At 28.4% G+C, this 57,671-nt stretch carries 50 protein-coding genes, 3 tRNA genes and 8 pseudogenes (2 of these 61 running past the window's edge); 28 read left to right on the forward strand and 33 right to left on the reverse strand.

Annotated elements, in window-relative coordinates; all coding sequences use genetic code 11:
- Both DJ007_RS07870 and DJ007_RS07875 read left to right on the forward strand, forming a co-directional pair.
- Positions 1-225, forward strand: the end of a protein-coding gene (locus tag DJ007_RS07870) for a radical SAM protein (RefSeq protein WP_129409117.1). It extends 867 nt beyond the left edge of the window; 225 of the gene's 1,092 nt are visible here — the last part of the coding sequence; its start codon lies off the left edge, out of view; its stop codon occupies positions 223-225.
- A gap of 4 nt (positions 226-229) precedes the next feature.
- Entirely contained in the window at positions 230-487 is a 258-nt protein-coding gene (locus DJ007_RS07875; protein WP_129409118.1) for a CPF_0552 family protein, read from the forward strand.
- 32 nt (positions 488-519) lie between these two features.
- On the opposite strand, the pseudogene DJ007_RS07880 reads toward DJ007_RS07875, so the two are convergent.
- From DJ007_RS07880 to DJ007_RS07890, 3 genes and pseudogenes are all read right to left on the reverse strand, one after another.
- A pseudogene (locus DJ007_RS07880) lies at positions 520-2,000 on the reverse strand (carboxypeptidase M32).
- A gap of 12 nt (positions 2,001-2,012) precedes the next feature.
- Positions 2,013-2,477: a LacI family DNA-binding transcriptional regulator gene (locus DJ007_RS07885; protein WP_129409119.1), complete on the reverse strand. Its 465-nt coding sequence runs from the start codon at positions 2,475-2,477 to the stop codon at positions 2,013-2,015.
- A 14-nt stretch (positions 2,478-2,491) separates the two neighbouring features.
- Positions 2,492-3,004 (reverse strand): LacI family DNA-binding transcriptional regulator, encoded by a 513-nt coding sequence (locus DJ007_RS07890; protein ID WP_129409120.1) that lies wholly within the window; start codon positions 3,002-3,004, stop codon positions 2,492-2,494.
- 97 nt (positions 3,005-3,101) lie between these two features.
- Between DJ007_RS07890 and glmM the strand changes: the two genes are divergently transcribed.
- The 3 genes and pseudogenes from glmM to DJ007_RS07915 all read left to right on the forward strand — a co-directional run bounded on the left by glmM (position 3,102) and on the right by DJ007_RS07915 (position 6,635).
- Positions 3,102-4,427, forward strand: coding sequence for a phosphoglucosamine mutase (gene glmM, locus DJ007_RS07895; RefSeq protein WP_240739392.1), 1,326 nt, complete (start codon positions 3,102-3,104; stop codon positions 4,425-4,427).
- A gap of 313 nt (positions 4,428-4,740) precedes the next feature.
- Positions 4,741-6,347, forward strand: a pseudogene (locus DJ007_RS17580) (IS1634 family transposase).
- 117 nt (positions 6,348-6,464) lie between these two features.
- Positions 6,465-6,635 (forward strand): hypothetical protein, encoded by a 171-nt coding sequence (locus DJ007_RS07915; RefSeq protein WP_129409123.1) that lies wholly within the window; start codon positions 6,465-6,467, stop codon positions 6,633-6,635.
- Between the two features lie 19 nt (positions 6,636-6,654).
- On the opposite strand, the gene DJ007_RS07920 is transcribed toward DJ007_RS07915, so the two are convergent.
- From DJ007_RS07920 to DJ007_RS07930, 3 genes are all read right to left on the reverse strand, one after another.
- Positions 6,655-7,014: a response regulator gene (locus tag DJ007_RS07920; protein WP_129409124.1), complete on the reverse strand. Its 360-nt coding sequence runs from the start codon at positions 7,012-7,014 to the stop codon at positions 6,655-6,657.
- Positions 7,014-8,729: an ATP-binding protein gene (locus DJ007_RS07925; RefSeq protein WP_129409125.1), complete on the reverse strand. Its 1,716-nt coding sequence runs from the start codon at positions 8,727-8,729 to the stop codon at positions 7,014-7,016. The genes DJ007_RS07920 and DJ007_RS07925 overlap by 1 nt, the downstream gene beginning before the upstream one ends.
- Positions 8,730-8,814: 85 nt before the next feature.
- Positions 8,815-9,519, reverse strand: coding sequence for a hypothetical protein (locus DJ007_RS07930; protein WP_129409126.1), 705 nt, complete (start codon positions 9,517-9,519; stop codon positions 8,815-8,817).
- Positions 9,520-9,680: 161 nt separating this feature from the next.
- Between DJ007_RS07930 and DJ007_RS07935 the strand changes: the two genes are divergently transcribed.
- The 7 genes from DJ007_RS07935 (at position 9,681) to DJ007_RS07965 (ending at position 21,292) form a co-directional block, all read left to right on the forward strand.
- On the forward strand, positions 9,681-10,964 hold the full coding sequence (locus DJ007_RS07935; protein WP_129409127.1) for a hypothetical protein: 1,284 nt from the start codon (positions 9,681-9,683) through the stop codon (positions 10,962-10,964).
- Positions 10,965-11,038: 74 nt separating this feature from the next.
- Entirely contained in the window at positions 11,039-12,712 is a 1,674-nt protein-coding gene (locus DJ007_RS07940) for a PKD-like domain-containing protein (RefSeq protein WP_129409128.1), read from the forward strand.
- 305 nt (positions 12,713-13,017) lie between these two features.
- Positions 13,018-14,241 (forward strand): Ig-like domain-containing protein, encoded by a 1,224-nt coding sequence (locus DJ007_RS07945; protein WP_206076229.1) that lies wholly within the window; start codon positions 13,018-13,020, stop codon positions 14,239-14,241.
- A 20-nt stretch (positions 14,242-14,261) separates the two neighbouring features.
- Positions 14,262-16,379, forward strand: a complete 2,118-nt coding sequence (locus DJ007_RS07950; protein WP_129409130.1) for a hypothetical protein — start codon at positions 14,262-14,264, stop codon at positions 16,377-16,379.
- Between the two features lie 13 nt (positions 16,380-16,392).
- Positions 16,393-16,755 (forward strand): hypothetical protein, encoded by a 363-nt coding sequence (locus tag DJ007_RS07955; protein WP_129409131.1) that lies wholly within the window; start codon positions 16,393-16,395, stop codon positions 16,753-16,755.
- Between the two features lie 77 nt (positions 16,756-16,832).
- Positions 16,833-18,956 (forward strand): hypothetical protein, encoded by a 2,124-nt coding sequence (locus tag DJ007_RS07960; RefSeq protein ID WP_129409132.1) that lies wholly within the window; start codon positions 16,833-16,835, stop codon positions 18,954-18,956.
- A gap of 152 nt (positions 18,957-19,108) precedes the next feature.
- The gene (locus tag DJ007_RS07965) at positions 19,109-21,292 is read left to right on the forward strand and encodes a hypothetical protein (protein WP_129409133.1); all 2,184 of its coding nucleotides are present in this window, start codon (positions 19,109-19,111) and stop codon (positions 21,290-21,292) included.
- Positions 21,293-21,383: 91 nt separating this feature from the next.
- Here DJ007_RS07965 and DJ007_RS14735 read toward each other — a convergent pair whose 3' ends face one another.
- A complete protein-coding gene (locus DJ007_RS14735; RefSeq protein ID WP_206076230.1) occupies positions 21,384-21,632 on the reverse strand; it encodes a hypothetical protein in 249 nt (82 codons plus the stop codon).
- Between DJ007_RS14735 and DJ007_RS07970 the strand changes: the two genes are divergently transcribed.
- The 3 genes from DJ007_RS07970 to DJ007_RS07980 are packed head-to-tail and all read left to right on the forward strand — an operon-like array spanning position 21,616 to position 23,886.
- Positions 21,616-22,617, forward strand: coding sequence for a hypothetical protein (locus DJ007_RS07970; protein WP_206076231.1), 1,002 nt, complete (start codon positions 21,616-21,618; stop codon positions 22,615-22,617). The genes DJ007_RS14735 and DJ007_RS07970 overlap by 17 nt on opposite strands.
- A gap of 1 nt (position 22,618) precedes the next feature.
- Positions 22,619-23,683: a hypothetical protein gene (locus DJ007_RS07975; RefSeq protein ID WP_129409135.1), complete on the forward strand. Its 1,065-nt coding sequence runs from the start codon at positions 22,619-22,621 to the stop codon at positions 23,681-23,683.
- Complete coding sequence (locus DJ007_RS07980; protein ID WP_129409136.1) at positions 23,674-23,886, forward strand: hypothetical protein; 213 nt, start codon at positions 23,674-23,676, stop codon at positions 23,884-23,886. Before DJ007_RS07975 ends, DJ007_RS07980 begins: the two co-directional genes overlap by 10 nt.
- Before the next feature lie 184 nt (positions 23,887-24,070).
- Here the strand turns inward: DJ007_RS07980 and DJ007_RS20795 are convergent.
- Both DJ007_RS20795 and DJ007_RS21035 read right to left on the reverse strand, forming a co-directional pair.
- A pseudogene (locus DJ007_RS20795) lies at positions 24,071-25,599 on the reverse strand (IS1634 family transposase).
- A pseudogene (locus DJ007_RS21035) lies at positions 25,573-25,704 on the reverse strand (IS1634 family transposase N-terminal domain-related protein); the annotation flags it as partial. The pseudogenes DJ007_RS21035 and DJ007_RS20795, both read right to left, overlap by 27 nt.
- Positions 25,705-25,940: 236 nt before the next feature.
- Between DJ007_RS21035 and DJ007_RS07995 the strand changes: the two are divergent.
- A complete protein-coding gene (locus DJ007_RS07995; protein ID WP_129409138.1) occupies positions 25,941-26,237 on the forward strand; it encodes a hypothetical protein in 297 nt (98 codons plus the stop codon).
- Positions 26,238-26,314: 77 nt separating this feature from the next.
- Here the strand turns inward: DJ007_RS07995 and DJ007_RS08000 are convergent, their stop codons facing one another.
- Both DJ007_RS08000 and DJ007_RS08005 read right to left on the reverse strand, forming a co-directional pair.
- Positions 26,315-26,881, reverse strand: a complete 567-nt coding sequence (locus tag DJ007_RS08000; protein ID WP_129409139.1) for an NUDIX hydrolase — start codon at positions 26,879-26,881, stop codon at positions 26,315-26,317.
- An 88-nt stretch (positions 26,882-26,969) separates the two neighbouring features.
- On the reverse strand, positions 26,970-28,247 hold the full coding sequence (locus DJ007_RS08005; RefSeq protein ID WP_129409140.1) for a Glu/Leu/Phe/Val family dehydrogenase: 1,278 nt from the start codon (positions 28,245-28,247) through the stop codon (positions 26,970-26,972).
- 331 nt (positions 28,248-28,578) lie between these two features.
- Here DJ007_RS08005 and ackA point away from each other — a divergent pair, with 331 nt between their 5' ends.
- The 4 genes from ackA to DJ007_RS08025 all read left to right on the forward strand — a co-directional run bounded on the left by ackA (position 28,579) and on the right by DJ007_RS08025 (position 33,495).
- Entirely contained in the window at positions 28,579-29,799 is a 1,221-nt protein-coding gene (gene ackA, locus DJ007_RS08010; protein WP_129409141.1) for an acetate kinase, read from the forward strand.
- 255 nt (positions 29,800-30,054) lie between these two features.
- Positions 30,055-30,735: an ABC transporter ATP-binding protein gene (locus DJ007_RS08015; protein ID WP_129409142.1), complete on the forward strand. Its 681-nt coding sequence runs from the start codon at positions 30,055-30,057 to the stop codon at positions 30,733-30,735.
- Positions 30,719-32,173: an ABC transporter permease gene (locus tag DJ007_RS08020; protein WP_129409143.1), complete on the forward strand. Its 1,455-nt coding sequence runs from the start codon at positions 30,719-30,721 to the stop codon at positions 32,171-32,173. Before DJ007_RS08015 ends, DJ007_RS08020 begins: the two co-directional genes overlap by 17 nt.
- Before the next feature lie 203 nt (positions 32,174-32,376).
- A complete protein-coding gene (locus tag DJ007_RS08025; RefSeq protein ID WP_206076232.1) occupies positions 32,377-33,495 on the forward strand; it encodes an ABC transporter permease in 1,119 nt (372 codons plus the stop codon).
- A 24-nt stretch (positions 33,496-33,519) separates the two neighbouring features.
- Here DJ007_RS08025 and DJ007_RS08030 read toward each other — a convergent pair whose 3' ends face one another.
- The 15 genes from DJ007_RS08030 to DJ007_RS08085 form a co-directional block, all read right to left on the reverse strand.
- Complete coding sequence (locus tag DJ007_RS08030; RefSeq protein WP_129409145.1) at positions 33,520-34,467, reverse strand: sensor histidine kinase; 948 nt, start codon at positions 34,465-34,467, stop codon at positions 33,520-33,522.
- 1 nt (position 34,468) lies between these two features.
- Complete coding sequence (locus tag DJ007_RS08035) at positions 34,469-35,146, reverse strand: response regulator transcription factor (protein ID WP_129409146.1); 678 nt, start codon at positions 35,144-35,146, stop codon at positions 34,469-34,471.
- A 72-nt stretch (positions 35,147-35,218) separates the two neighbouring features.
- Positions 35,219-35,434, reverse strand: a complete 216-nt coding sequence (locus DJ007_RS17585) for a PhoU domain-containing protein (RefSeq protein WP_368359671.1) — start codon at positions 35,432-35,434, stop codon at positions 35,219-35,221.
- Positions 35,383-35,817, reverse strand: a complete 435-nt coding sequence (locus DJ007_RS08040; protein WP_240739393.1) for a phosphate signaling complex PhoU family protein — start codon at positions 35,815-35,817, stop codon at positions 35,383-35,385. The genes DJ007_RS17585 and DJ007_RS08040 overlap by 52 nt, the downstream gene beginning before the upstream one ends.
- A gap of 13 nt (positions 35,818-35,830) precedes the next feature.
- Entirely contained in the window at positions 35,831-36,610 is a 780-nt protein-coding gene (gene pstB / locus DJ007_RS08045) for a phosphate ABC transporter ATP-binding protein PstB (protein WP_129409147.1), read from the reverse strand.
- Complete coding sequence (gene pstA / locus DJ007_RS08050; RefSeq protein WP_129409148.1) at positions 36,600-37,424, reverse strand: phosphate ABC transporter permease PstA; 825 nt, start codon at positions 37,422-37,424, stop codon at positions 36,600-36,602. The genes pstB and pstA overlap by 11 nt, the downstream gene beginning before the upstream one ends.
- Positions 37,421-37,606 carry a hypothetical protein gene (locus DJ007_RS17590; protein WP_240739394.1) on the reverse strand — a complete coding sequence of 62 codons (186 nt, stop codon included), beginning with the start codon at positions 37,604-37,606 and terminating at the stop codon, positions 37,421-37,423. The genes pstA and DJ007_RS17590 overlap by 4 nt, the downstream gene beginning before the upstream one ends.
- Entirely contained in the window at positions 37,576-38,280 is a 705-nt protein-coding gene (locus DJ007_RS08055; RefSeq protein WP_240739395.1) for a PstC family ABC transporter permease, read from the reverse strand. Before DJ007_RS08055 ends, DJ007_RS17590 begins: the two co-directional genes overlap by 31 nt.
- A gap of 15 nt (positions 38,281-38,295) precedes the next feature.
- Entirely contained in the window at positions 38,296-39,120 is an 825-nt protein-coding gene (locus DJ007_RS08060; RefSeq protein ID WP_129409149.1) for a phosphate ABC transporter substrate-binding protein PstS family protein, read from the reverse strand.
- A 169-nt stretch (positions 39,121-39,289) separates the two neighbouring features.
- Positions 39,290-39,955 carry a hypothetical protein gene (locus tag DJ007_RS08065; protein WP_129409150.1) on the reverse strand — a complete coding sequence of 222 codons (666 nt, stop codon included), beginning with the start codon at positions 39,953-39,955 and terminating at the stop codon, positions 39,290-39,292.
- Between the two features lie 20 nt (positions 39,956-39,975).
- The gene (locus DJ007_RS14740) at positions 39,976-40,128 is read right to left on the reverse strand and encodes a hypothetical protein (protein WP_165974079.1); all 153 of its coding nucleotides are present in this window, start codon (positions 40,126-40,128) and stop codon (positions 39,976-39,978) included.
- Positions 40,129-40,202: 74 nt separating this feature from the next.
- Entirely contained in the window at positions 40,203-40,832 is a 630-nt protein-coding gene (locus tag DJ007_RS08070; protein WP_129409151.1) for a hypothetical protein, read from the reverse strand.
- A 51-nt stretch (positions 40,833-40,883) separates the two neighbouring features.
- Positions 40,884-41,678, reverse strand: coding sequence for an ABC transporter permease (locus DJ007_RS08075; RefSeq protein ID WP_129409152.1), 795 nt, complete (start codon positions 41,676-41,678; stop codon positions 40,884-40,886).
- 10 nt (positions 41,679-41,688) lie between these two features.
- Positions 41,689-42,489: a DUF2705 family protein gene (locus DJ007_RS08080; protein ID WP_129409153.1), complete on the reverse strand. Its 801-nt coding sequence runs from the start codon at positions 42,487-42,489 to the stop codon at positions 41,689-41,691.
- Between the two features lie 10 nt (positions 42,490-42,499).
- Entirely contained in the window at positions 42,500-43,276 is a 777-nt protein-coding gene (locus DJ007_RS08085) for an ABC transporter ATP-binding protein (RefSeq protein WP_129409154.1), read from the reverse strand.
- Between the two features lie 262 nt (positions 43,277-43,538).
- Here DJ007_RS08085 and DJ007_RS08090 point away from each other — a divergent pair, with 262 nt between their 5' ends.
- Positions 43,539-44,306 carry a hypothetical protein gene (locus DJ007_RS08090; protein WP_129409155.1) on the forward strand — a complete coding sequence of 256 codons (768 nt, stop codon included), beginning with the start codon at positions 43,539-43,541 and terminating at the stop codon, positions 44,304-44,306.
- A 228-nt stretch (positions 44,307-44,534) separates the two neighbouring features.
- Here the strand turns inward: DJ007_RS08090 and DJ007_RS08095 are convergent, their stop codons facing one another.
- Positions 44,535-47,036, reverse strand: a complete 2,502-nt coding sequence (locus DJ007_RS08095) for an alpha-amylase family glycosyl hydrolase (RefSeq protein WP_129409156.1) — start codon at positions 47,034-47,036, stop codon at positions 44,535-44,537.
- Positions 47,037-47,314: 278 nt separating this feature from the next.
- Here DJ007_RS08095 and DJ007_RS08100 point away from each other — a divergent pair.
- The 3 genes from DJ007_RS08100 to DJ007_RS08110 all read left to right on the forward strand — a co-directional run bounded on the left by DJ007_RS08100 (position 47,315) and on the right by DJ007_RS08110 (position 47,584).
- Positions 47,315-47,390: transfer RNA gene (locus DJ007_RS08100), tRNA-Lys, on the forward strand.
- Positions 47,391-47,411: 21 nt separating this feature from the next.
- A tRNA-Leu gene (locus tag DJ007_RS08105) sits at positions 47,412-47,497 on the forward strand.
- Between the two features lie 13 nt (positions 47,498-47,510).
- A tRNA-Gly gene (locus DJ007_RS08110) sits at positions 47,511-47,584 on the forward strand.
- A gap of 36 nt (positions 47,585-47,620) precedes the next feature.
- On the opposite strand, the gene DJ007_RS08115 is transcribed toward DJ007_RS08110, so the two are convergent.
- Positions 47,621-48,103 carry a metallophosphoesterase gene (locus DJ007_RS08115; protein WP_240739396.1) on the reverse strand — a complete coding sequence of 161 codons (483 nt, stop codon included), beginning with the start codon at positions 48,101-48,103 and terminating at the stop codon, positions 47,621-47,623.
- A 131-nt stretch (positions 48,104-48,234) separates the two neighbouring features.
- Between DJ007_RS08115 and DJ007_RS08120 the strand changes: the two genes are divergently transcribed.
- Together DJ007_RS08120 and DJ007_RS08125 are read left to right on the forward strand one after the other, a co-directional pair.
- On the forward strand, positions 48,235-49,446 hold the full coding sequence (locus tag DJ007_RS08120; protein WP_129409157.1) for an MFS transporter: 1,212 nt from the start codon (positions 48,235-48,237) through the stop codon (positions 49,444-49,446).
- 179 nt (positions 49,447-49,625) lie between these two features.
- Positions 49,626-50,965: pseudogene (locus DJ007_RS08125) on the forward strand (FAD-dependent oxidoreductase).
- A 170-nt stretch (positions 50,966-51,135) separates the two neighbouring features.
- Here DJ007_RS08125 and DJ007_RS08130 read toward each other — a convergent pair.
- Positions 51,136-52,565 (reverse strand): annotated as a pseudogene (locus DJ007_RS08130) (alpha-amylase).
- A gap of 726 nt (positions 52,566-53,291) precedes the next feature.
- On the opposite strand from DJ007_RS08130, the gene DJ007_RS08135 reads away from it, so the two are divergent.
- Positions 53,292-54,635: an FAD-dependent oxidoreductase gene (locus DJ007_RS08135; protein WP_129409158.1), complete on the forward strand. Its 1,344-nt coding sequence runs from the start codon at positions 53,292-53,294 to the stop codon at positions 54,633-54,635.
- Between the two features lie 17 nt (positions 54,636-54,652).
- Here DJ007_RS08135 and DJ007_RS08140 read toward each other — a convergent pair.
- From DJ007_RS08140 to DJ007_RS20185, 4 genes and pseudogenes are all read right to left on the reverse strand, one after another.
- A pseudogene (locus tag DJ007_RS08140) lies at positions 54,653-54,884 on the reverse strand (thioredoxin family protein).
- 13 nt (positions 54,885-54,897) lie between these two features.
- A pseudogene (locus DJ007_RS08145) lies at positions 54,898-55,967 on the reverse strand (permease).
- A gap of 39 nt (positions 55,968-56,006) precedes the next feature.
- Complete coding sequence (locus DJ007_RS14745; protein ID WP_165974080.1) at positions 56,007-56,162, reverse strand: hypothetical protein; 156 nt, start codon at positions 56,160-56,162, stop codon at positions 56,007-56,009.
- A complete protein-coding gene (locus DJ007_RS20185) occupies positions 56,123-56,338 on the reverse strand; it encodes a metalloregulator ArsR/SmtB family transcription factor (protein ID WP_129409159.1) in 216 nt (71 codons plus the stop codon). The genes DJ007_RS14745 and DJ007_RS20185 overlap by 40 nt, the downstream gene beginning before the upstream one ends.
- 366 nt (positions 56,339-56,704) lie before the next feature.
- Here DJ007_RS20185 and DJ007_RS08155 point away from each other — a divergent pair, with 366 nt between their 5' ends.
- Positions 56,705-57,671, forward strand: the 5' portion of a protein-coding gene (locus DJ007_RS08155) for a Na+/H+ antiporter NhaC family protein (RefSeq protein ID WP_206076236.1). Its footprint extends 626 nt past the window's final position; the window shows 967 of its 1,593 coding nt (coding positions 1-967); its start codon is at positions 56,705-56,707; its stop codon lies beyond the right edge, outside the window.

A 57,671-nucleotide genomic window follows, 5' to 3' on the forward strand; every position in this document is an offset into this window, starting at 1 on the left:
CTTGAAAAGGTTGATGGTATTGTTGTAGATCATGGTTCTCGTTCTATAACTGCCTTAAAATACCCTTTTGATATTAATAATGCGAGTTTAGAAGAGTTAACAGCTATTAATGGAATTGGTAAAAAAAATGCAGAAAATATTATACTTCAAAGACCTATATATAATCTTGATGATTTAAATATTTCTGAAGAGACTAAAAAAATCATAAACTTACTCAGGGGGTGATTTTATGGGAAAGATCAGAGTATTGGGAATTTATATTCATGACAGAAAAAAAGAAGCAGGCGAAGTTCAAAAACTATTAACGGGTTTTGGATGCATTATAAAAACAAGACTTGGATTACATGATGCTTTTGATGATGATTGTAGCGACAGAGGCTTAATCCTATTAGAACTTGCTGGAGATCAGAATTTATGGAATGATTTAGAGGAAAAACTTTCAAAAGTTGAAGGAATTACTGTAAAAAATATGGATTTTGAATTTTAAAAAAAGAAGGCAGTTCGATGAACTGCCTTCTTTTAAAGTTTATAAACTTTATTAAATTTGTTTTCTATATATTCCATAAAGTATTTTGGATTCAATGGCTCTCCTGTTACCATTTTTACCAATTCTCCTGGTTCATATATTTTACCTTTTGAATGTATATTTTCTCTTAACCAATTCAAAGCACTTTCAAAATTACCCTCAGAAATTTCTTTATCCAACATCGGCATATCTTCTTTCATTTTTTTATAAAATTGTGCAGAATATAAATTTCCTAACATATATGAAGGGAAATATCCAAATGAGCCATGGGCCCAATGTACATCTTGCAATACACCTTCACTATCTTTTTCGGGAACTATACCCAGATATTCTTTCATTTTTTTATTCCATATTTCAGGCAAATCTTCAACTTTTATTCTATCATTTATTAAAGCTTCTTCAATTTCAAATCTAAGCATAATATGCAGGTTATATGTAACTTCATCCGCTTCTGTTCTTATAAAACTTCTTTCTACAAAATTCACTGCTCTAAAAATCTCTTCGGGTGTATTTTCCCTAAATTCAGGAAAAATATCAACAAGATCCTTATAAAAATAATTCCAGAATTCTAAACTTCTACCTATGATATTTTCCCAGAATCTCGATTGACTTTCATGAATTGCCATAGAAGCACCATCGCCTATTGGTAATCCAGAGAATTCTTCAGGAATTCCCTGTTCATATAAAGCATGTCCTCCTTCGTGAATTGTGCTATATAATGAGTCATTTAAGTCCTTTTCATTGTATCTTGTTGTAATTCTTACATCATGTACACCTATTGTTGTTGTAAATGGGTGCATTGCCACATCCATTCTTCCTGCATCAAAATCGTATTTCATTAATTTTAAAGCTCTTAATGATAACTCTTTTTGTTTTTCAATTGGGAAATATCTTTTCATTATGGAATTATCCGGTTTTTCTCCTTTTTCCAATTTAGCAAGATAATCAACCAAAAATTCTCTTAATGGTTCTATTACTTTTTTTAACTCTGATGTTTTTAATCCAGGTTCATATAAATCTAATAATGCATCATATCTATTTTCCTCATATCCTAAATAATCTGCCATTTTTTTGGTTAACTCCACAACTTTTTCAAGATGTGGTTTAAAAACGTTAAAATCATTTTGAGTTTTTGCTTCTTCCCATGCAGCTTGTGCTTTAGAGGAGGATATATTTATTTCTTTAAATAATTCTGTTGGTATTTTTTTGAATTTTTCATATTCTTTTTTACCTACTTTTACTATAGCAGTATCAATTTCATTCAAATTTTCTTTTTCAGCAGCATTCAATAACTCCCCATCTCATCAGAAACTGACATCTCAAATGCTTTTCCTGAAATTTCGCCAATAACTTCTGCTCTTTTTTCTGCAGCTTTCTTAGGCATATGTGTTTCAAAATCCCACTCTAATAAAGAAGATGCAGTATTATACTTTGAAATTAACAAATACTTTTCCTTTAGTTTATCTATATACATTATTTACCCCCTTTATGCTGATTGTCTAATTATTAATTTAGGCTCAATAAATTTTCTTACTTTTACATTACTTTGCATTATTTTTATAATGTTGTTTATCCCCATTCTTGCTAATTTATCCAGTGGTTGTTCTATTGTGGTGAGTCTTGGTTTAAAATATGTTCCTATTTGAATATTATCAAAACCTATAACCGGAATATCTTCTGGAACATTATACGATAACTCCTCAAGTGCCTCAATTGTTCCAAGGGCCATCAAGTCCGTTTGTGCAAAAACAGCATCTATATTTTTTAATATTCTAGCATTTTTCTTAATTGCTTTTTTCGCCGCTTCAAAGGTAACATCTATATCCAATATATGTTCTTCTACAATTCCGGCCTCTTTTAACGCTTTTCTATATCCTTCAGTTCTCTCTTTAAATTCATAATTAATACTCAATCCTGATAAAGTTAAAATATTTTTATATCCTTTTTCAATTAAATATTTAGTCGCTAAATATCCCCTTTTTCCTGGTTGGTTCTAACATAATTAATAATCGATGTATCCATAAAATTTTGAGGTACATAATGCAAAAATATATAGGGAAATTCCTTTTCCAAAATAAATTCGACATCTTCTCTTGAAATAAAAGGATTCATTAACAATAAACCATCTACACTTCTACTTTGAATCATCTTTCTTATATATTTTTTTTCTATTTCATATTCAATCCTTACATGATAACCTTTTATTTGTGCTTCTTTAATTAATTTACCCAGCAAATTTGCAAAAAATATTTCTCCCCTTATATCATCAAAAAATTGAGGAATTATTACACCTATAGTATTGGTTTTTTTTCTGTTTAAATTTCTGGCTGCTTCATTAAATTCAAATCCCAGCTCTTCTGCTATTTTCTTTATTTTTTCTTTTGTTTTTTTAGATATATTTGGATAATCGTTTAAACTTCTGGAAACAGTTGAAGGACTAACTCCAGCTATTTTAGCAATATCCTTTATTGTAATCATATTATCAACCACCTCTATACTTTTGCAAACGGTTTATTTATGATATAATAATACTACAACTTTATTTTTTTGTCAATTTTATTAGCCATAATCGGAGGTGGGTAATTTGAAAAGATTGTTTGGAACTGATGGCATTAGAGGCTTGGTAAATGAAGAATTAACTGTAGATCTTGTTTATAAAATAGGAAATGCACTTGGAAGAATGTATAGTGGAAAATACAAAAAATTATTAATAGCAAGAGATACAAGAAATTCAGGAGAAATGATTGAAGCTGCACTATCAGCTGGAGCTCTATCTGCCGGTTTAAATGTTGAATTTTGTGGAGTAATTACAACACCAGCATTGGCTTATCTTACTAAAAGCGAAAAAACATTAGGGGTTATGATCTCTGCGTCTCATAACCCTGCTAATTATAATGGTATAAAAGTTCTGGCCGAAGGCTTTAAAATTTCAGATGATGATGAAATAGATATAGAAAATTTAATTCTGGAAAGGGAACCTGAATATGTTCCATACGGTGAAATTGGAAAGATGACTTCTTCACATTTAAAGGATAAATACATAGGATATATAATTTCTGAATATGAATTAAATAATATCCCTTATAAAATTGCTATAGACGTTGGTCATGGTTCTACAGGTGCTCTAATAGATAGAATATTCGACACCTTTAATCTAAAATATGATGTATATTTTAATGAACCCAATGGTTTAAATATCAATGAAAAATGCGGTTCAATTCACCCAGATGTTTTAGCTAATATTATCAAAAATGATGGTTATGATCTTGGAATATTATTCGATGGTGATGGAGATAGATGTTTATTTATAGATAAAAAAGGTAATCTAATCGATGGAGATAAATTGATGGCTATTAATGCGTTAAAATTAAAAGAAAAAAATAGATTAAAAAACAACATGGTTGTAGCTACTATTATGAGTAATCTAGGATTAGAAAAATTCCTTGAAACACATGATATTAAACTCTGCAGAACAGCTGTCGGAGATAAATATGTCCTGGAAAAGATGTTATCTTCCAATGCTAAATTGGGAGGAGAACAATCTGGTCATATAATTTTTCTCGATAAAGCTACCACGGGTGATGGAATAATAACAGCATTGGAAACTTTAGAAACTTTATTATATTTCGGACAGGATATCACTAGTCTAACAAAAAAGATACCTGAATATCCTCAATTATTAAAAAATGTTTCTGTTAAAAATAAAATAGCTGTTATGGAAAATAAAAAATTGAAGAAAGTTATTGACGAATACACATCTCTCCCAAATTTCAGGCTGGTCGTAAGGCCTTCAGGAACAGAACATAAAATCAGAATAATGGCAGAAGGAGAAGATAAAAAATTGGTTCATACTGTAGTTAATGAACTATATGAAATGATTGAAGAAATAGATAGATATTAAACAAATAAGCGCTTTGCGCTTATTTGTTTAATACTTTAATTATTGATTTTATTACTTTATCAGAATCAAAAGGTTTAACAATATAATATGAAGCACCTTTTTCTACTGCTCCTGAGTTTGACAGCGATTTCATGATTTTTGAAAAATCGAAACGGTAGAATGCGGGTTTGCGACGATGAAAAGGGTGAAAATTGGGGGTTGAAAAATTTTTGTAGTGACACAAATATTTTTAACAATAGCGTTATATTCTTGATTTCATAATATTTTTGTGGTATAATAAGTAATGGTATTATGAAATCAAGAGGTGATTTTTGTGTTTTTGAGAGTAGTTAAAAATAACAAAGGTGTTGAATATTTAAGAATTGTTGAAAGTTATAGGGAAAATGGTAAGATAAAGCAAAGAACTGTTGCAAACTTAGGAAGGATTGACTCTTTTAGCGAAAATGAAGCGAAAAATATAGTAAATAAACTCATACAAATATTTGATTTAAAAAATTATATTGATACAGAAGATATAAAAAAGGCACCGGATAAAAAGAATTACGGAGCCAAAGTAATAGTAAATAAGATATTCGAAAGATATGAGATGAAAAGATATTTTGAAAGACTGGATAAAGAAATAAAATACAATGCAGAAGAGATGCTAAAAATAATGGTGATGAATAGAATAGTAGAACCGAAAAGTAAATTGGGAATATTTAATAATTTAGAGTATTTTGGATATAACAAAGTGGAAGTTAAAAAAGAAAAAGACCTGGAAGAAAAAGATGTAATGCTGCACTGGTTATACAGAACATTGGATATATTGGCAGATAATAAAGAGTCGATAGAAAAACATATGTATAATCAAAGGATAAGTTTGTTTAATACAACGGTAGATTTAGTATTTTACGATGTAACGACATTAGCGTTTGAAACACAACAAACAAATGAAATATTACAAATGGGATATTCAAAAGATAAGAAATTTAATGAATCACAAATAGTATTAGGGATGTCAATAGATCAGGATAGAATGCCAGTTAGTTTTGATATATATGCAGGAAATACATTTGAAGGGCATACATTTAAAGATTCAATAGAAAAAATGAAAAAAGAATATCAATTAGGAAAAGTAATAGTAGTAGCAGATAGAGGAATGATGAGTAAAAAAAATATAGAAGTAGTAGAAAATTCTAATTATGAATTCATAGTAGGAAAATCAATAAAACAAATAAAAAAAGTAAATATATTTGAAGGAGAATTCATAGAACTAGCAAAAGGAATAAAATATAGAGAAGTAGAATATGAAAATAAAAGATTACTCATAATATATTCAGAAGAAAGAGCCAAAAAGACAGAGCAGATAGACTACGATTAATAGAAAAAGCGAAAAAAATGTTAGAAGAAGGAAATATAGATTCAAAAAGTAAAAGAGGAGCGAAAAAATATTTAAAAGAACAGAATAAACAAAATTATATACTGGACATAGAAAAAATAGAAAATGATGAAAAATACGATGGATACTATGGAATAATAACAAACACAAAACTATCTCCAAAAGAAATATTAGAACAATATCATACATTATGGAAAGTAGAAGAAACATTTAGAACATTAAAAAATTATCTTGAAACAAGACCGGTATTTCATTGGACACCAAAAAGAATAAAAGGACATATTGTAATGAGTTTCATATCTTACATAATTCAAAGAACACTAGAATTAGAACTGGAAAAAAATAATGTTGAATACTCTCATGAAAAAATAAGAGAAGCTATTAAAAATATGGAATACATTGAATTTAAAACACAAAAGCAACATCTTGTAGCGAGAATGAATTTAAATAAATTAGGACAAAGAATATTAAATACATTAAATATTCCTGTACCAAAAATAATTTCACCCTATACAGAATTCAAAGAAAAATATAAAATTTAGGGGGTGTAATGACACTTTTGTATTTAATAAAAAATTAACAATTGTTGTTTTTTAGAATAATTCTGCTTTTTAGAATTTTATTGAAAAAAATACTGTCAAACTCAGGAAAATAAAAAATTGAAGAAAGTTATTGACGAATACACATCTCTCCCAAATTTCAGGCTGGTCGTAAGGCCTTCAGGAACAGAACATAAAATCAGAATAATGGCAGAAGGAGAAGATAAAAAATTGGTTCATACTGTAGTTAATGAACTATATGAAATGATTGAAGAAATAGATAGATATTAAACAAATAAGCGCTTTGCGCTTATTTGTTTAATACTTTAATTATTGATTTTATTACTTTATCAGAATCAAAAGGTTTAACAATATAATATGAAGCACCTTTTTCTACTGCTTCCAAAACACGCATCTTATGACCAAGAGCAGTTACCATAATAATTTTAGCCGAAGGATCAAATTTTAATATTTCTGTCAACGCTTTTATCCCATCCATAATCGGCATTGAAATATCCATCGTAACAAGATCTGGCCTATGTTTTTTATAGATTTCAACTGCTTCTCTACCATCTGAAGCTTCATATATATCAAAATTCAACGGTTCTAATATTAATTTCAGCTGATTTCTAATAAAAGGTGCATCATCTGCTATAAGGATTTTAGGCATTATATCACTTCCGGAACAATAATATGAAATTTAGTTCCTTCATTATATTCACTCACCACTTTTATTACTCCTCCTAACTTTTCTACTTCTTTTTTAACAATACTTAATCCCATTCCTCTACCCGAAAGTTGTGTGACTCTTTCTGATGTTGTTATATAATCCAAAAATATAATATTCAACAAATCTGCTTCTGATTCATATTCAATATCTTTTATTTTGGCGATTTGTTTTAATTTTCCGATGTCAATCCCCTGTCCGTCATCTTCAATTATTATATTTATTTTATTGTTTTCCTTATATATCTCTATTCTAATATTTCCGCCCTCGTTCTTTCCATTTGCTATTCTTATCTCAGGCATTTCTATACCATGAACAATAATATTTCTAAAAATATTAATCAATGATTTTATGAAATCAAAATATTTTTCAGGATCAATTAATATTTCATCTTTTGAAATAATTTTCGGATTATTTATTACTTTACCAAGTTTTTTTGCCAGATCCTTCGAATATGAAATATACGGATATAATAACTTTCTTAAACTTTTATATCTTAACCTTTTTACTTCTTTTACTAATTCACTATTTTCATCAAGTATTTGCTTCATTTTATGCTCTAATTCATATATCTTTGATTTTGGTATTCTTAATATATCTTCTTCAATTTCATGCCCTAACTCCTCTTTTAATTTATATATTTCCTTTTCAAAAACGTCATATAATTCAAAAATATCATTCTGATTCAAATTATTTTCTAAAACTTTATTTTCTATATTATGTAAAACTTCTGATAATTTATTCAAATGAAATTGAGAAAATATTCCTTTAAAATTATGGACATTTCTATATAATTCATTCTTATCTTTTTTCAAAATATCTTCTAACTTATCAAGCATCTTTTTAAAGCTTTTTATATTATAAACAAACGCCTCATAATTTCTTACAATGTATACAATTTTCTCTAAATTCTCTTTTTCTTCATTAACTTTAATCCTCAACTCTTTTTCAGACGTAATATCTTTTAAAATCACCATTACAACATCTTCATGTTCTATATACTTAAAATTAACTTTATAATAACCATAATTTATTTTAACCTCTGAAGGCAAAAAGGAAAGGTAAACTTCTTTCTTAATTTGTTCTTTTTCATTAAATAAATCGTCAAAAATCCTTTTTATAAACTCTCTATCATAATTTAAAAACATTAAATCTATAATATTTGCCCCTTCTATGTTTTTTCCAAATATTCTATTGCACTCTTTACTATATTCATTTCCAACTATCAAGTTCTTATCAAAGCTAAAAAAACCTTCTCCTGAATTATCCAGTAAAATTTTTATATCTTTAGTGCGTTTTGATACTTCTTTTTCAAGCTCTTTATTCCAATTTTCTAATATTTTATTTTTCACTGCTAGTTCCAGATTTAGCTCTTTAATATTCCTTAAAATCATAAAAACCATCGAATTTATCAAAATAAATATAGACCACTGTATTAACGGTCTTTCCCATTTTATCAATCTCAAATCACCTAAAAGTTCATATATTACAAAACTCGAAACTAACAAAATAGAACCAGAAAAAACATATACTTTTGAATCTTTTAAACGATATCCTATAAAAATATTATGAATCATAATAATGATGTCTAAAAGAATCACAAAGTAAAGAGGTAATACATAAGCTACATAATAATTATATTCAAATCCTTTCATCATCTGAATTAAAGTAATAATTGCAAAATAAATTATATGAAATGCTAATAACCACTTAATAACTTTTTTTGTGGAATAGTCAAATACATTATAAAAAATCCCATAAGCCTATTGGGGCAATGTATTTCCCAAAATCCATCATATATGCCCAAAAAACGTTATTATCATAAAAATATTTAAATGTTTGTGTTTGGCCAGAAATAAAAAAACCTATACCAAGTGAAAAAATACCTAAATAAATAATAGACCTTCTTACAGAAGAATCCCGTTGGAGAATAAAAAAATAAAAATATAATATTATGGATATAACTAAAACAAAAAAGCTAAAAATTACTAATAATATTTTATCCAGTTCCACAAAAATTTGGTGAGTTAATAATTCTAATTCATTACCCAATAAAAATTCTCCAAAAAAACCCACATCTCTTCTTTTAGATGAAACTTTTATAATTAAATATTTATTTTGAAAGTTATAAGGTATTTTAAAAATACTTTTAGGGCTAAAAAAGCTTTTTGCAAATGTGTTATATATTAAAGTTTCTCCTATTTGCATACTGGAATTATCAAAAATTCCTGTTAAATACACTGCAGGATTTTCTAACTCTATATCTGGAAGTTTATAACGCAGATATAACATTTCACCTTTATTTTCTAACGGCACTCCAGGAGTATTATATTTATGCCATTTTGTTTCGTCTTCCCATTTGTACTCCCAACCATCATATAGTTTTATATAGGTTAAAGCCATTATTGAAATACTTATATAAAACATAAAAAATATTATTTTTTTCATCTCATCACCTCAGAAAAATTATACCATATTTCTGTACTTTTTTCGATTTATATGTTATAATTAAAATGAATACATAAATTAAATTATTATTAACTATTGAACAAAAGTAATTTTACAAAAGTCAAAATAGTATCTTTTTAAAAATCACAGGGGTGTAAAAAATGGAGAATTTCAAAAAGTTTATTTCTTTATTTATGATTTTAATGATTTTTATTGTATCGTTCGCGACAGTTAAAAGTGTAACTATAAAAACTAAAAATATTGACACATGGGATTTTAATGTTTCTACTGATTATGCAATAATAACTCCAGGTATTATATTAAATGGAGATTTATTTAGTGCTATAGTAAAGAACGATACTAATCCCGCCACCATTTTCGCAGATATTACATTAAGGGTTTTGACTGGTGAGTGGGAAGGAGATTATTTAATTATCAGATTTGGTCCTATTGAACTTAAATCAGGAGAAACATTTATTTTAAAAAATACCGAAGTTCTGGATTATCTCGATAAAGTATCTTTAAAAGAAAATAACATGACGCATATTTCCGATTTAAAAGATACCTCTGATTTTTTAAACTTAGAGCTTGCAGAAGGAAAATACTCATTAAATATTAACATTATTGAATTAGAAAATGGAGAAGAAGTAGAAAAAGGAGCAAAAACTGCCAATATTGCAATAATAAAACCTGATCCTATTGAATTTGTAAAATTGCCAGAAGGAGATACACTTTATCCAACTATTAAATGGAGTCTCAGTAGGGTTCCATGGTATTCAGAAACCAAAAGTATATTGGAAATTGATGAAAATGGGAAAAAAATCTTTTCAAGAACATTTAAACATAACAAACCTGATCAAAATAACCTTGATTTAAATATAAAAGGTTACCCTACAGGAAATAATATTGAGGATGGTATATTTACTTATAGCATTACAGGAGAAGATAATGACCCCGTTTTCAAACGTGGAAAAACCTATACATTTAGAGTTATAATGAAAGACTCCGGAAACAATGAAATATCAAAAACGCTCGATGAAAATGTTACATTCAACATTTCTTACCCGGATATGGTTTTTCCTGTCGGCGAAATAGACAATGTTAAACCTATTTTTGAATGGTCTTTTGAATATGATTCAGAGGTCGCTTACTATTTATTAAAAATAGATGGTATTGGAAGTTATAAGGTTTATGGAGCTCAAAGTTTTGAATTACCTCAGGCTTTAGAATGGGGAAAGAATTATAAGTGGAAAATTATCCCCTATTACGAGGATAATACTCCTTTCTTTGATGATACCGAAATAGATTGGGTAGAATTCTCAACCCCACAAAATAATCCTCCTGAAGTTTCTATACTAACCCCAACTGATGGAGATTATTTAATATATAACGAAACATATACATTTGAGGAGAAGCTATTGATAATGATCCAGAAGATGAAATAGTTAAAACATGGTGGAAAATAGAAGGTAAAACATATGAAGGTAATTCAATTACTTTCACTCCAAAGAAAAGATATATGGATACTCCTCTAAAAATTGAATTTTTTGCAAAAGATAAATATGATCATGTTGCTCAAACAGAAGTAAACGTTTTTGTTAAACAACCGAAATTAAAAATCATCGCTCCGGCTAATAATTCAAAATTTGCTGCAGGTGAAAGTATTGAATTTAAAGTAATATCACAGGATTTAGATGATGATATTATATGGTACGATAATGGAACAGAAATTGGAAGAGGAGATTCTTTTGAATATACTTTTAATGAAACAGGAGAACATTCAATTGAAGCCATTTCTGGCGATTATTCTGACTCTATTACTATTTTCATAGAAGCATTACCTGTATTAACAGGCGAAGAAACTGAATTTGAAACATATATAAATGAACCTATATCCTTAAACGTTAATTATGAAAACTTAAATCCAGAAGAAATACAATGGCTTTTGAATGGAAGAATTATTGGTAGTGGAGCTGAATTAGAGTATACTTTTGATCAACCTGGTGAATATACAATTATTGCAAAATACAAGGATTTATATATTGAGTTTTATATCAAAGTAAAAGCCATACCTCAAATCCGTATTATAGCGCCTTTAAATAATGCAAAAATAAAAGCGGGAGAAGAAATCACACTTAAATCAGAAGCAAAAAATACAGAAGAAGATATTATATGGTATTTAGATGATGTGGAAATTGGAAGAGGAGAAAAGATTAATTATGTATTTTCTAATGATTTTGAAGGTATACATACATTAAAGGTTGAATCCGGCATTGCTTCAAATGAAATTACAATTGAAATTTATGTAGAAAGATCTGTAAAAATAATCAATCCAGAAAGTAAGTTACTTGTTATCGATATTAATAAAACATATTCATTTAAAGCAGAAAGAAAGAATATAGAGGAAGAGATCCAATGGTCCATAAATGATGAGTTTGTTGGCAGAGGAGATACACTCGAATATACTTTCACAAATAGTGGTGAGTTTATAGTTAAAGCAGAAGCCGGTGGATTTTCTGATGAAGTTACGGTAAAAGTCGTGGGAGAAAAATATTTAATCATAAAAAATCCACTCGATGGTGCAAAATTCGAAATAGGAGAAAATATAAAATTCAGTGTAGACGCGAAAAATGTAACAGATGATATTATATGGTATGCTAATGGAGAAGAAATAGGTAAAGGTATTGCTATAGAATATGCTTTTAATGAAGCTGGAAGTTATGAAATTACAGCTAAAAGCGGAGAACTTGAAAATACTATAACAATAGAAATATTGTTACCAGAAAATCTCAAAATCACTTCTCCAGAAGATGGAGCTGAATTCTTTATTGGAAAAGAAGTAGAATTTGTTGCTGAAGGAGAAAACCTAAGAAGTGACATTCAATGGTTTGTAAATGATGTTTTAATAGGCAGTGGTGATTCAATTACTTATACCTTTAATACTGCTGGAAAATATGAAATAAAAGCAAAAACAAAAACGGTTGAATCAACTATTAGAATAAAAATTCTGGAATCACAAACATTAAATATAATTTCTCCAAAAAATGGTGATATGTATAAAGTAGGTGAAACAATTAAACTAAAAGCCAACACCAAATATGATGCTGCAATAGAATGGTATGCTAATGATGATTATTTGGGAGAAGGTAATGAATTCGATTTTACCCAGAAGAATCTGGAAAATATGAAATAAAATCCGTTGCAGATAATCTTGAAAAAACAGTCGAAATTTATGTATATAAACCTATAGGAAATCTGACAATTAATGGCCTTGAAAAAGATATTTTCTTTGATGATGAAACTATTGAATTAAATGCCTCTTACGATTATGATGAAGAAATTGGGATTAAAGAAAGAAAATGGATTCTTGATGGAAAAGACATTTCTAATGAGGAAAATGTAGTATTTTCAGACCTCAAGCCAGGTCCTCACACTATATTATTCAAAATTTGGGACAATATGAATAATTACGCTGAAGCAAAAGTAACATTTAACGTTGTGGAACGGTTAGAAATTGATATCCTTTCACCTGAGGAAGATGCTCACTTTAATTTAAATGATTCAATAAGATTAAAAGTTGGATTATTAAAAGGAAATTGGAATCAGATAAAAGAAATCAACTGGTATTTTAATGGCAATAAAGTTGCTAATGGGAAAGATGCCCTTGTTTCAAATGTAGGAGAAGGTGACATTGTAGTTAAGGTTGAAGTTATTGACATCCTTGATGAAGTATATACTAAAGAAATCAATATAAATATTTCTGATAAGCCAGTACTTGAAATATTAGAACCAAAAAACAATTCAACCTTTAAATATGGTGATGAGATAAAAGTTGTTGGTAATGTATACCTTACAACATTAGAGGGAAGAAAAACATTGGATACAAATGATATTATCTGGTATTTAGACGGCAGCGAAACAGGAAATGGTGGCGTTATATTTATTGAAAGTCTGGAACCTGGTGACCATACAATTCAAGCAGAATATAAAGATTTAATCTCTGAAATAAATATAAAAGTTTTAGAACCAGCTAAAGCTGAAATATTAGAACCAGAAGAACTTACTTTCAATCCAGGTGATACATTAGTAATAAAAGGTAAAGGTGACGGAGTTTTAACATGGTATCTAGATGGAAATGAAGTTGGAAGCGGAAGTATCTTAAATTTAGATACTAAAAATATAACTTCAAAATCTCAATTAACCTTAAAAGCTATGTTTAATGATCTGGAAAGCGAAGATTCTATAACATTATTACCAAATTCAAAACCTACAATAAGTTGGGATACTCCAGAAAATGAAGAAAAATTTGTTTCAAATGCAAATATCGCCGTTAATGTAAAAGTAGAAGATAACGAAGATGGATTATTATCATATGAATTATATGTTGATGGAACAAAACTCGGTGAAAATATTGATTCCTTATTTGCTGGTTCACTGACCCCTGGTCCTCATACTTTAAAAGTTTTAGCAAAAGATAAATTGGGCGTTGAGGTTAATGAAACAAGAAAAATAATTATTAATCAGAAACCTAATCCAACTATTATTTCTCCACAAAAAGGACAGGAAATAACTGCAGGAATGTCACTTATACTTGAAGCGATAGTAAAAGATGACGAACCAATAAGCGAAGATAAAATCATCTGGATGATTGATGGAGAACAGGTTGGCAGCGGTTTGAAATTGGAATATACAAAAATATTGCCAACAGGGAACATTTTATAGATTTATATGTTGAAGATTCAATGGGAGAATATGTACAATTATCCTCAGACATAATTGTTGTTGAAAAACCAAATATACGAATTATCCAACCTGTAGATGGTTCAATAATAAATAGCGGAAACACTCTTGTATTACAGGCAGAAGCATTCAAAGGACCAAATCTACCATACGAAGATGACAAAGTAACCTGGAAAATAGATGGAACAATTATTGGAACAGGAAAAAGATTAGAAGTAAGCACAAATGCTTTAACCTCAGGCGAACATGCTATTACAGCTGTTGTAGAAGATGTTTCTGACACAAGTAGAATAATAGTGAACACTCCACCAAATATAAATATTACTCAACCGTTGGATGGAAGTATATTAAGCACAAAAGATCTTATTATATTCAATTCTTCAATAAATGATCTAGAAAATAATGTAAAACCAGAAAATATTAAGTGGTTCATTAATGGAGAAGAAAAAGGTACAGGCATTTCATTTAACGCTGGAACTCTCGCAGCAGGCGACTATAGAGTTACCGCAAAAGTCACTGATGATAATGGCTTGTCAAACGAAAAGACTATTTCCATAAAAGTTATATCTCCATTAAAAGCAAATATCACATCTCCAGAAAATAATTCTGGTTTTTCACAGACAGATATAATCAGCTTAAAAGCCAATATTTCTGGTGGATTAGAACCATATAATATAGTATGGACAATAAAACAACCAAATACTTCTGATAAAATATTAGATGGAAATAATTTAACTTTAAATGCATTTGACCTAAATCCAGGAAAAGCTTTAATCAATTTTGAAATAAAGGATTCTTTAGGAAATGTATACACTGAAACAAAAGAAATAACCATCTTTGAAAAGATAAAAGTTAAAATAGTAAAACCAGAAAATGGACAGGTATTTGTAAAAGGACAGGAAAATATAAATGCCGTAGCACAATTATTTAACTCAGAAGGGAAAAATGCAACAATTGAATGGTTACTTAATAATCAAAAAGTTGGCGAAGGAACCGTTCTAAATCTTGACACTAAAGATATACCAGAGGGAAATTATACATTAAAAGTTGTTGCCAGAACAAAAACAGAAGAAGATAGTGAATCAATAAATATTGCTATCAGGGAAAAATTAAAAATTAAAATACTATCCACATATGATGCTATTAAATCCCATGAAGAAGTTGAATTAAAAGCTTTTGCACTTGATCCATTGGATGGAGATATTGAAAATATAGAATGGAATTCCAATTTACAGGGAACATTAGGCATTGGAAAAGATATAAAAGTTAAATTAATCCCTGGAAATCATATAATAACTGCTATCGCAAAAAACTCAAAAGGTAAAACAGCAAAAGATACTATAAATATTTTAAGTCTTGGTGAGATGAAAATATCCATTGAATCGCCAAACGATGGTGATATATTTACAGGAGCTGTAAAAATACTATTTAAAGCAAAAGTAATTGATGCAGATGGTTCTGAAATTTCTCCAGAAAATATTATCTGGATCTCAAATATTGATGGTCAAATAGGCAATGGTATTGAAATAAATAAGAAATTAAGCGCTGGAAAACACGAAATAACGTTAAGTGCTATGAGTAAATATAATGGCTCAGTAACAAAGAAAATATCCATCCAGGTATTGGAAGAAGCAAAAGCAGAACAGAAACTCGTAATAGATGTTGAAGATGGCCTTTTAGTAATTCAAAATCAACCAGTTGAACTAAGTGCATATAAAATAGGTGTAGAAGGCGATATAATCTGGACATCAGATATTGATGGTGAATTGGGGACAGGCGATACAATAGAAGCTATACTTTCAACACCTGGAGAACACGAAATAACAGCCAGTGTTGGAGATATATCAAAATCTGTAAGAGTTAAAGTAATTCCATATGAAGAAAAAAGAGAAGTTATAGCAGTTGTCATCGGATTAAAAGGGGTAGCTTCAACCAGATATAAAGATAATACAAATGATTTAAAAATCTTATCCCCTCTATATAATGGTGATACTTTAATAATTTATAATGACACTGAAATAAAGTTAGCTTTCAAAGACGGAGCACAAAAAACTTATACTATAAATACAAACGAAGGTGTTAAGTTTGAAGATAGAAGAGAAATTACATTTAATGAGTGAAGGGGGATAAAAAATGAAAAATAAACTATTAATAATAATCTTTATATTAATAATTTCAATGATTACATTTTCTCAAGAAGTGATATATAAAAAACAGGTATATGAAGGACAAAATGTAAAAATTGATGTAAATTTCAAATCAGGACAAACTTTTAGTGAAGCAAAATTATTCTTTAAAGTTTATGATGAAAGAAAGTTTAATATATTAAAACTAAGAACTTTTCAAAGTTCAGCGGAAGCTGTCATTCCGGCAGCTCTGCTTACTACTACAAAATATAATTTTTACATTCAATTAATAGATGATAAAGGTATAGTACAAAGATTCCCGAAGGATTTGGAAATTATTATCAATTTGAGGTATTACCGGACACTTTAAGCCCTAAAATAAAATTTATATCTCCTTTAAATGGACAAAGATTTTTTGATAATGAATTAATACCAATTGCTATATTATTGGATGAAAACGAAACAGGTATAGATCCTAAAAGTATTGTTTTTAAAATAAATGATAAACCTATAGAAAATTTTAATCTCGAAGGGAATTTATTGACCTATAAACTTACCAACGCACCTTTTGGTGAATATAATATATTTGTCAAAGTTTCAGATAAAAAAGGAAATGCTTCGAAACCTGTTGAAATAAAAGTTATGATGAAAGAAAAGGGGCCACCTTTAGTAGAATTTACCTTTAATAAAAGTTATGAATTAGCCTCTGAATTTAAATTTGAAAGTGCAATATCTACATCCAATGAACTGGTGGAAACAAATATTCTTGATTCTTTAGATATGAACTTTTCTCAAAATATCAATTTAGGTGCAAATCTTAGATTCTGGGTATTTAACTTTGGATTTAGAACTACATTATCTCAGGAAAGCACCGATATAACCCAATTATTCAAAGATTTTACAGGGCAGCTTAATTATGATGTAAAAGATGCTATGAGACTATTAAATCCTATGAATATGGACGATTACTCAAATTATGAAATACCAAGAAATATTGACGTAACTAATAACTTAAATGTTTATTTAGATCTGGCATTTTTCAAATATCAATTTTTTGATAATCTTATAAACTTTAACCCATTAACGGTAAATAATTATAATGTGAGAGGACATTATGCTAAATTAGATCTTTATCTGGCTAAAGCAGAAGTTGCAGTAGGAAACAGTGATGTTGGTATATTTGAAACATCTTATCCTCGTTATTTTGCAGGTGTTAAACTTGGAGCAAATCTATTTGAATTATTAAAAGCAAACGTTGACGTTTCTGTAATATCAGATTATCAGGGAACACAGGATAATAGATATATAAAATCACTTTTTGAACTTCCTGATACAGTTACACCAAAACAAAATATCTTGATTGGTGCAAATACATCTCTGAATTTATGGCTACTTAAAATTAATGCAGATCTTGGTGTGGATTTATATATTGATGATTCTTCAAATATTATAAGCATTACAGACATGGCATCAAGTATTGCAGATATGGCTGGAGATCCAACAATAAAAGATACTGTTGAAGATTATGTCACACAAATAGAAGATGTATTTCCAAAAACATTTGATTATTTCCCAATATCAAATGGTATATTATCAGCTGTTACAGATAAATATCTTTTAGGAACTGCTATTTCTTTAAACGGTGAAATTCCAATGTTAGGTCTAAATTTATATTATTTAAAAGCAGATAAAAATTATAAATCGCTTGGTGTTTCTGCACCATCTAATGTAATGAAATATGGAGCTAAATTTAAAAAGAAATTATGGATTCTTGATTTAAAGGGAGAATATGAACTTAAAAAAGACAATACCTCTTTAGTTGGTCTGGATGAAGTATTAGGAGTAGCATTGGGATCCCTGGATACTGCAACATTAATTGATAAAATTAATCCTATAAATGATATTTTGGGTAATGAAAGTGCTCCTGCATCATCTACTAAAGATGACTTAAGAAATATAACCGAAAAATATAAATTAAATGGTAGTTTAAAATTAGGTATATTAGGAACATTGGGAGGAGAGTATTCTGTTGAACATCAAACAAATAATGCTCAATTTTTGATTGATAAGAGTGCAACAACAACTATTACATCAGATGATAAAAAAGATAAAACAATCACTGCATATTCTGTCTCTTTAAAGAATTTAGGTTTTAAATTGGATAGTTTTTCATTGAAATTATCCTTCGATGCGGGCTTAAAAAATGTTGAAGACAAAATTGATAACAATAATAATGGAGTTTTACTAACTTATGGTGCAAAAGCCAACATGACATTAGGACCTATAGGTCTAAATGGAGCATACAAACAAAAACAGGAAGAAGATACTACTACAATAGAAATGGGCGGTGGCTTAAAAACAAAACTTTTCCAGATTAATTATTCAAATATAAAGAAAAACGATAATGCTACCAATGAATTATTATCTGATACCAATAAAATAAATACCAAAGTTAATTTCAAGGTTAGTATTATATCAATGCAGGTAGGTGCCCAATTACAATTGCCTGATACATATTCTGATCAGGAAGGAAAAATAAATGCTTATATGAAATTTGCTGTTTCATTTTAATTAATAAAAAATAAAGCCATCTCATTGTTTAATGTGAGGTGGCTTTATTTTTAATATTTTTATCTATGTTTTAATTCGGACTATTTGTGTTATAATTAAAACAAGAAAGTATTCTAATTGTAAAAACTCATTGAAAACAAAGGAGTGATACTATGAAAAAGTATATTGTTATTGGATTATTGATAATCCTAATATTATCTTTATCCTCATGTATAAAAAGTGTAAAAGTTAAAACGAAACCCAAATTAGGTGTTCCTGTAGCAGCTACTACTATGTCTTTAAATGATTTCGTTAATTTAGAGGACAACATTAAGTCCATTTTACCAGAAGCTGAAATTATTTCATTAGATGGCACAAAAACCATTCATTATGCTACGGGTTTAACGGTTGATTTAAGTCAATCATTTAAAAAATTTGATGCATTCAGTACTTCCGTATATCAGGAATTAACTATTCCAGAAATTGATGATATTGATCCTATATCTGTTGATATTCCATCTATACCCTCAATTGATCCTATTAGTGTGGATGTTCCTGATTTTAACTTTACTCCTCAAAATATCAATGTATCTGTTCCTAATATAAATCCTGCTAATGTAAATCCAGATGTTACCGTTGGTGAGATTGATGTGGAAACTGCAGGTGTTCAATTACCAACTATTACTTTATCAATACCTGTTTTGGGTAATACTAACGATGGAACTTCAACTAAAGCCACAATAGATGCAAATGGAACATTCTCAAAACTCACTTTCTCAACTGGTTCTCTAACATTAGATGTTTCAAATAATGATGATGGAGCCACTGTAGAAGTTGACGGAATTATTGAAAATACAGATAATACATTTTTAAGTAGTAATATTTTAACATTAAACTCAAATTCTTCTGGAATTTTATCCTTTGATTTAACTGATAAAAGTATTTCAGATAGTGCCACTATAACATTAAGAGCTACCATAACTTCAGATTCAGGTGATGGTTCTAACAATCTAATAGCAGATAAATTAAATTTTTCATCAGGAACAAAAATTAAATCTGCAGAAGGTATTAAATTCACTACAGCAAAATCAATTTCTCAAAATATAGATCCTAATATGGGAACTACAGATTTTTCAACTATAACTATTGATGGAACATTTAATATAAATATTGATTTACCCATTGAATGGTCTAATGTAAAAACAGAATTTGAAGCTACTATTTTATATAACTATGGTTCTAAAAGTATTGTTTTAGCTAATAAGTCATTTACAACTTCAGATAATTTATCTTTTTTAAGCAAATCATTACCGCCAAATGGAACCTTTGAATTTACTATAGATTCTACTTTTACTAATACTGATAATGAAAAAGCTAATATTGATTTTACAAAATCTCCAACAATAACTGTTATTCCTGAAATAAGTATAAAATCAATAGATGGAATTAGCCTTAATAATACACAAAATATAGATTTACCAGACGACATAAAATCTGTAATCTTAAATGGTGGAGAAATTACAATTTCTATAACAGATACGGAGGTAAGTTCTATTAATGCTAATTTTGAATATTTTAATGGAACAAATGTTGTGAAAAAATCATTTATTATATCAAATGGAAATGCTATTCTTGATATGGACGGATTAACTTTGACTGGAGAAGGAACAAAAGACGCAACTATTACTATAAATAGCATTTCTCTTAATTTTGGAAGTTCTGGATTAAGTGTAGATAATATAACTGCAAAAGTTGATTTAACTGAACCCGCAATATCTAATGTTGAATTAAAAACCACTATAAAACAATCTATTAGCATTCCAAATAATATAGAAAACGTTAAATTTAAATCAGGAAATTTAAATGCTTCTTTAAACACAGGAAGTTTTACAAATATAACAGGAGTTTTAGATACCGGATTTGAAAATATTGATTTAACAACAAAGGATGGAACTATTAATGTCGACTTAACAGGAAAAATGTTATCCGGAACAAAAGATGCAACATTGAATATTTCAGAAATGTCTTTAGATTTTACATCTAATCCATTATCCTTTGGAAACACTTTATCTGTTTCTCCCACATTGGATAACTTAAAAATTTCCGAAGCAACAATCACGAATAATATCAATCAAAGTGTAAATTTGCCAGATAATATAAAGAAAGTTATATTTGGTTCTGGTAGTATTGAAATTACACTGGATGATGTAAAATTCACAAGCATAAATGGAACATTAACTTATGACTCTACTGAAACAGCATTAACTATATCTCCAGAAGGAACTGCCTTGATAGATTTAACCAATTTAGAATTAGGTTCCCTGGTGCTAATATTTCTATCGATAAAATTGGAATAAAGTCTGATTTAGGAATAAATTTAGGTGATACCATAAATGCTAATATAAATATTAAAAATCCCAAAATAAGATATGCGAACATTTCCACGGATCAAGATCTAAATATTATAAATACACAAACTGTAAAATTCCCATCAGAAGCTAAGGATATTCTTAATTCAGTTACTTTTACCGGAACATCAAATATTAATATTGAATGGAATAATAAACTGCCTATTGATATTAACGTTAATTTAAGTGCTCCTGAACTATCCATTAGTGACTCTTTTGTTATGAGTGGTTCTAATTCACATTTGATTTCTTTATCAAATAAAACTATTGATTTGAATAACCCTATCAATTTTAACTTTGAAGCATCTCCTACAAATTATGACGAGATAAATAAAATTATTACAATAGATATAGATAATCCATCAAATTATCTGACGCTCGGTAGTACTTATACATTATCAGCAACTATCTCTTTAGACTATGAATTAGACGCATCTATAAAGCCATTTAATATGGAAATTATACCTCAAGATGATCCTTTAAATTTTGAGATTCCTATTTCTGATGATGTAACTTTAACATTAAATGATATCGATATACCAGGTTTTAACGCTAAAGTCATTGGAACAATTCCTGAAGGAATTGCTAACTCAAATAATTCTATAACTTTAAGAGCAACTTATACAGGAAACAATACCTCAAGCTCTACTAATACCACTATTTATTTAGATAATACAACTATAGAGAAGGATATAACAGATTTCTTAAAAGCTGTATTAAAAGGTAAAGACGCATATATGGATATGATTTCAAACGACATTACAGCATCATTAAATGATCTAAGTAATTTTGTATTTGATTTCAAAATCGATTTAACTCTACCTTTGAGTTTTGAAGTTTTAAACAATGAAAATTTACAATTATTAGAAATAAAGGGAGAAGATGATATATTAGGTAGGAGTCCTGATTCTAATAAAGCAAATCTCCCTATTGACCTTGTAATAGGTGAGCAAGGAAAACTGGTTCTACATCTAAAATATAATAATCAAACAGGTTTAACCCCTGGATTAAAAATTATTGGAAGAAATAAATCTGGAAATATACTTTATCAAAAAATCATTGAAATTAACAATGGAGAAAATGAAACATTTATAGAATTTACAAAAACAGATATTGATAAAATCATAAATAATAATCCATACTATATTGATTTTATTGGATACATACCAACCAATAAAATGCAATATTTTAAAGATAATGGAACTTTAAAGATAAACGCATGGGTTGAGGTTCAAACAGATGTAAATACTGAACTATTACAAGGTGGTGAGTAATATGAAGAAAACTATTTCTATCTTATTTATATTAATTGTTGGTATTTTTGTTTTTTCAAATCCAACTGTAAATAAGCCCTGGAATTATTCGTTTAATCCTGCTCTATTGGATTTTGGTACCAGAAACTTTATAGATATTGGCGGAAATGTGGATTTAGATTTAATACAACCATTTTTTAATTTTGGCGATTTATTCAAAGAAGATGTTATAATAGATTTTAACGAAATATATAATAATTTAGATGGAAAAAATTTAAATATTTTATTGGATGCCAATGGAAGTGCTTATGGAAAAATTTATTTATGGTTCTTAACATATGCTAAGACTATCAATATTTCCTCAAAAACCAAAATTTCTATCCCAAATGACTTAATAAAGTTCATTTCAGAAGGTAATGTAGTTGATGGAGAATTAATTAATCTTGCAGGAAATGATGGTATTTTTAACTCTGATATTATTTTTGAAAGTAATAATTATATTTCTTTGCAAACTAAAAATTCCATTTTCGGTATATCTTTAAGTAATTTTTATCCTATAGCCTTATTAAGAAGCAATATAAGTTTTGAAAGTATTAATGATATTGAGAATGCTAAAACAAATATAAAATACAGTATTTCTGGAAATATTTATAGCTCCATGCAATCTTTTGAAGCAATTAATACAAAACTTAATCCAAATTATACTTTTGACAACGGTGGAAAAGGCTTATATGAAGATTTTATGAATGCATTAGATAATTTTTCTGGACTTAAAATAAATGTTGGATATATAAATAAAAAAGGTAAATGGGGAGTATCTTTAAACGACATAGTTATAAAACCTGCAGAAGTAAAATATCAATATACATTTGATGCTACTGGTGCTATTGAAATTGAAAATATGGAGGTTCTCACAGATATAGCAACACCAATAATAAAGTTATATGATGATTTTTCAAATAGAATATTTCCTGAAATTTCAGGAGATTTACCAATGAATGTATCATTCTTTTATACACTTCCTATAATATTTAACCCAACTCCACATATTCAATATTATTTTGATAGAGGATTATCATGGGTATAAACTTTGATGGAAACTTATTATTTATACCATTCTGGTTAGATTTAAGTAATAAGATTGATTACTGGTCTTTAAATACAGGTTTTGGAATAAATTTATATATATTAGATGCAAATTTTTCTGTTGAAAGTAATGCTTTAATTTTTGAAAATATTTTTAAATTCAAAAACTTTTCCTTTAAATTAAATATTGCTGCTGGAATCTAACTAAACAAACTTGCTGTTAACAAACCCGCCCGTTTAACGGCGGGTTTGTTTTCCTGAGTTTGACACTATTATTATCAACAAAATTCTAAAAAGTAGAATTATTCAAAAAAATAGCTATTGTTAACTTTTTATAAAAAGAGAAATTAGCCACACACATCCTCCTTTTTGGCTTTTCATGCGTGTTTTAGGAGATTATTTTTTTAAATTCATCTAATTCCATCATTTTTTTCGGTTTTTCTATTTTTAATGTTTTTAATATGGCTTTTTGAAAATCGTTTAAATTGGCTCTTAATGCAAATAATTTGTCTTTTAATCTTATTTCAGAGTATTCCATTTTTTTTATAGCTTCTCTTATTTTTTCATGAGAGTATTCAATATTATTTTTTTCCAGTTCTAATTCTAATGTTCTTTGAATTATGTAAGATATGAAACTCATTACAATATGTCCTTTTATTCTTTTCGGTGTCCAATGAAATACCGGTCTTGTTTCAAGATAATTTTTTAATGTTCTGAATGTTTCTTCTACTTTCCATAATGTATGATATTGTTCTAATATTTCTTTTGGAGATAGTTTTGTGTTTGTTATTATTCCATAGTATCCATCGTATTTTTCATCATTTTCTATTTTTTCTATGTCCAATATATAATTTTGTTTGTTCTGTTCTTTTAAATATTTTTTCGCTCCTCTTTTACTTTTGGAATCTATATTTCCTTCTTCTAACATTTTTTTCGCTTTTTCTATTAATCGTAGTCTATCTGCTCTGTCTTTTTTAGCTCTTTCTTCTGAATATATTATGAGTAATCTTTTATTTTCATATTCTACTTCTCTATATTTTATTTCTTTTGCTATTTCTATGAATTCTCCTTCAAATATATTTACTTTTTTAACTGTTTTATTGATTTTCCTACTATGAATTCATAATTAGAATTTTCTACTACTTCTATATTTTTTTTACTCATCATTCCTCTATCTGCTACTACTATTACTTTTCCTAATTGATATTCTTTTTTCATTTTTTCTATTGAATCTTTAAATGTATGCCCTTCAAATGTATTTCCTGCATATATATCAAAACTAACTGGCATTCTATCCTGATCTATTGACATCCCTAATACTACTTGCGACTCATTAAATTTCTTATCCTTTGAATATCCCATTTGTAATATTTCATTTGTTTGTTGTGTTTCAAACGCTAATGTTGTTACATCGTAAAATACTAAATCTACCGTTGTATTAAACAAACTTATCCTTTGATTATACATATGTTTTTCTATCGACTCTTTATTATCTGCTAATATATCCAATGTTCTGTATAACCAGTGCAACATTACATCTTTTTCTTCCAGGTCTTTTTCTTTTTTAACTTCCACTTTGTTATATCCAAAATACTCTAAATTATTAAATATTCCCAATTTACTCTTCGGTTCTACTATTCTATTCATCACCATTATTTTTAACATTTCTTCTGCATTGTATTTTATTTCTTTATCCAGTCTTTCAAAATATCTTTTCATCTCATATCTTTCAAATATCTTATTTACTATTACTTTGGCTCCGTAATTTCTTCTTGCTATTTCTTCCATTAAATCATCTTCTATTTTTTCATATTCATCTATTTCAAATATTTTAAAAAGACTATCTACAAGTTTTGTTATATCTTTTTTACTATACTTATCTATATTTCCAAAATTTATTACTGTATGCTGTTTCACTTTTCCATTTTCTCTTTTGCTTTCCATTATCCTTAAATATCTTTTTCCTTTCACTTTTGATATTTTAGGATACATTTTAAAACATCTCCTTTCAGTGGTTGTCATATATATTATACCACCAAAAGGACTAATATATTACTAATTATAGTTAATTCTCTGTAACAAAAGTTAGCCACACAATTTTTCGACTTCCTGAAAAATACACGCCTCAAACCCGCATTCTACCGTTCCATTTCCCTTAAAATCGCCAAATTGCTGTCAAAGGCAGGGCAACACCAATAATAAAGTTATATGATGATTTTTCAAATAGAATATTTCCTGAAATTTCAGGAGATTTACCAATGAATGTATCATTCTTTTATACACTTCCTATAATATTTAACCCAACTCCACATATTCAATATTATTTTGATAGAGGATTATCATGGGGTATAAACTTTGATGGAAACTTATTATTTATACCATTCTGGTTAGATTTAAGTAATAAGATTGATTACTGGTCTTTAAATACAGGTTTTGGAATAAATTTATATATATTAGATGCAAATTTTTCTGTTGAAAGTAATGCTTTAATTTTTGAAAATATTTTTAAATTCAAAAACTTTTCCTTTAAATTAAATATTGCTGCTGGAATCTAACTAAACAAACTTGCTGTTAACAAACCCGCCCGTTTAACGGCGGGTTTGTTTTATAAAATCATATATGATTCTTGCTGTTAATCCCATATTATTTTATCTTTATACAAATAGAAATATGTTTTATAATACCCATTTCTCCAGTTATAATTTTTGCCATCTGGAATAAGGTGATATGGATAATCATCAGGAGGATCCATTCTTACATTAACCTTATATTTTAAGGGTTCTGTTTTAATAAAAAATTCTAAGGGAACAAAAAATACCTCTTCAACCTCATCTCTATTGATTTTCATATCTTCTTCTTTAAAACTTTCAATATATATTAGAAAAGGATAGATTACAAAATTAAAAGGTGTTGCAAAATAATCAAGTTGGGCTATTTTTTTGACTTTAGAAAGATTTATACCTATTTCTTCTTCCAATTCTCTTAATCCTGCAAGGTATTTATCTTCATTCTCCTCAATTTGACCTCCAGGCAAACTTACTTCTCCTGGTTGACTTAAATTATACGACCTTACTTCAAATAAAATATGTAATTTATTATTTATTTCAATCAAAGGAACCACAACAGAAAACTCTTTAAAATCTTCAACAAAAGAAGGTTCCTTATTATCAAATATTTTTTTTATTCGACCTATATCCATATTTTCCTCCTGAATATTTATTGTATTTATATTATATCAAAAAATAAGGGCATACCGTAATGGTATGCCCTGAATTATCCTCAATTGATCATGGATAAATTCCTCTTAATCTTGTTGCTGTTGCAACTCTTTCAATAGCAATAATATAAGCTGCTGATCTCATATCTGTGTTGTATTTTTCCATTGTTCTAATTGTTGACCAGAATGCATCTTTCATTTTTCTGTGTAATGCATTTCTTACATCTTCTAATTCCCAGAAGTAGTATTGTAATCCCTGTACCCATTCAAAATAAGATACTGTAACACCACCTGAATTAGCTAAGAAATCTGGAACAATTAAAACACCTTTTTCGTTTAAAATTTCATCTGCTTCTGGTGTAATAGGACCATTAGCACCTTCTACAATCAATTTTGCTCTTACATCTTTTGCATTCTTTTCTGTAATGACATTTTCAATAGCTGCTGGAATCAATATATCAACATCTAATGTTAATAATTCATCATTTGTTATGTGCTTGAAGTTACCATCTTTGTAATCAATTAATCTTGCTTTTCTTGCAGAAATGTAATCCATAATATCTCTAATTTCTTCTGGTGTAAATCCATCTTCCTTATAAACTCCTGTTGAGCTATCAGAAAATGCTACAACTTTCATTCCTAATTCTTCTGCTGTCAATAATGCTGCATAAGAACCAACATTACCAAAGCCATGAATTGCAACTGTTAATTGGTTATTTGGTTTATTAATTTTTCCTTTATCTCTTAAATAATTTGTTGCTTCTTCAACACAAACTCTAACTCCTCTACCTGTAGCTTCAGTTCTTCCCTTTGAACCACCAATATCTAAAGGTTTACCCGTTACTATACCAAGAACTGAATGTCCAACATTCATAGAATATGTATCCATGTACCATGCCATTATTTGTGGATTTGTATTTACATCTGGTGCAGGAATATCTCTATCTTCACCTATAATAACCTGAATTTCAGAAAAGAATCTTCTTGATAATCTTTCTAATTCGCCATCTGATAATTCTTTAGGGTCTACAGTAACGCCACCTTTACCTCCACCATATGGGATATCAGCAACAGCAGATTTCCATGTCATCCAGAAAGCTAATGCTCTAACTTCATCGAGTGTAACATTTGGATGGTATCTAATTCCACCCTTAGCAGGTCCTCTGGCAATATTGTGTTGAACTCTATGGCCTGTAAATACTCTTATTGAACCGTCATCCATTTTTACTGGAAAATTAACTGTTAACTCTCTTTTTGGTTTTGATAATACAGCTTGTAAATTTGGGTCTAAATCCATTACTTTACATGCTTTGTCAAATTGTCTCAATGCATTTTCAAATAAGCTCATATCAGCACCCTCCTCAAATAAAATAGCTTCATTTTAATTTTAAAATTTTTTACCAAATAAAACAACCTTGGTAACAGTAACTTCTGGGCATATATTAGTATTTATTTCAGATTAGATATAAAAATCTCTTTGGATTATATAATATGAAAAATTTTTCACGAAAATTTTTTCTTATTGACATCGATAATTTTTTAACTTAAAATCCAATAAAAATTGAAGAAAATATAAAATTATTGATTATGAATTAATATAAACAAAAATAACTTGTTTTGTAATTTAAAAATTTATTTGATATAATGAAAGTGATAAAATTCCAAAAGGAGGAATAAAAATGAAAGTACTTGTTATCAACTCTGGTAGTTCTTCAATTAAATACCAGCTATTAGACATGACATCTGAAAGAGTATTATCAAAAGGATTAGTTGAAAGAATTGGGATTAGCGGTTCAAGAATTGTTCATAGAGTAAATGGAGAAAAACATATTTTAGATCATGAAATTCCAGATCATGAAGTAGGTTTAAAACTCGTATTAGATTTATTAACAGACGAAAAATATGGAGTATTGAAAGATTTAAAAGAAATAGAAGCTGTAGGGCATAGAGTTGTTCATGGTGGAGAAAGGTTTGCTTCTTCAGTTAAAATCACAGATGAAGTATTAAAAACTATAGAAGCTTTATCTTTCTTAGCTCCCTTACATAACCCTGCAAATATAATGGGAATCAAATCTGCAATGAAATTATTACCAGGTGTTCCTCAAGTAGGAGTTTTTGATACCGCATTTCATCAAAAAATGCCTGCAAAAGCTTATTTATACGCTATACCATACGAATATTATGAAAAATATAAAATTAGAAGATATGGATTCCACGGAACAAGTCATAGATACGTATCAAAAAGAGCTGCTGAAATTTTGGGAAAACCATATGATCAATTAAAAATAATTACTGTACACGTTGGTAATGGTGCTTCTGTTGCCGCAGTGAAAAATGGAGTTTCTGTAGATACATCTATGGGATTCACTCCTTTAGAAGGATTAGTAATGGGAACAAGAAGTGGAGATATTGATCCTGCAATTGTAGAATTTTTAGAAAAGGAAGAGGGTTTATCAGCAAAAGAAGTAGTTAATATTTTAAATAAGAAAAGTGGAGTATTGGGATTAACTAAAGGATTTAGTAGTGATATGAGAGATATTGAAGATAATGCTATTGAAGGAGATCCTGTATGTAGATTAGCATTTGATATATATGAATATAGAATAGCAAAATACATCGGAGCATATGCTGCAGCTATGAATGGTGTAGATGCTATAGTATTTACAGCTGGTGTTGGAGAAAATTCACCAATCATGAGAGAGGAAATTATTGAAAATTATCTTGGATATTTAGGTATTTCAGTAGATAAAGAAGCTAATAAAGTTAGAGGAGAAGAAAAAATAATCTCAACTCCAGACTCAAAAACAATTGCAATGGTTGTTCCTACAAATGAAGAATTAATGATTGCAAGAGATACAAAAGAAATTATTGAAAAAGGATTAGATGAATTAAAAATATAAACTATAGCGGAAGGCTTTAGCCTTCCGCTATAGTTTATAGACGAGAATAAATATTTTATTATAAAAAAATAACCTTAAACCTTTCGCTCCACAAAATGTTTAGGATTCGCTCATATTATTTTTTCTTATTTTATTTTGACGACAGTCTGTATCGGAAGGCTAAAGCCTTCCGTTGTTTTTTTAATAAACCCTTTTTCTTTGTGAAAAGTTTAGGTGTATAATATAATTAAGAGGGATTCTATTGGGGGTGAAAAAATGATAAAAACTATTAATTTAAAAAAAACTTATAAAAATGAAGGTGTTGAAGTTCATGCATTAAAAGGAATAAATCTTGAAATTAAAGATGGTGAAATGGTTTCAATATTAGGACCTTCCGGATCTGGAAAATCCACACTTTTGAATTGTTTGTCTGGAATAGATAAGCCAACAGAAGGTAAAGTGATTATTGATAATATTGATATTACTACATTGAAAGACGATGATCTAACAACATTCAGAGCTAAAAATATGGGGTTTATTTTTCAATTTTTTAATTTAATACCCGTTTTAAATGCTGTCGAAAATGTAGAATTACCCTTGCTGGTCCTTGGGTATAACGAAAAAGAAGCCAGAGGAATGGCAGAAGAAATGTTAATTGAAGTTGGATTAAAGGATAGAATGAAAAATTTCCCAAATATGCTCAGCGGTGGCGAGGCACAAAGAGTAGCTATTGCGAGAGCACTTGTGACAAAACCCAAAATTGTCTGGGCGGACGAGCCAACTGGTGCTCTTGATACCAAAACAGGTATAAGCATAATGAATTTAATCAGAGAATTAAATGAAAAAAATAATCAAACCTTTGTAATTGTTACTCATGATCCACGAATAACCGAATATACCCGGAGAATTTTAAAAATGGATAGTGGCATTTTAACAGAACATGAAAATTTGGGGTGATACTATGTTTATGTGGATTATATTATCTATTGCATTATTTTCAATAATTTATTTTTTTATCAAAGCATCTTTTCATTCACATGTATTAAAAATTTCATTTAGAAATATTTTTAGAATAAAAAGAGAATCATTTTTAATGATTCTTGGGTCAATGATTGGAACTGCTTTTATTATAGGCTCATTAGGAATGAATGATTCATTTAAAAATTATATATATAAAAGTGTTGATTTGTATTTTGGTGAAATCGATGAAGTTATTAATTCAAAAGTGAGCATTAATTACAATGATATTGAACCTTTTATATGGGAATTAGAAAAAGAAAATTTAATTGATGGTGTTTTACCTATTTTTTTCAAATTATATCCTGTAACTAAAAAAGGAAATATTAGAGGTTTAAAGATTTCAGAATTATCTCAAGCAAGCCTTGTAGGAATGGATTATACCTTAATTTCAAATTTTGGAGAAAATAAAGTTGAAGTTCCAACAGAATTTTTAAAATTAAAAAATAATGAAGCAATAATCACTAAAAGATTAGCAGAAAGATTAAAAGTTAAAGAAGGAGAAGAAATAGAGATAATCACGGGAGCGTCTCCAATAAATATATTATTTCCTAAAAGGTTTAAAGTAGTTAAAATTATTGACTCAAAAGGAATATTCAATTATAGAGGGATCGATGCTAACAATGGTATCGGGACTGTATTTATTAATTTAGCTGCTGCAAGAAGTATAACAAAAATCCCCTCAAATAATTATTATCAAATTTTAATTTCAAATAGAGGCGATTACATAAAAGGAAACAAATTAACCGAAAAAGTGAAAAATGTATATGAAAAGATGAAAACAAAAGGAGAATTTATACCGGTTAAAGACAACCAAATAAAAGCGATAGACAGAGGCGGAGTTTCTTATATATTTCTGGCACTAAGTTTATTTGCTATTATTTCTGGTGGAGTATTAATCATCAATATGTATTCTATGTTAGTAAGTGAAAGAAAAAGAGAATTAGGTGTTTTAAGAGCTATTGGATTTAAAAGAAAAGATATAAGAAATGTTATATTCTACGAAAGTATATTTTATACTATATTCTCAATTCCATTTGGTATAGCTACTGGATTGTTAATCTCTCGTTTTACTTTTTCAAAAGTTACCTCTCTTTTCGAATCATTATCTTCATTTGAAAATATTATCGGTGAAATTCCTTTAATAGATTCATATTATATTTCTCCCAATTCCATAATAATTGGTATTGCTGTTGGAATATTGCTCCCTTTAACAATAACATTCTGGTATTCACATTCTATTGGAAAAATAAATATAGTTAATGCCATAAAAGACCTCGAAGAAGAAAAGAAAAAAGTAAAATTTGAAAAATATAAATATAAAATTGAAAATGGTTTTGCCATCGTAATTTTTATTATTGCCTTATTTTTAAAATAGATAGTTTTACTATCTTGGGAATTAAAAGCTTTTTAATTTTAATTTCCGCTATTATGATAATTACTTTTAATTTAAAATATATCGAAATTTTTTTGCTTAATATAATTAAATTAAAAGGTAAATTTGTCCCCATATTGAAAATAGCATTCTCCTACCCTATGAGAAATAGAAAAAAAACTGGTGCCATTATTACTCTATATGGAATGGTTATATTTATCATAGCTATTTTAACTATTTTACCTTATATCCAACAGGAACATTTAAAAAGTTCAAAAGACACGTTATTTGCAGGATTTGATGGAGTAGTTGTTGAAATGCCAACAAATATTTTCCCAATAAAAGTAACAAAAGAAGAATTAAGCAAAACTGATGGAATTAAGGATGTTGGGGAATTTTATTTTTTAAAGGCGCATAATAAACAAAAAGAAGATTATGCCATTGTTTTTGGCTCAAAAGAGTTCTTCACAAAAAATAAAATAAAAATAAAAAGTGCAATTGATGAATTTAAAAACTTATCTAATAAAGAAATATGGTTAAAAGCTTATAACAATCCAGAATATGCAATTATCCCGGAAAGGTTAACCGATCCAAAATATGGTTATAATTTTGAATTAGGAAAAACTTATACAGCTTTTATTACCTCTCAATCTTTCGGCCCAAATCAAAATGAAACAATTATAGGCACAATAACTTTTAAGATTATAGCTATAACCTCTAAAATAAGTGAATCACTTGCAATGGGACCAATTATGAGTTTAAATACCCCTGCCATAGAAAAATTAAAAAAAGAGGCTATTCATGGATATTTCTTTTCAATACTCCCGGATAAAAAAGCTGATGTAATTAATTACCTTAAAAGTAAAAATCAATTTTATATTTTCGTTGATGATTTGCTTAATCTTGGCTTGAAAACATCTCAGGGAATGGTAAGCATATTTAATTCATTTTTATATTTTGGCCTAATGGTTGGAATAATTGGAATTGCAATTACTATGATGAAAGCTGTAAATGAAAGAAGAAGGGTTATTGGTATGTTAAAAGCTATAGGCTTTACAAAAAATATGATATTTTTATCATTTTTTATTGAATCTACAATAGTTATTTTACTTGGAATAATTATTGGCATATCTTCGGGTACATTTACAAGTTATTTAATTTTTCAGCGTCTATTTGCTGATAGTGGCGCTGCTTTTAAAATCCCTTATGGAAATCTATCATTAATGGCTTTTGCTTTCTATTTAATTTCAGTAATATTTATTTATTTACCATCAAAATCTGCTTCAAAACTTTCTCCAAATGAAGCTATGAGATCATTGGATTAAAAATATGGGGATTCCCTCATATTTTTAATCCATTTTAATAATAAATTTAGTTCCAACCATCCATTTTGAATCAAATTCAATTTTATAATTTGCTAATTCACACAAATATTTAACAATAGCTAAACCGAGGCCAGAACCTTGAGCATATTTTTTTGCATCTGTACCTCTAAAAAATCTCTCAAAAATTCTATTTTTTTCCTGTTCCCTTATCCCAATTCCATAATCTTCAACTACAATTTCGCTTTTTGAAATTTTTACATAAACTCTTGAATTCTTATGAGAATATTTAATAGCATTTGATACTAAATTTCTTAAAATCGTATATATTATAAAAGGATCTCCCTGCATAAATTCTAATTTAGAATTAAATATTACTTCTATATTTTTTTCTTTAATTTTATTTTCAAGGTCCATAATAACATCCCGGAAAATTTTTTCAGGTTCAAATAGCTCAACTTTAATCATATAATTACCAAATTCAGCCATGGAAAGCATTGTTAATTGGTCAAGAATTCGTTCTATTCTTGATATAGCTTTTTTAGCCTTTCTTATAGGAGCTTTTAAGTTGCTTTCTCTACTTAAATCTTCTATCAAAAACAAATTTCCTTTAGCCACCGATAATGGTGTTCTCAATTCATGCGATAAAGACGTAATAAAATCTGATTTAACCTGTTTTATAAGCTCTTTTTCTGTTTTATCTTCAATAACTATAGTTGAGTCATCTTTTAAAAAGGTTATTTTACAAAATTTACTTGATCCATGAAAAAAATATACTGTTGTTTCGATAAAATAATCTTTCTTATTGATTAGGCACGAAATAAATTCATCTATTTCATTAAAAGTAAAAACACTTATTATTTCTATATTTTCTTTAAAGCCATGTAATTTAGCTATTTTATTTGCTCTCTTAATTTTAGAACCATCTAACTCTATAATCATTTCATTAATATAATCTAAAGTATTAAAAATCATATTAATCACCTATTTCATCAGCAGATTTATTAAATTTATATCCCAGATTTCTAATGGTTTTAATCCAGTTTTTTCCAATTTTAGATCTAATCATACTAATATGAACATCAACCACTCTATCTGTAATAAAATCATCTTCATACCATATTTTTTCAATTATATTATTTCTGGTAAATATCTTATCCGAATTTTTTGCAAGTAGATATAATATTTCAAATTCTTTGGCTGTTAAATCTATATTTTTCCCTTTATATTTTACAGTATAGTTATTTGAAAAAATTTCCAGATTCCCAAATTGAAGCTTTTCATCATCATTTTTTAATCTTTTTAAAAGAGCTCGAACTCGGGCTATAACCTCTCTTGGGTTAAATGGTTTCGTAATATAATCATCAGCGCCATTTTCTATTCCGTAAATTTTATCTCTATCTGTATTTTTGGCAGAAATAATTATAATTCCAGTATTTTTGTTTTTTGCCCTAATGAAAGGTAAAATATCTACAGATTCACCATCAGGCAACATAATGTCCAGTAGAATAATATCTACATTATTATTGTTTAAAAAATTATTCATTTCATTAATTGACTCTGCCTCATAAACATAAAATTTTTCTATTTCCAAATATGTCTTTAAAATATCTCTAATATCTTTATCATCTTCAACTATCAGAATGGAAGGCATATTTTTCCTCCTATATTAAATTAGTTATTTTCTCTCCTTTTTCAATATATACAATTTCTTCACATAAATTAGTTACCTGATCCGAAATTCTCTCGATATCCTTGCAATTAAAGCATAAGGGATAATAAATTTTTCATCATACTTTCCTTCTTTAAATTCTTTTAAAATATCTTTTCTAATTTCCATTTCTAAATTATCTATAATATTATCTTTTTTCCAAATTTCAATAGCTAATTCTATATTTCTTTCATTAAATGCTTTAAAACCTCTTTTAGCATTTCCAGAGATAACCCAATCATTTTTAGCATATCTTCATTCAAATATGGTGTGAAATTTATTTTCTTAAATCCAAAAACTTTTTGAGCTATATTACAGGATAAATCTCCTATCCTTTCAAGATTATTTGAAAATTTTATCATTGTAATTATATATCTTAGTTCTTTTGCCAATGGGTTATATCTTGCAATAATTTGATATACTTCATCTTCTATTTTTCTATTTATGTCATCAATTTTGTCATCTAAATCTATTACTCTCTTTGCTAATTCTTCATCATTTTTTTCTAATGATTCTATCGACATATTGAATGAATCTAATACAAGAGATAACATTTTAGATATATCTGCTTTTAATACTAATAATTCATTTTCAAAATGATGGACACTTTGCATATTATAACCTCCATTATCCTATTCTTCCATTTAAATAGTCTTCAGTTAATTGATTTTTTGGTGATTTTATAATCTCCGATGTTAAACCTGATTCTATTAATTCTCCTTGATACATAAAATATATATAATCGGATATTCTTATCGCCTGAGGTAAATTATGCGTTACTATAATTATAGTATAATTTTCAACCAACTCTTCAAGTAATCTTTCAATTCTTTGTGTGGCAATCGGGTCTAATGCTGATGTTGGTTCATCTAATAATATAACTTCAGGATCAACTGCGATAGCTCTTGCAATAACTAATCTTTGTTGTTGCCCACCAGATAATTCATAGGCAGATTTGTGCAATTCATCTTTAACTTCATCCCATAAAGCCGCTTGTTTCAAAGATTTCTCCACTATATTATCTATTTTAATTTTATTTTTCATTCCATGAATCCTTAAACCAAATGCTACATTCTCATATACTGACATAGGAAATGGTACTGGTTTCTGAAAAACCATGCCAACTCTTTTTCTATATATTGTTAAATCCAACTCTTTATCATATATATTTTCATTTTCAAAAATAATTTCTCCAGAGATTTTATAAGATGTGATTTCATCATTTATTCTATTTATACTTCTTAATAATGTGGATTTTCCACATCCTGATGGACCAATAATAGCAGAAATTTTATTTCGTTTAAAATCTATATTTATATTTTTTAAAACCTGTTTTTCACCATACCATGCATTAAAGTTATTCACTCTAATTATAACATCATTCTTAATAATAACATCATTTTGCATTTAATTTCCTCCTTATTCTAAATGCTATTAAATAAATAATAAGTATAAGCAACATCAAAAATGAAGATGTTCCTTTCGCCATCCATTGAGCATCTTTTCCATAAGCCATCGCCACATTATATATATGTGTGGATAAAGTCATTATAGGGTCTTTTATTGATTTAGGCATATGTGTTGAATAAAATACAGCAGCTGTTAATAATACAGGAGCGGTTTCTCCCATAACTCTACCAGCACCGATTAATATAGCTGTTATTATCCTGGTTCTGGCTGCTGGTATTAATACGTTATATATAACCTCAGTTTTTTTTGCTCCCAATGCATAAGCAGACTCTCTCATGGTATCTGGTACTGAGCTTAAAGCCTCTCTTGTTGCTGAAGAAATAATAGGCAATGCCATTACAGATAATGTTAATGCCCCAGAAAATAGAGATGTCCTGAGTCTAAGAGCAATTGAAAACAAAGCTAATCCAAATAATCCATACACAATGGAAGGAACTCCAGATAAAGATGTAATAGCTGTATCCAATAATCTTCCAATTTTATTATTTCCATATTCAGACAGAAATATTCCTGTTAATACACCAAAAGGTATAGAAATTATTAATGTTGTAGTCAACAAATATATAGTTCCAATAATTGCAGGTAAAATCCCACCTTCTGTCATCATATTTTTAGGAAATTGGGTAAAGAAATCTATAGAAAAATATTTAATCCCATCAAATATAACAAATGCAAAAATAAATACTATAGTAAAAAAGATAATATAACTAATTATTCTGAATATAAATGATATAATTTTATCCTTTTTCATTTACTCCATCTCCTTGAGAGCCTTTTAGAAGTTAATGTGAGAATAAACGATATTGTTAAAAGAGATAATCCCGATACAAATAAAGCAGAATAATGAATACTACCTATTTCAACTTCCCCCATTTCACTTGCTATAGCTGCTGTTAAAGGTCTCACGGGATCAAAAATGGAAAAAGGAAGCATATTTGCCCACCAGCCGCCATTAAAACAACCATTGTTTCTCCAATAATTCTATTTACAGTCAATATAATTGCATTAAAAATCCCTGATAATGCAGCCCTGGATACAATTTTAAAACCTGTAGTAAATCTTGTTGTTCCTAAAGCCAATGCTCCTTCTTTAAGATTTTTATCTATAGAGCTCATTGCTTCTTCCATTAAAGAAGCCGTGTAGGGCAAAGAAAGAATAGTTAACCCAATAGATGCAAGCAAAATATTTTCTGAAGACCATGCTCCTATTTCAAGCATCCATGGAGAAATATATATTATTAAAAACATACCTATAATAACTGAAGGTACTCCAGATAATAAATCTATTGCTCCTTTCATCATTTTTTTCTCAAAATTACCTGCATAATCATACATAAAAAAAGCTATAATATATCCCAAAGGGATAACAATTAAAGAAGAAAAAATTGTTAGTAGAATTGAATTAATTAGCATTGTTAATATCCCATATGCTGGTGGGTCATAGGTAGGAAACCAGTCAAAACTTGTAAAGATTTCCATACCAACTTCTCTTAAAGCTGGTATGGATTCTCTTATAACAAATCCAAATATTAATATTAATGCAATTATCCCGGATAGAGCAACACTTTTTATAATAAATGTATTAATTGTATTTTTTAATTCTCTCAATCGACACACTCCTTTTTAGAATCCATATGCTGCTATATAACCTGCCCTTTCTGCTAATTCCTGTCCTTTTTTAGATAACCCAAAAGTTATATATTCTTTGATAACTCCTGTTTCTGACCATCCGTTTGTTACGTCAATAAACATATATAATGGTCTTGAAATTGGATATATTGATTTTAAGACATTTAACTTTGTTGGTTCAACTCCTTCAACTTTTAAAACTTTTACAGAATTATTTACATAACCAACACCAACATAAGCAATTGCATATTTATTTTTTGATACCTGCTCAATTTCAAATTGAGTAGATTCAACCATTTTTATAGTTGGAGCCATTCTAGCACCTTTTAAAACCTTTTTTTCAAACGTCTCAAATGTTCCAGATGCTGTATTTCTCGAATATATAACTATTCTTTTTTTAGGAAGATTTGGACTTACCTGATTCCAGGTTCTTAATTTTCCGGTATAAATACCTTTTAATGTTTCTAATGATATATCATTAATTCCAAGCTTTGGATTAACTATTATAGCAATTCCATCGTATGCAATAACTATTGGTGCAAAATATTTTCCTTCTTCATTCATTTTTTTTATTTCTTTTTCTTTTAAAAATCTGCTAGCATTTGCAATATCTGTTGTACCATTAAATAATGCAGCAATTCCCGTTGATGATCCAGCTCCTTCAAGCGTTATTTCTAAATCCGGTTTTTCTTTTTTTAATTCTTCTATCCACAATTGGGCAATTGGAAAAATGGTGTTAGAACCTTTAATAACTAATTTGGCTGAAAAAGATATGACCATAACGCTCATTAATAAAACCACTAATAATGCTTTCTTCATATTCTTACCTCCATTTTTTTATTTTGACATAATGATTATATAATTCTATATTTTTCTCTATATTTATAAATATTAAGAAATATTAAGAAAAAGGAGGTCCCTTTATCCAGGACCTCCTGAGTTTGACCATATATAATAAAATATAATTATTATCAGGCGATTATACCTGCTACTTACTTTTAAAGAATTCTATATTACTTGAAACTCCAAATAAAATTTTTACTGTACCAAAATCATATTTTATACCGCCATAGATACCAATATATTTAAAAAAGAATACATTATCATATTTTTGTGTTCCATATATACTTATAACTGGCAAACCATAATTTGTTCCACTATCACCTAAAGAAATTGGAAGATTTGTTTCAAAATTCACTGCCGATCTATCATCGATCTTCATAGTAACCGCCATAAAAGGATCCAGTTCATAATTAGTAATACTTTTATCTTTTTCATAATCATAATCTTCGTTTTTAGAAAATGCAGCTCCTCCAGAAATTCTTATCTTTTCTCCTGTATATCCAAACACACCATTTAAAATATAATTATTATCGCCATAAATATACCCATAACTTAATGCAATGTTAAATGGAACTCCTGAAATATTTTTTAATCCCATTTTTAAATAGCCATTTCCTTCATTCTCTGATGCTCCTACCTCCATGAATCCAAAAAGTCCATATCTAATAGCAATATTACCATATGAAACAAGTTCTAATTGCATATTACCTTCATCGACTATTTCAGGAGATGGATTTAATAATGGCAAAGAAAATACATTTAAAGATAAACTTAATATGCATAAAATCATTAACAAATATCTTTTTTTCACTCTTTTCACTCCTTATCGTATTAAAATTTTACAGTAAATGACAAATAATAATCTGTCGTAATAAAAGGAATATTTATATCTTTAAATGGATCTTCTTCATTTAATATAGCAGTATATATAGAGGTTAAACTGAATGAATTATATATATAATCTGTAGCATTGTATCCCTGCAAGAATTTTAAAGATCCATCAATTAGAGTTATTCTATAGCCAAGTTCAACACCAAAAACATCCCCTGAGTAAAATCTTATACCTCCTCTTCCAATAGAATAAAGTGAATCTTCTTTTGCTTTTTTATAAACTGATCAAAATCAGGATCATCTGGATCAGGATTTACATTTACTGCAAGTAAATATCCTCCTTCAATACCTCCAAATAATTCTAAATTATCCATTATATAATATCCTAATTGAGAAAAACCCCTTATAGTTATAGCATTTAAGCCTAAATTAAATGGTTTATCGTCAATATCATTAATTTGCATAGCTATTCCATAAAGAGAAGGTTGAAAATGTGTTTTCAGTGAAAAATTCCCAAAATTGAAATTATTATGATTATAACCATTTAAATAATAAATATATAAATATCCATTATCTGGTCTTTCATTGCCAAAATATGATGGTAAAACAAAAGGATCTATAATTCCTCCATTTAAATCTAATACTATATTTTTTTCTAAATAATACCTGAGCCCCAAATTATATACACCAAGAATATCCAATAACGGAGCACTTGATATTTCTATGTTGGAAAACGAAAAACCAATATTCTCAAAATTCACAAAGAAACCTTTCTCATGTTGCGGAACAATATCTGATTTAACTGAAAAAACAAATGTACTAATCAAGATTAATAATACTATCATAATTTTTTTCATATTATCGCCTCCTTACTCTTATTATACACCTAAAAGTATAGATATATACTCTTAAATTAGTATATCTTTTTTTTCGAATATCTTTTCCGCAATTATTGTAATAATAATACCCACTACTATAAATATAACAGAATTTTCAATATATATTTTTGAATATTTTATAGTATCTCCTAAAGGTATATACTTAAATAACGTTAAATTCCTTATCCACTCATATTTTTCATCAACATTCCCCAGCATATCACCAATATACATGATCAGGAATATTCCCATAACTGTAGAAATGGTGATAAAAGATTTTTGAAATACAACAGAAAATAATATTGTCAATGCTCCAAAAAATATTTCAATAACATATAAATATAATGTAAATCCAGCTAAAATCTCTGGATTATAATCATAATTTACATATATACTAAATAACCATAACACCGCAACACAAAAAATAACAGCAAATAATGTATAATAGATAAATAACGCAAGCGCTTTCTTTATAAATATCTTATTTCTTGAATACGGCTTTGTTAAGATATATTCTATTGTTTTGGACTCAAATTCATCCACAAAAACATTAGCCGCTAAGGTAACTGAAAATATCGCAGCGAATATTTCAGCCATAATCATAACCTTTGCACTAAAAAAACCTTCCGGGGTAATAAAATTCTCACTAATATTAAAAATTTTCAACATAAATTTTGGAAATGATTTAATAAATTCTTGTAATGATGCAGCATCTTCCATAATTACATCAACAAAAGGAGCAATCATAGCAGAAAAAAATAATAATACTATTAACCAGATTAAAAAGGGTTTATAATTAAACTTCAATTCCTTTCTTAATAACATAAACATCCCCCTAAATCATTATATCCTGCTTCTCAAATATTCTTTGAGAAAGAAAAAATAGAATGAAAGAAATAAAGATTATTATTATTGAGCTTAAAAAATATATATTACCATTTTTTAGCGTATCTTTAATAGGAATATAATAGAAAATACTTAATTTTCTAAATAATTCTGTATTTTTAACCCCTTCAGTAATAGTATATCCAAAATACATAAAGAATAATATTCCCAATGATATAGAATTAGTTAGTTTTCTAGTTTTTACTAAAATGGAAAGTAAAGCAGCAATTGAAGCAAAGAAAATTTCAACAACCAACAAATATAGTGCAAAAGCAAATAATATATTATTATTATAATCACTTTTGACAAATTGATTGAAAAACCAGAACTCAGTTCCTAAAAAGACCAAGAATAATATTAATATATTTATTAAAATAACATAAACCTTATTAAAAAATATTTTTTTTCTGGAATAGGGTTTAATCAATAAATATTCTACTGTCTTATTATTATATTCTCCAGCAAATAATTTACTCGATAACATAGATGCATATAGACCAAAAAAAATAAACATAAATGTCATACCTTCGGTACCCAATAATCCTTCTGCTCTAAATAACGTTTCAGGATCCATATTAAACGCATCTAAAAAAGCTTTTGGCATTCTCTTTATGAAACTAACATAAGTAGCGTTTTCATCAGATATTAAATCAGAAAGACCAATAAACATTAAATTAAAAACGGTTATAACTATTATCCATATGAATAAACTTTTAAAATTGAATTTAAATTCTTTCTTAATTAAGTTCATATAAACACCCCTACTTATATAACTCTAAGAATATATCTTCCAATGCAGGGTTTTTAATTTCTATATCCGAAAACTCTGTTTTTACTAAATCGCTCAAGAACTCTTTTAATTCTAAATTTTTTATATCAAAAATATATGTATTATTTTTGGAATTTGAATATTTGTATTTTTTTAAATCCTCGATAAATTTCAAATTATACACACTTATAATTTTCCTGGATATATCTCTTAACCCTTCTATAGTCCCTGATTTTACTACAATTCCATCCTTTATCATCGCAAATGCATCACATAACTTTTCAATTTCTGATAATATATGAGATGAAAACAAAATAACTGCTCCCATTTCCTTATGTCTTTTTATTAAACTATAGAATTTTTGTTGTATCAATGGATCCAAACCATTAGTTGGTTCGTCTAAAATCAGATACTTTGGCTTATGAACCAGTGCTTGTAATATAGCTATCTTTTTCTTATTACCAAGAGATAAGGCTTTAAATTTTTTATTCACTTCAATACCCAATAATTCAATAATTTCTTTTTCATATTCTCTGTCAATATTTTTGTAAAATGATCTATTAAAATCTAAAAACTCTGATATTTTCATATCACCATAAAAATTAACCTCACCAGGAATATATCCTATATTTTCTTTTACAAAATCAACCTCAAATGGCATCTTCTTTCCTTCAATTAAAGCTTCTCCATTATCCGGTTTTAAGAAGCCGGTTAAAATTCTAATTGTAGTAGTTTTCCCTGCACCATTAGGTCCTATTAAACCAAACATTTCTCCCTCTTTGATCTCAAATGATACATCTTCAATTCCCCTATGCTTACCATAATATTTTTTAAATTGGTAATTCTAATCATTTTTCCCCTCCTAATCCATTCTCAATGATAAACATAAAATTATTGAGAATATTTTAACTTTCTTTATAAACTAACATAACTTGTTAGTTATAGTGTATAATAAACATGTTACAAAAATATAAATTAATATTTTTATGATAAAATTATAATAAGAAGATAAAAAGGGAGGAGAAAATAATATGAAGAAATTTCTTATTGGACTTATATTGTTAATTTCAATATTTTCATTTTCAGAAGATTTGATAAACCAAAAAACACATGAGGAATATTCAAAAATAGCTTCTATTTTATCGGAGGATATTTTAAACAACGTTAATGGCAACATTGTAGTTAATATTACCAGCGAATCTTCTTCTATGAGATATTATGAGGATTATAAAAATGAATATTCTGGATCTAATATTGTATTTCTATCACAAAAAAGCATCCCTTTTTTGAAATATTCACCAACTGCTTTTCTATTTTTTACTTTTTCCATTTTTGATGTCATAAAAAATCTTAACTCTGATACGCTTTATTTTTCGTTAATGATTCCGCTTGGGATTGACTTTTATTTTCTTACAAATCCAATATCTTTGCTTGAAAAAAATAAATATATAGATTCCATTCTATTAAAAAATCTTGTAGAAGAAAATGTTTTAAAAAAGAAAAATATTGAAATCTTTTCAAATAAATTCAATGAATATGATTATAAAGTGAATATTTATATTCACAACATAACTCAAAATATAATTACAAACAATTATGGTATAGCTTCTTCAAAAGAATATAATTTAGATTATGTAATAACAATGGAAATTTTAAACAAAAATAATCAAAAAGTATTTCAAAAATCGTATTCAAAATCTGAAATAATTGATAAAAAAGAAAAATTTAATATTTTGGGATTTTTAACGGATTTAGCCCTATTCGGAACTGGTTTAATACTATTATATAACACAAAATAAAACACTCAAATAATATTCGCTCATCCGGTGAAAATTCTTATTCCTCAAAAATGTTCATTCCCACCGGTCGCTCAAACTCACATCCTTGTTCGGTTTCGCTCAATTTTGCATCCGTGCAAAATTGACCGGTTCCATTCACATTTTTTCGGGAATTTTCAAGGATTCGCTCATATTATTTTTCTTATTTTATTTTGTTGACAGTCTGACAGGAGTGCTTTTGCACTCCTGTTAGTTTATAGTAATAAAAATATCATCCATAATTTTAGGATCGGTTGGCTTTCCACCACCAAAAACCCATTGTCCTCCTTCAGGACTTAATGGTCTCAATACCGATTCAATTCCATCATAATCATATGTTGTTATATAAACATTCCATCCTTTTAAATTATCAGTTTCAAATACAGATAATGGAATAGTGAAACTCACTGTTGCTAATTGTTTATTAACTTTTATAGTAGGAACTGGTGTTATAGGTTTCCCCATTGTATCTTCATTAGCTCCTTCACTACTATGGGCAGAAACTACCCAACCAGTTAAATATAACTCATAATCCCAATCCAATCCTTCTGGCATCTTTGCATTTTGGTTTGGTAATACTGTAATACCTTTCTTATCTGGATTATCAAAAAATATTTGAAAAGTCACATGATCAAAACCATTTGCAGGTGACCAGCTATCTGTTATTTCTTTCATTATTAAATCCACCTTTAATTGAGTCCCAATCTGTTGTATTCTTACTGCTTTTATATCTTCCTGATTCTTAAATGTCGTATCCAAAGGATATCTATATGTACCAAATGGTCCTTTATCATCACCTAAAGCATCTTCAACATAAGCAAGTTCTTTAGATGGAATATCAATAATAATATCATAGGTTTTTGAGTAGTTATTAAAAATTGGTGTTTTTCCATATACTTTTGCAAAAATTTTATGCTTTCCAGGGGTAAATGATGCTATTTTTACTGGAATCTCCCAGTTTTCATTTTCTTTCATATTTAATTTAATTGCAGCATATGGTTTTTCTTCACCATCAATTATTAATTTTATACTTTTCGCATTTGAAGCTATCCCTTTTATTGAAAAATCTGTTTTAAATTTTTCACTATTTTTTAAATTTAATATATTCACAGAAACTTTTTTTGTTTTAAGTTTTTTCGTATTATCTGTAAACTTATAAATAGCTACAGATTTTCCATTCAGAAGAACATTTAAAACACCTTCATATGTAATGTCCTTCCCAAGCATATTCAATGCAAAAATATTTTTAAGTACTTTGCCTTTTTCTATTTTAAGATCTATTCCTGTTGCATATTTTCTTTTTGCATTTGTATTTAGCATAACAAGATATTCATCTTTTTCATAACTCACTGTATATGCTAATACTCCAGGCCCTAATTCATCAACAAAAACAACATCAACATTACCATATCTAAAGGCTTTATTATCTTTTCTTAACTTTATTAATTCCTGAATGAATTTATATAGATCACTATTTTTATCAAAATGATCCGTCCCATTTGAAGCAAATCCCTCTTTAAACATTGTTGCTCTTGTCTCTACAAAACCCTGTTCTGTACCATAATAAATCGTTGGTATTCCCGGAATAGTAAATATTAAAGTTAACGCTTGCTTTAAATCATTCTTAGTTGCACCTTTTAAAAATCTATCCATATCATGGTTATCAACAAAAGTCACCAATCGCTTTGCATCATAATATTTTTGTCTTTCGTTTAGTCTGAAACCAAGATAAGATGTCGGTTTTCCTTCTTTAAAAACACGTTTTATATCTGTTAAAAGAGGAAAATCAAGCATAGAATTATAACCATCATCAAAATACTCTTTTAAGGTTTTTTCACCAATATTATCAAAAGGTTTTGGAGTAATCCATGCTTCACCAAAAACTATAAAATTATTCTTCCCATATTTTTTAGCCGTTGAATAAATTCCATCATCATCATTTAAAAATTTCTTCCAGAATTCATGAGGTACATAAATTGCTGTATCTATCCTAAAACCATCTATACCAACTTCTTTAATCCAGAAATTATATGAATCTTTTAATGCATCTATAACTATAGGATTTTCTGTATTTAAGTCATCAAGATTTGCAAACTCCGTATTTTGTTTATCTGGATTTTTTATTTCTGACGGATAATGATATATTTCTAGTTTTCGTTGTTCCGGATCATTATAATCATTCATATTAAATGGATATTGTGTTGGTTTATTTGTGGGAATACTTTTATCATTTAAATAATACTTTCCATCTTTATAAATAAAAAAATTACCCACATGATTAGCGACTATATCTTGAATCACATAAATTCCTCTTTTATGGGCCTCCGTTATTAACTTTTTATATAGCTCTATATCTCCAAAATGCTCGTCTATCTTTTTGAAATCTCTTGCCCAGTAACCATGATAGCCTCCATAATTCACATAACCATCCCACCATTGATTAGCTATTGGAGGAGTTATCCATATCGCTGTTACGCCTAAATCTTTTATATAATCCAACTTAGAAATAATACCTTTTAAATCACCACCATTATATTTCGAATTTACTGGACCTGCTTCAATACTATTTTCCGTTAAAACATCATTGCTATAATCACCATTAGAAAACCTATCAATCATTAAAAAGTAAATTACCTGATCTTCCCAGTTTATATTATTTGCAAAATATCCTACAGAAACAAACAGAAATAGCAACAATAGTATCTTTCTCATTTTATACACCCCTTATTTATATTTTTTACTTATTTAGTATACCAAAATATATTTACTTTCAAATTAAAGATTTCAGTAATTAAAGAGATATTTTATCTCTTAATAAGCTTTAATTCTATCTAAAAAAGCAAAATAGATAATAATAAGTTACTATTTTTTCTTAATATATTTAGATTAAATAGATAGAAAAAGAATGTTTTTGATTTCTTAAATAAAAAAATCTTTTCTTAACTTGACAAATAGAAAAAATAATATATAATAATACACGGATTGAGCGTGACCCGCTAGCTCAGGCGGTAGAGCACTTGACTTTTAATCAAGGGGCCCTGGGTTCGAGTCCCAGGCGGGTCACCAGTTTTTTATATCTCTGCCATCGCGCGAGTGGCGGAATTGGCAGACGCGCTGGACTTAGAATCCAGTGGGATTTACCCGTGTGGGTTCAAGTCCCACCTCGCGCACCAAATATCCATATAGGCGGAAATAGCTCAGTGGTAGAGCACCTGCTTGCCAAGCAGGGGTCGCGGGTTCGAATCCCGTTTTCCGCTCCATAATAAAAAGAGTTCCGAACCGGAACTCTTTTTATTTTATATTTCCATTATATTCACTTCTTTATCAGTTGGATCTATTAATGCCACTGTAGCTCTTCCTGTTAACCAACCAGAGCCTTCACCCGGATTTACCACGATGGTTCCATTATCATTTCTCCTATTTACTATCTCATGAGTATGACCAAAAAATACAAAATCATATAATCCACTTTCTTCCGCAGCTTTTAAAGCATATGGCTCATGCATTATTAAAACTTTATATCCTTCGAGGTTTATTTCACGCGGTCCTGGTAAAATTCTTTTCTGAGCTCTTTCACTCAATAAAAGTTTTTCACCATCATTATTCCCAAAAACACCGTAAAATTCTATTCCTTCTTTTATAATATATGGTAAAACAAATGGTGCTACAAAATCTCCACAATGAAAAACAGCCGTAATATTTTCCCTTTCTATGATTTTTTCTATTTCTTTCATTTTATGCATATTATCATGCGTGTCCGATATAACCAACCACATCATTCTCACCTCCATTTTATTTCCTCTTAAAAATATTATAACACGCTTTACCGTTTATTTCATTTTACTATTTTTTAATTTTTTTATGTTATAATTATTCAAAATTCGTTTAGCGAACTAAAGGAGGTCAAAAAATGAAAAATATAAAAAGAAATTTTTATGCTTTTATATGGCATGCTATCTTCCTTGCAATAGCCAGTTCCTTTATAGAAATAAATACTGTCATTCCTTCATTAATAATTAAAGCTGGTGGCGGAGAGATTGTTTTAGGTATAGTTACTGCAATTACAGTTGGAGTCCCATTATTAGCACAACTTTTATTTGCCAGTTTTCTTGTATCTAAAAAAAGAAAAAAACCTTATTTATTAACAGGAATATATTTGAGAATTTTTTCATTACTTGCTATAGGACTTATATTAGTTTCACCTATTTCAAATACAATACTTCTAAATTTAGTTATTCTAATTATTTCAATTTTTTCATTTAGCGGTGTTTTCGCAGGTGTTAGTTATACAGATTTATTAGGAAAATCTATTCCAAAGGATCACCAAAGAAAATTTATGAGCTATAGACAGATTTCACGAAGTTCCTTTGCTTTGCTAAGTGCATTTTTAGCAAAATATATTTTAAACAACCTAAAATATCCTAAAAATTATTCTACCATGTTTTTAATTGCATCTTTTTCTTTATTTATTGCATCACTTGGATTCTGGGCAATTAAAGAAATAGAAATAGAAACCACAAAACAATTCCCATCTTTTATTGAAATAATTAAAAATATTCCTAAAATCCTATCCCGCGATAGAAATTTATTAAATTATGTAATATTTAGCAATTTAACAGGTTTCGGATTGATCATCATTCCATTTTATATATTACTTGCAAAAAAATCATTTCCGGAAGCCTCCCATATGGTTGGTAATTTCTTATTATTACAAATGATTGGTATTGTTGTTGCCAGTCTTTTTTGGGGCAATATGTTACATAGAAAAGGATATAAAAAAGTATTAATATATTGTATTATTTTGGGTAGTATATTACCATTTTTAGCATTATTTTTGAGCAAAACTACACCTATATTATATTCAATTACTTTCTTAGTAACAGGCTTTACTTTAAGCGCAAGACAAATGAGTTTTGAAGGTGTTTTAATAGAAATCAGTGATAATGAAAACAGAGCTTTATACGTCGGTATATCTGGAGCATTAAATATAGTAACTGCTCTTTTACCGCTAATAATAGGGGCTATTATTAAAAGTATTGGTTTTACCTTCGTATTAGTTTTTGTTAGTATAATGATATTTTCCAGCCTTATCTTCTTAAATAATATGAAATTGGAAAATTAATAAAGCATTGCTTAAGAACATTAGAGAATTAGAAAATTCTAATTCTCTAATTTTTTTAATATTTTTTTAATAAAATCAACATATCTGTTTTATAGATATATATGTAAATTATGATATAATATAATTGTTGGAATTAATTATAAAATTCACGTGAAATTTATAACTTTGGAGGTGTTATTATGAAATATGATATTATTGTGATCGGGGTAGTGCAGCAGGTTTAATAGCTGCAATGACATCAAGAAAAATATACAAAGATAAAAAAATACTTGTAATTAAAAAATTAGAAAAAGAATTAGTTCCTTGTGGAATCCCTTATATTTTTCATACACTTGGCACCGTAGAAAAAGATTACATGGGTATTGAAGAAAAGTTTAAATCAAATAATATTGATTTAGAAATCGATGAAGTGATTGATGGTAATGTTGAAGAAAAAAAACTAGAAACAAAAAATGGAAAGGTATTTGAATATGACAAATTGGTTATAACAACAGGGTCTACTCCATTTGTTATACCAATTCCTGGTCATGATTTAGAAAATGTAATGACTATACCAAAAAATTATAAATATTTAGGGAATGTACAGGAAAAACTCAAAGATGCTAACAATATAGTTATTATTGGCGGTGGCTTCATAGGAGTTGAAGTAGCTGATGAAATTAAAAAATCCGGAAAAAATGTTACTTTAATTGAAGCTAAAGATTACTTATTACCGGCATCATTTGATGCAGATTTTGGAAATATAGCAAAACAAGAAATTGAAAGTGATAATGTAAAAGTGTTAGTTAGTACAAAGGTAAATAAAATAGAAGGAAATGGAAAAGTAGAAAAGGTTATTTTAGAAAATGGCGAGGAAATACCTGCTGATATTGTAATAATGGCTACAGGTTATAAACCAAATACAGATTTAGCTAAAAAAATGGGTATAAAGGTTACAGAGTGGGGATATATTGAAACAGATGATTATATGAGAACATCTGCAAAAGATGTTTTTGCTGCTGGAGATTGTGTTCAACACAAAGATTATTTTACAGGAAAACCTTCAAGATTAATGTTAGCTTCTGCTGCAGTATTTGACGCAAGAATCGCTGCTTCTAATTTATATAAATTAAAATTATTGAGAACAAATAAAGGATCATTAAATGCTTATTCAACTATGATTGGTGGAAAAGCATTTGCTGCGGCCGGTATAACTGAAGCTGTTGCAAAAGCAGAAGGATTTGATATTATTGTAGGTAAGGCAGAAGTTGTTGATAGACATCCAGGAAAATTTGCTGATGCTTCAAAAATCACAATGAAATTAATCTTTTCAAAAGAATGTGGTTTATTATTAGGTGCCCAAATTGTTGGCGGAAAGAGCGTTGGAGAAATAATAAATATTATCAGTCTTGCTATTCAAAAAGAAGTTAATATAAAAGATTTACTCACTATGCAAATCGGAACACATCCATTATTAACTGCCGCTCCAACTGTATATCCTCTTGCAGTAGCCGCAGAACAAGCTCTATCACAAATGTAAATAATAATGCTCCCATTTGGGAGCATTATTATTTATGAATACCTCCTTTAAAACTTATCCTTGTTTATCCAATTTTTTACTAATTGAGATATTATAATTATACCAATAAACACTACAACAAAAAGAATCGATTCCATTTTTTCCTCCTTTTTCTATAATTATCTTTTATTCTATTGTTCTACCCAAACAGAAACTGAACCTCCGTTTACTTTAAATTCTGCCCATCCATCAGAATTTGACCATACTTCCTCACTTCTGTTTCCTAAATAATCTATAAATTTTGCATTTTTCTTTCCAACATACATCCATTTACTTCCACCAGGACCATCTGTTAATATTACAGCCATAGCTTTTGGATGTTCAGCATCTCCTAATCTTGTCCATCCAATTATGTCCCAGTGATCTAAATAATCATATTGTTCTCCATATGCATATAATTTTCTTGCTTCTATTAATTTTTTTATAATGTCATATTGAGCAGTTATACCAGGAGCACCATACATATCTCCATAAAAAACACAGGGATATCCATCTTTTCTTAATAAGATTATAGCATATGCTAATGGTTTAAACCAATCCTCCACCGAAGAATACAATGACTGACCAGGTTGCGTATCATGATTTTCTACAAAGGTTACAGCTTTTATTGGATTTGATTGTACAAGTGTTCCAGTAAAAATATTTCTCATATCATAATATCCACCTGCATTTGAAGCATCATGGAAATGCTGATGCAAAGGAACATCGAACAAAGACATTCTTCCTTCAGTTTTTGAAATATAGTTATTTAATCTATTTATATCTGTACTCCAATATTCACCAACAGTAAATAATTCTTTTCCTGTTGTATTTCTCATATAGTCCAACCAGTCATTGAAAAAATCAAACTTTATATGCTTTACAGCATCTAATCTAAATCCATCAATATTTGTAAAATCAACATACCATTTTCCCCAATTCTTTAGTTCTTGAACTACGTCTGGATGATCCATATCTAAATCTGCTCCCATTAAATAATCATAATTTGCATTTTCAGTATCGACTTCCCAATCCCATGCTTTTCCTATTCCATTAAATCTAAATATTGCGCTTTCCTGAGTACTTTGATCCCAATCCACTCCATCAAAATAATACCATCTCCATTTGAAATCAGAGTATTTATTTCCTCTTCCTGGGAAATCAAAAACAGTCCATGCTTCGATATTTCTATTTTCAAGCTCCAAATTTCTGTCATTCCATGAAACTTTGGTTGCATTAACCCATTCTGTGGCATCTGCCCCATTCTATGATTAAATACTACATCAGCATAAATCTGCATATTATACAAATGTGCCGAATTTATAACATTTAAATATTGATCTTTGGTTCCATATTTTGTTGCAATACTTCCTTTTTGGTTAAACTCTCCAAGATCATACATATCATATACTCCATATCCTACATCACTTTTACCTGCTTGCCCTTTATAAGCAGGTGGCAACCATAGTGCCGTTACTCCCATAGATGACAGTTCTGGAATCTTTTCAGAAAGTTCTACCCATAACCCTCTTTGTGTAGTTTCATCATATTCTGGCAAATACCATTGAAATCCCTGCAACATTACTCCATTTATAGGACTTGTATATTTTTTTACCTCAATATAATGTGTATTATCATAAAATGTTATCTTATATGTGGTATATGATTCTACTTCATAATCAGATTCAGGATAACTTTCACTCCAATCACCATAGTGATCTATTTTGAACCTTGGAACTCCATATCCATCACCATTATTAAATGTAATTATAATTTCCCATGTGTTTGGCGCAACTTTTTTCATTAATGTTGTTCCCCAATTATTCGGGGTTCCTCTAAAATATGCCTGAGCCCATTCACCTTTAACTACAGTAGCAGAAGCGGTAGTTTTTCCAGAATTTCCATCAACTTGTTTTACACACCCTGTTAATAATAATAAAGTCAATAAAATAATAACCAAAACATTCCTAAAAAAACGCCTCACTTTAGCTATACTCCTTAAAATATAAATTATCCCCATTCCATCATACATTATACTATTTGTAATATAATTTTAAAAATATAGAGATTAGAAAATATATTTTGAAAATAAGATAAAACAAACTATAATTAATAATAATTAAATATTTTAGATTTTAATAACAAAAAAGCAGTATTTATTGATTAAAATGTGCATAGATCAGCTATGTAATACCACAAATACTGTAATATATTTTTAATTACAATGACTACAAATATATGTTATAATAAAACCGACAAAAAATATCTTATTTGATAAAAATTAAAAAAATCACAAGGAGGAATTATTATGAAAATCGCTATTATCGGATGTACTCACGCAGGAACAGCTGCTGCTATAAACTCATCAAAATTATATAAAAATGCAAAAATTACAGTATATGAAAGAAACGATACAATTTCTTTTTTATCATGCGGTATCGCATTACATGTTGAAGGAGTAGTAAAAGATCCAAAAGGATTATTTTATTCTTCTCCTGAACAATTAAGAAGTTTAGGGATTAATACAAAAATGAGACATAATGTAAAAGAAGTTGATTTTGAAAATAAAAAACTTATAGTTGAAAATCTAGAAACAAATGAAGTCTTTTATGACTCATATGACAAACTAATTATTACTACTGGCTCATGGCCAATAATTCCAAAAATTGAAGGAATTCACATGGACAATATATTGTTATCAAAAAATTTTTATCATGCAGAGGAAATAATTAAAAAAATGGATGATGTAAAAAATGTTGTTGTCATTGGTGCAGGATACATCGGAGTAGAATTAGTTGAAGCATTTAGAGAACATGGTAAAAATGTTACTCTAATAGATATTGAAGATAGAATATTAAGCAGATATTTAGATAAAGAATTTACAGATATTGCAGAAAATGCATTAAAAGCACACGGGATCAAACTAGCTTTAGGTGAAAGGGTTATTAAATTTGAAGGTAAAAATAATAAAGTTAAAAAGGTTATTACAACTAAAAACGAACATGCAGCGGATTTAGTAATTCTATCTATGGGTTTTAGACCAAATACAGATTTATTTAAAGGTAAATTAAAAATGTTAGAGAATGGTGCAATTATAGTTGATGAGTATATGAAAACAAGCGAAAAAGATGTATTTGCAGCAGGAGATTCCTGTGCAGTGTATTATAATCCATTAAAAAAATATGAATATATCCCATTAGCTACAAATGCTGTAAGAATGGGAACAATTGCAGCATATAATTTAACAGAAAAAAGGTTAAAGCATTTAGGAACTCAAGGCACATCTGGAATTAAAATATATGGTAATAATATAGCTGCTACAGGACTAACAGAATCTATAGCGAAATCTCAAGGGTTAGATGTTGAATCAATAATAATTACAGAAAATCATAGGCCAGAATTCATGCCAACATTTGAAAAATTAATTTTCAAAGTTATATATAAAAAGAAAAATGGAAAAATAGTAGGGGCTCAAATATGCTCAAAAGCAGATTTAACCCAATCAATAAATACGATGTCAGTTATAATACAAAATAAAATGAAAATGAAAGAATTAGCATTTATTGATTTCTTCTTCCAACCACATTTTAATAAGCCGTGGAATTTTTTAAATACTGTAGGCTTAGAATATATCCAGAAAAAGATGGCTTGATGCCATCTTTTTCTGTGTTATTTAGATAATAACGTTTTAGCTTCTTCCAATGTTGGTATTTTTCCTGAAACAACAATTTTTCCATCTATGGCTACTGCAGGTGTAGCCATAATCCCTCTTAATATAATTTCATTTATATCTGTTACATAATTTAATTCTACTTCTTTATTCAATTCCCAATAGCCATTTGAAAATTTTGTATGTTTGTTTACATCTTGGACATCCAGAACCTAAAACTTCAATTTTCATAAAACCAACCTCCCTAAATTAAATTTCCATATATTAATCCCATGATGTTGAGAAAAAAATAACGAGAATAAAATAGGTAAAAGCCTTTTTCTTTCCCAATAATTTTGTTAAAACAATCATATTTGGTAAACTTAACGTATAGCCTGCCATAAATAAAGCTAAAGCTGGACCTTTCCCCATACCCAGTGACATTAATGACTGAATTATTGGGACTTCTGTTAAAGTTGCAAAATACATCAAAGCACCAAAAATAGATGCAAATAAATTTGAAAAAAATCTATTTCCACCTAACAAAGCTTGAACTATATCTTCTGGAAGTGAAACAGATATTATTCCTGCAATGAAAACACCTATGAATAAATAAGGTAATATTTTTTTTGTAAAATCCCACGTTTCATATATATAATTTTTTCTATGTTCTTTATCGAAAGTAAATGCAAGAGCAATAGAAATAATAGCAAATATACTCATTACTATAGTTTTTATTAATAATGGAATTTTCAAACTTCCTGTGATTAAAAACAATAATTGGAAAATCAAAAATAGAAGAGTTTTTGACCAGGGAATTTTTTCACTTTCTCCTAAAGAAAAACCGCCTTCACCTGTTTCTTTAAATATACTTTGCATAATAAGGCCTATTAATATAGCTGATATTATTGTTGCAAATAATCTAAAAAAGGATAAATTCCATCCTAAAACGGTTCCTGTCAAAAATATAGCTGCAATATTAATTGCAGGACCTGTAAATAAAAAAGCCATTGCCGGCCCAATCCCTGCACCTCTTTTATAAATCCCACCAAAAAGAGGAAGGATAGTACAGGAGCAGACTGCAAGAATTCCTCCAGATACTGCAGCAACAGGATAAGCAATTATCTTTTTTGCTTGAGGTCCTAATAGTTTTAATATTGCATTCTTACTAACAAAAACAGAAATAGTTCCAGCAATAAAAAATGCTGGTACTAAACATAATAACACATGTTCTCTGGCATAATTATGAAGCATCTCAAAACCACCAATTAAAGCCTTATGAACGCGAATATCATTAAAAGGAACAAAATAGAAAGTTAAAAAAATAACAATTATTGCAAAAAAAGTTTTGTTTCCTTTTTCAAAGCTCCCACCTCATTCTTTTATAGTACATTTACCATCAATTATAGATACTTTTTCTGATCTTTTAATATCATTTTCAAATTCGTTTTTTAAATCATCTAATAAAACTTTTAAAAATGAGTATTTATCTAAAAATTTATTGTTGATTTTATATGTTGTAAATAACATTTCTTTTGAGGAATGAGTAAATTTATCAATCTCATTTTTGAAATATGTCTCGAAACAGTTGATTGAGGTAATTGCAGTATAGCTGTTAATTCACATACACATCGAGGTTTTAAGTTTAATAGGTTTAAAATTCTTAAACGTGTTTTATCAGCTAAAATTTTCATTAATTCTTCCATGAGGCACCTCCATTTTTTAATCCGGATATCCGGATATATTATAGTAATTTTAAGTTAAAATAAAAATAGCATAATGTGAAAATTATATCACAAAAACAAACACAGATATTTTGTTAATTTTTATTTAATAAAAGATATATAATTAATAGGAATATAATTAAAATTATGTAATAAAAATTTATTTGCAGCAGAGGATATTTTTCATATATTAAGATATTTTGACAAAATAATGTTTAATATGATATAATAATTAAAAATCTATTAAAGGAGGGAGTTTATGAAAAAGAAGCTTATTGTACTTTTTATCATGGCGGTTTTTTTGTTAACAGCTGCAATAGCTTTTGCAGCAGGGGAGATAGTGCAGAAGTGAATTATGGTTTTTGGTCTGTTATTCCTCCATTATTAGCTATCATTTTAGCATTTGTTACAAAAGAAGTTATATTATCATTGTTATTAGGTGTTTTTTCGGGTGCTCTTATTAATGTTTTCGCTACATCAAGTTCAGGTTTCTTTATGAAACTTGTAGAAAGTTATACAAAAACATTAGAGTATCCAGTAAACGCTTTGGCTGATGGTTGGCATGCAGGTATTATTATATTCACATTAACAATAGGTGGTATGGTTGGCGTTATTGCAAAAATGGGTGGAACAAGAGCTATAGCTAATGCTCTTGCTAAAAAAGCAAAAACAGCCAGAAGTGCCCAGGTAGCTACAGCATTAATGGGTGTTGTTGTATTCTTTGATGATTACGCTAATACATTAATAGTTGGTCCTACAATGAGACCTTTAACAGATAAATTAAAGGTTTCAAGGGAAAAGTTATCTTATATCGTTGACTCAACTGCTGCACCAGTTGCAACAATGGCAGCAATTTCAACATGGATAGGTTATGAATTAGGTTTAATCGGAGATGCTTTTAAATCATTAGGTGTAGAAGTAAATCCATATAATGTATTCTTCCAATCAATTCCATATAGAATGTATGGTTTATTTGCATTATTTATGGTATTCATGGTTGGTATTATGATGAGAGATTTTGGACCAATGTATGAAGCAGAAAAAAGAGCAAGATTAACAGGAAAGGTTTTAGCTGATGGTGCAGAACCAATGTTATCAACAGATTTTGAAAAAGACCTTGAAAAAGATAATATCCCATTAAAAGTTTCAAATGCATTAGTCCCTATCTTAACTTTGGTTATTTTTGCATTTGTAGGATTATGGTATTCAGGTGGAGGAATGGATAATCCATTTACATGGGATGGCATTAGAGATGCTTTCGGTAATGCAGATGCTTCTGCAGCATTAATATGGGCTTCAGTATTAGCAAGTATCG

The organism is Marinitoga lauensis, from assembly GCF_004135675.1.
In the GTDB taxonomy this organism is placed as follows: Bacteria; Thermotogota; Thermotogae; order Petrotogales; family Petrotogaceae; genus Marinitoga; species Marinitoga lauensis.

Bases quoted from the DNA above. Each gene is read 5' to 3' on its own strand.
- DJ007_RS08075 (WP_129409152.1), bottom strand. From the start codon at position 41,678: ATGTTATTAAGAAAGGAATTGAAGTTTAATTATAAACCCTTTTTAATC.
- DJ007_RS08000 (WP_129409139.1), bottom strand. From the start codon at position 26,881: ATGGATATAGGTCGAATAAAAAAAATATTTGATAATAAGGAACCTTCT.
- DJ007_RS08120 (WP_129409157.1), top strand. From the start codon at position 48,235: ATGAAAAATATAAAAAGAAATTTTTATGCTTTTATATGGCATGCTATC.
- DJ007_RS07920 (WP_129409124.1), bottom strand. From the start codon at position 7,014: ATGCCTAAAATCCTTATAGCAGATGATGCACCTTTTATTAGAAATCAG.
- DJ007_RS08030 (WP_129409145.1), bottom strand. From the start codon at position 34,467: ATGATTTTTAATACTTTAGATTATATTAATGAAATGATTATAGAGTTA.
- DJ007_RS08135 (WP_129409158.1), top strand. From the start codon at position 53,292: ATGAAAATCGCTATTATCGGATGTACTCACGCAGGAACAGCTGCTGCT.
- DJ007_RS08040 (WP_240739393.1), bottom strand. From the start codon at position 35,817: ATGCAAAGTGTCCATCATTTTGAAAATGAATTATTAGTATTAAAAGCA.
- DJ007_RS08015 (WP_129409142.1), top strand. From the start codon at position 30,055: ATGATAAAAACTATTAATTTAAAAAAAACTTATAAAAATGAAGGTGTT.
- pstA (WP_129409148.1), bottom strand. From the start codon at position 37,424: ATGAAAAAGGATAAAATTATATCATTTATATTCAGAATAATTAGTTAT.
- DJ007_RS07930 (WP_129409126.1), bottom strand. From the start codon at position 9,519: ATGAAAAAAATAATATTTTTTATGTTTTATATAAGTATTTCAATAATG.
- DJ007_RS07890 (WP_129409120.1), bottom strand. From the start codon at position 3,004: ATGATTACAATAAAGGATATTGCTAAAATAGCTGGAGTTAGTCCTTCA.
- DJ007_RS08025 (WP_206076232.1), top strand. From the start codon at position 32,377: ATGGTTATATTTATCATAGCTATTTTAACTATTTTACCTTATATCCAA.
- DJ007_RS07950 (WP_129409130.1), top strand. From the start codon at position 14,262: ATGGGAGAATATGTACAATTATCCTCAGACATAATTGTTGTTGAAAAA.
- DJ007_RS08115 (WP_240739396.1), bottom strand. From the start codon at position 48,103: ATGATGTGGTTGGTTATATCGGACACGCATGATAATATGCATAAAATG.
- DJ007_RS08090 (WP_129409155.1), top strand. From the start codon at position 43,539: ATGAAGAAATTTCTTATTGGACTTATATTGTTAATTTCAATATTTTCA.
- DJ007_RS08035 (WP_129409146.1), bottom strand. From the start codon at position 35,146: ATGCCTTCCATTCTGATAGTTGAAGATGATAAAGATATTAGAGATATT.
- DJ007_RS07965 (WP_129409133.1), top strand. From the start codon at position 19,109: ATGAAAAAGTATATTGTTATTGGATTATTGATAATCCTAATATTATCT.
- DJ007_RS07975 (WP_129409135.1), top strand. From the start codon at position 22,619: ATGAAGAAAACTATTTCTATCTTATTTATATTAATTGTTGGTATTTTT.
- DJ007_RS07935 (WP_129409127.1), top strand. From the start codon at position 9,681: ATGGAGAATTTCAAAAAGTTTATTTCTTTATTTATGATTTTAATGATT.
- DJ007_RS08020 (WP_129409143.1), top strand. From the start codon at position 30,719: ATGAAAATTTGGGGTGATACTATGTTTATGTGGATTATATTATCTATT.
- DJ007_RS08095 (WP_129409156.1), bottom strand. From the start codon at position 47,036: ATGAGAAAGATACTATTGTTGCTATTTCTGTTTGTTTCTGTAGGATAT.
- DJ007_RS20185 (WP_129409159.1), bottom strand. From the start codon at position 56,338: ATGGAAGAATTAATGAAAATTTTAGCTGATAAAACACGTTTAAGAATT.
- DJ007_RS17590 (WP_240739394.1), bottom strand. From the start codon at position 37,606: ATGCTTCCTTTTTCCATTTTTGATCCCGTGAGACCTTTAACAGCAGCT.
- DJ007_RS07940 (WP_129409128.1), top strand. From the start codon at position 11,039: ATGGATACTCCTCTAAAAATTGAATTTTTTGCAAAAGATAAATATGAT.
- DJ007_RS08080 (WP_129409153.1), bottom strand. From the start codon at position 42,489: ATGAACTTAATTAAGAAAGAATTTAAATTCAATTTTAAAAGTTTATTC.
- pstB (WP_129409147.1), bottom strand. From the start codon at position 36,610: ATGCAAAATGATGTTATTATTAAGAATGATGTTATAATTAGAGTGAAT.
- ackA (WP_129409141.1), top strand. From the start codon at position 28,579: ATGAAAGTACTTGTTATCAACTCTGGTAGTTCTTCAATTAAATACCAG.
- DJ007_RS14745 (WP_165974080.1), bottom strand. From the start codon at position 56,162: ATGTTATTTACAACATATAAAATCAACAATAAATTTTTAGATAAATAC.
- DJ007_RS07955 (WP_129409131.1), top strand. From the start codon at position 16,393: ATGAAAAATAAACTATTAATAATAATCTTTATATTAATAATTTCAATG.
- DJ007_RS08005 (WP_129409140.1), bottom strand. From the start codon at position 28,247: ATGAGCTTATTTGAAAATGCATTGAGACAATTTGACAAAGCATGTAAA.
- DJ007_RS08085 (WP_129409154.1), bottom strand. From the start codon at position 43,276: ATGTTTGGTTTAATAGGACCTAATGGTGCAGGGAAAACTACTACAATT.
- DJ007_RS08060 (WP_129409149.1), bottom strand. From the start codon at position 39,120: ATGAAGAAAGCATTATTAGTGGTTTTATTAATGAGCGTTATGGTCATA.
- DJ007_RS08070 (WP_129409151.1), bottom strand. From the start codon at position 40,832: ATGAAAAAAATTATGATAGTATTATTAATCTTGATTAGTACATTTGTT.
- DJ007_RS07875 (WP_129409118.1), top strand. From the start codon at position 230: ATGGGAAAGATCAGAGTATTGGGAATTTATATTCATGACAGAAAAAAA.
- DJ007_RS07925 (WP_129409125.1), bottom strand. From the start codon at position 8,729: ATGATGAAAGGATTTGAATATAATTATTATGTAGCTTATGTATTACCT.
- DJ007_RS07980 (WP_129409136.1), top strand. From the start codon at position 23,674: ATGGGTATAAACTTTGATGGAAACTTATTATTTATACCATTCTGGTTA.
- DJ007_RS07995 (WP_129409138.1), top strand. From the start codon at position 25,941: ATGAATGTATCATTCTTTTATACACTTCCTATAATATTTAACCCAACT.